This is a genomic window from Agarivorans litoreus, assembly GCF_019649015.1.
GTDB classification, from domain to species: Bacteria; Pseudomonadota; Gammaproteobacteria; order Enterobacterales; family Celerinatantimonadaceae; genus Agarivorans; species Agarivorans litoreus.
This window is the reverse complement of sequence record NZ_BLPI01000001.1, coordinates 1,984,612-2,042,282: the sequence shown is the minus strand read 5'-3', so window position 1 is coordinate 2,042,282 and position 57,671 is coordinate 1,984,612. Positions and strand designations below refer to the sequence as shown.

Annotated in this window: 57 protein-coding genes (2 of these 57 only partly in view); 38 read left to right on the top strand and 19 right to left on the bottom strand. The window is 45.0% G+C overall.

The genetic code is table 11. From position 1 onward, the window contains the following. The 10 genes from K5L93_RS09445 to yjeH all read right to left on the bottom strand — a co-directional run. A protein-coding gene (locus K5L93_RS09445; RefSeq protein WP_220719541.1) for an ABC transporter permease crosses the window boundary here: on the bottom strand, positions 1-326 show its 5' portion. Its footprint begins 844 nt before the window's first position; only the first 326 of its 1,170 coding nucleotides appear in the window; the start codon lies at positions 324-326; the stop codon falls past the left edge of the window. Then, positions 323-1,504, bottom strand: a complete 1,182-nt coding sequence (locus K5L93_RS09440; protein WP_220719539.1) for an ABC transporter permease — start codon at positions 1,502-1,504, stop codon at positions 323-325. Before K5L93_RS09440 ends, K5L93_RS09445 begins: the two co-directional genes overlap by 4 nt. A gap of 1 nt (position 1,505) precedes the next feature. Beyond that, positions 1,506-2,492, bottom strand: coding sequence for an HlyD family secretion protein (locus K5L93_RS09435; RefSeq protein ID WP_220719537.1), 987 nt, complete (start codon positions 2,490-2,492; stop codon positions 1,506-1,508). A gap of 8 nt (positions 2,493-2,500) precedes the next feature. Beyond that, positions 2,501-3,859: a TolC family protein gene (locus K5L93_RS09430; protein WP_246615026.1), complete on the bottom strand. Its 1,359-nt coding sequence runs from the start codon at positions 3,857-3,859 to the stop codon at positions 2,501-2,503. 243 nt (positions 3,860-4,102) lie between these two features. Beyond that, positions 4,103-5,032 carry an adenosylmethionine decarboxylase gene (locus tag K5L93_RS09425; protein WP_220719535.1) on the bottom strand — a complete coding sequence of 310 codons (930 nt, stop codon included), beginning with the start codon at positions 5,030-5,032 and terminating at the stop codon, positions 4,103-4,105. Between the two features lie 15 nt (positions 5,033-5,047). Continuing rightward, entirely contained in the window at positions 5,048-6,970 is a 1,923-nt protein-coding gene (speA, locus tag K5L93_RS09420; protein WP_220719534.1) for a biosynthetic arginine decarboxylase, read from the bottom strand. A gap of 10 nt (positions 6,971-6,980) precedes the next feature. After that, positions 6,981-7,856 (bottom strand): polyamine aminopropyltransferase, encoded by an 876-nt coding sequence (gene speE / locus K5L93_RS09415; RefSeq protein ID WP_220719532.1) that lies wholly within the window; start codon positions 7,854-7,856, stop codon positions 6,981-6,983. Between the two features lie 684 nt (positions 7,857-8,540). Continuing rightward, positions 8,541-9,044: a M48 family metallopeptidase gene (locus K5L93_RS09410; RefSeq protein ID WP_220721492.1), complete on the bottom strand. Its 504-nt coding sequence runs from the start codon at positions 9,042-9,044 to the stop codon at positions 8,541-8,543. An 81-nt stretch (positions 9,045-9,125) separates the two neighbouring features. Then, positions 9,126-10,064, bottom strand: a complete 939-nt coding sequence (locus K5L93_RS09405) for a DMT family transporter (protein ID WP_220719531.1) — start codon at positions 10,062-10,064, stop codon at positions 9,126-9,128. A gap of 333 nt (positions 10,065-10,397) precedes the next feature. After that, complete coding sequence (gene yjeH, locus K5L93_RS09400) at positions 10,398-11,660, bottom strand: L-methionine/branched-chain amino acid transporter (protein ID WP_220719530.1); 1,263 nt, start codon at positions 11,658-11,660, stop codon at positions 10,398-10,400. Between the two features lie 545 nt (positions 11,661-12,205). On the opposite strand from yjeH, the gene nirB reads away from it, so the two are divergent. From nirB to folE, 10 genes are all read left to right on the top strand, one after another. Then, positions 12,206-14,764 carry a nitrite reductase large subunit NirB gene (gene nirB / locus K5L93_RS09395; RefSeq protein WP_220719529.1) on the top strand — a complete coding sequence of 853 codons (2,559 nt, stop codon included), beginning with the start codon at positions 12,206-12,208 and terminating at the stop codon, positions 14,762-14,764. Next, positions 14,764-15,090 (top strand): nitrite reductase small subunit NirD, encoded by a 327-nt coding sequence (gene nirD / locus K5L93_RS09390; RefSeq protein WP_246615113.1) that lies wholly within the window; start codon positions 14,764-14,766, stop codon positions 15,088-15,090. Before nirB ends, nirD begins: the two co-directional genes overlap by 1 nt. Before the next feature lie 32 nt (positions 15,091-15,122). After that, a complete protein-coding gene (locus K5L93_RS09385) occupies positions 15,123-15,935 on the top strand; it encodes a formate/nitrite transporter family protein (protein WP_220719527.1) in 813 nt (270 codons plus the stop codon). A 360-nt stretch (positions 15,936-16,295) separates the two neighbouring features. After that, on the top strand, positions 16,296-17,069 hold the full coding sequence (gene cobA, locus K5L93_RS09380) for a uroporphyrinogen-III C-methyltransferase (protein WP_220719526.1): 774 nt from the start codon (positions 16,296-16,298) through the stop codon (positions 17,067-17,069). Positions 17,070-17,126: 57 nt separating this feature from the next. Beyond that, positions 17,127-17,552, top strand: a complete 426-nt coding sequence (locus K5L93_RS09375) for an Lrp/AsnC family transcriptional regulator (protein WP_220719524.1) — start codon at positions 17,127-17,129, stop codon at positions 17,550-17,552. A gap of 8 nt (positions 17,553-17,560) precedes the next feature. Then, positions 17,561-17,767 carry a DUF3565 domain-containing protein gene (locus K5L93_RS09370; RefSeq protein ID WP_220719522.1) on the top strand — a complete coding sequence of 69 codons (207 nt, stop codon included), beginning with the start codon at positions 17,561-17,563 and terminating at the stop codon, positions 17,765-17,767. A 78-nt stretch (positions 17,768-17,845) separates the two neighbouring features. Continuing rightward, positions 17,846-18,397 carry a DUF3833 domain-containing protein gene (locus K5L93_RS09365; RefSeq protein WP_220719520.1) on the top strand — a complete coding sequence of 184 codons (552 nt, stop codon included), beginning with the start codon at positions 17,846-17,848 and terminating at the stop codon, positions 18,395-18,397. A gap of 101 nt (positions 18,398-18,498) precedes the next feature. Further along, complete coding sequence (gene folX / locus K5L93_RS09360) at positions 18,499-18,924, top strand: dihydroneopterin triphosphate 2'-epimerase (protein WP_220719518.1); 426 nt, start codon at positions 18,499-18,501, stop codon at positions 18,922-18,924. Then, a complete protein-coding gene (folM, locus tag K5L93_RS09355) occupies positions 18,914-19,648 on the top strand; it encodes a dihydromonapterin reductase (RefSeq protein ID WP_220719517.1) in 735 nt (244 codons plus the stop codon). The genes folX and folM overlap by 11 nt, the downstream gene beginning before the upstream one ends. Positions 19,649-19,712: 64 nt before the next feature. Next, positions 19,713-20,393, top strand: coding sequence for a GTP cyclohydrolase I FolE (gene folE / locus K5L93_RS09350; RefSeq protein WP_220719516.1), 681 nt, complete (start codon positions 19,713-19,715; stop codon positions 20,391-20,393). 30 nt (positions 20,394-20,423) lie between these two features. Here the strand turns inward: folE and K5L93_RS09345 are convergent, their stop codons facing one another. Further along, a complete protein-coding gene (locus tag K5L93_RS09345; RefSeq protein ID WP_220719515.1) occupies positions 20,424-21,773 on the bottom strand; it encodes a DEAD/DEAH box helicase in 1,350 nt (449 codons plus the stop codon). Between the two features lie 345 nt (positions 21,774-22,118). On the opposite strand from K5L93_RS09345, the gene K5L93_RS09340 reads away from it, so the two are divergent. Further along, a complete protein-coding gene (locus tag K5L93_RS09340) occupies positions 22,119-22,667 on the top strand; it encodes a GNAT family N-acetyltransferase (RefSeq protein WP_220719514.1) in 549 nt (182 codons plus the stop codon). Positions 22,668-22,719: 52 nt separating this feature from the next. Next, positions 22,720-23,175 (top strand): YaiI/YqxD family protein, encoded by a 456-nt coding sequence (locus tag K5L93_RS09335; protein ID WP_220719512.1) that lies wholly within the window; start codon positions 22,720-22,722, stop codon positions 23,173-23,175. 65 nt (positions 23,176-23,240) lie between these two features. Here the strand turns inward: K5L93_RS09335 and K5L93_RS09330 are convergent, their stop codons facing one another. Further along, positions 23,241-24,719 carry a methyl-accepting chemotaxis protein gene (locus K5L93_RS09330; protein ID WP_220719509.1) on the bottom strand — a complete coding sequence of 493 codons (1,479 nt, stop codon included), beginning with the start codon at positions 24,717-24,719 and terminating at the stop codon, positions 23,241-23,243. Positions 24,720-24,722: 3 nt separating this feature from the next. After that, complete coding sequence (locus K5L93_RS09325; protein ID WP_220719507.1) at positions 24,723-25,568, bottom strand: transporter substrate-binding domain-containing protein; 846 nt, start codon at positions 25,566-25,568, stop codon at positions 24,723-24,725. A gap of 187 nt (positions 25,569-25,755) precedes the next feature. Between K5L93_RS09325 and K5L93_RS09320 the strand changes: the two genes are divergently transcribed. Further along, complete coding sequence (locus K5L93_RS09320) at positions 25,756-26,328, top strand: pyridoxamine 5'-phosphate oxidase family protein (protein WP_246615025.1); 573 nt, start codon at positions 25,756-25,758, stop codon at positions 26,326-26,328. 23 nt (positions 26,329-26,351) lie between these two features. Here the strand turns inward: K5L93_RS09320 and K5L93_RS09315 are convergent, their stop codons facing one another. After that, entirely contained in the window at positions 26,352-26,843 is a 492-nt protein-coding gene (locus tag K5L93_RS09315) for a MarR family winged helix-turn-helix transcriptional regulator (RefSeq protein ID WP_220719505.1), read from the bottom strand. 144 nt (positions 26,844-26,987) lie between these two features. Between K5L93_RS09315 and K5L93_RS09310 the strand changes: the two genes are divergently transcribed. From K5L93_RS09310 to K5L93_RS09275, 8 genes are all read left to right on the top strand, one after another. Continuing rightward, the gene (locus K5L93_RS09310; RefSeq protein ID WP_220719503.1) at positions 26,988-27,980 is read left to right on the top strand and encodes an ABC transporter substrate-binding protein; all 993 of its coding nucleotides are present in this window, start codon (positions 26,988-26,990) and stop codon (positions 27,978-27,980) included. 64 nt (positions 27,981-28,044) lie between these two features. Then, complete coding sequence (locus tag K5L93_RS09305; protein ID WP_220719501.1) at positions 28,045-28,944, top strand: ABC transporter permease; 900 nt, start codon at positions 28,045-28,047, stop codon at positions 28,942-28,944. After that, positions 28,937-30,154 carry a quaternary amine ABC transporter ATP-binding protein gene (locus K5L93_RS09300; RefSeq protein ID WP_220719499.1) on the top strand — a complete coding sequence of 406 codons (1,218 nt, stop codon included), beginning with the start codon at positions 28,937-28,939 and terminating at the stop codon, positions 30,152-30,154. Before K5L93_RS09305 ends, K5L93_RS09300 begins: the two co-directional genes overlap by 8 nt. 83 nt (positions 30,155-30,237) lie before the next feature. After that, positions 30,238-30,717, top strand: coding sequence for a GNAT family N-acetyltransferase (locus tag K5L93_RS09295; RefSeq protein ID WP_220719497.1), 480 nt, complete (start codon positions 30,238-30,240; stop codon positions 30,715-30,717). Positions 30,718-30,737: 20 nt separating this feature from the next. Further along, on the top strand, positions 30,738-31,160 hold the full coding sequence (locus K5L93_RS09290) for a GNAT family N-acetyltransferase (protein ID WP_220719495.1): 423 nt from the start codon (positions 30,738-30,740) through the stop codon (positions 31,158-31,160). A gap of 227 nt (positions 31,161-31,387) precedes the next feature. Then, positions 31,388-31,909 carry a GNAT family N-acetyltransferase gene (locus tag K5L93_RS09285; RefSeq protein ID WP_220719494.1) on the top strand — a complete coding sequence of 174 codons (522 nt, stop codon included), beginning with the start codon at positions 31,388-31,390 and terminating at the stop codon, positions 31,907-31,909. 2 nt (positions 31,910-31,911) lie between these two features. Then, positions 31,912-32,160, top strand: a complete 249-nt coding sequence (locus K5L93_RS09280; protein ID WP_220719493.1) for a DUF2164 domain-containing protein — start codon at positions 31,912-31,914, stop codon at positions 32,158-32,160. Between the two features lie 18 nt (positions 32,161-32,178). Continuing rightward, the gene (locus K5L93_RS09275; protein WP_220721490.1) at positions 32,179-32,871 is read left to right on the top strand and encodes an aspartate/glutamate racemase family protein; all 693 of its coding nucleotides are present in this window, start codon (positions 32,179-32,181) and stop codon (positions 32,869-32,871) included. A gap of 120 nt (positions 32,872-32,991) precedes the next feature. Here K5L93_RS09275 and K5L93_RS09270 read toward each other — a convergent pair whose 3' ends face one another. Further along, on the bottom strand, positions 32,992-33,192 hold the full coding sequence (locus tag K5L93_RS09270) for a cold-shock protein (protein ID WP_016399963.1): 201 nt from the start codon (positions 33,190-33,192) through the stop codon (positions 32,992-32,994). A gap of 305 nt (positions 33,193-33,497) precedes the next feature. Between K5L93_RS09270 and K5L93_RS09265 the strand changes: the two genes are divergently transcribed. The 6 genes from K5L93_RS09265 (at position 33,498) to K5L93_RS09240 (ending at position 37,642) form a co-directional block, all read left to right on the top strand. After that, positions 33,498-34,289 (top strand): PhzF family phenazine biosynthesis protein, encoded by a 792-nt coding sequence (locus tag K5L93_RS09265; protein ID WP_220719492.1) that lies wholly within the window; start codon positions 33,498-33,500, stop codon positions 34,287-34,289. A 31-nt stretch (positions 34,290-34,320) separates the two neighbouring features. Then, positions 34,321-34,677 carry a VOC family protein gene (locus K5L93_RS09260; RefSeq protein WP_220719491.1) on the top strand — a complete coding sequence of 119 codons (357 nt, stop codon included), beginning with the start codon at positions 34,321-34,323 and terminating at the stop codon, positions 34,675-34,677. Beyond that, on the top strand, positions 34,670-35,554 hold the full coding sequence (locus K5L93_RS09255; RefSeq protein WP_220719490.1) for a DMT family transporter: 885 nt from the start codon (positions 34,670-34,672) through the stop codon (positions 35,552-35,554). Before K5L93_RS09260 ends, K5L93_RS09255 begins: the two co-directional genes overlap by 8 nt. A 1-nt stretch (position 35,555) precedes the next feature. After that, entirely contained in the window at positions 35,556-36,158 is a 603-nt protein-coding gene (locus tag K5L93_RS09250; RefSeq protein WP_220719489.1) for a glutathione S-transferase N-terminal domain-containing protein, read from the top strand. A gap of 164 nt (positions 36,159-36,322) precedes the next feature. After that, complete coding sequence (locus K5L93_RS09245; RefSeq protein ID WP_220719488.1) at positions 36,323-36,574, top strand: hypothetical protein; 252 nt, start codon at positions 36,323-36,325, stop codon at positions 36,572-36,574. 27 nt (positions 36,575-36,601) lie between these two features. After that, positions 36,602-37,642, top strand: a complete 1,041-nt coding sequence (locus K5L93_RS09240) for a Solitary outer membrane autotransporter beta-barrel domain (RefSeq protein WP_220719487.1) — start codon at positions 36,602-36,604, stop codon at positions 37,640-37,642. A gap of 303 nt (positions 37,643-37,945) precedes the next feature. Here the strand turns inward: K5L93_RS09240 and dbpA are convergent, their stop codons facing one another. From dbpA to K5L93_RS09220, 4 genes are all read right to left on the bottom strand, one after another. Continuing rightward, positions 37,946-39,334 carry an ATP-dependent RNA helicase DbpA gene (gene dbpA, locus K5L93_RS09235; protein WP_220719486.1) on the bottom strand — a complete coding sequence of 463 codons (1,389 nt, stop codon included), beginning with the start codon at positions 39,332-39,334 and terminating at the stop codon, positions 37,946-37,948. Between the two features lie 200 nt (positions 39,335-39,534). Beyond that, complete coding sequence (locus tag K5L93_RS09230) at positions 39,535-40,008, bottom strand: NYN domain-containing protein (protein ID WP_220721489.1); 474 nt, start codon at positions 40,006-40,008, stop codon at positions 39,535-39,537. Positions 40,009-40,295: 287 nt separating this feature from the next. Continuing rightward, the gene (locus K5L93_RS09225; RefSeq protein WP_220719484.1) at positions 40,296-40,922 is read right to left on the bottom strand and encodes a hypothetical protein; all 627 of its coding nucleotides are present in this window, start codon (positions 40,920-40,922) and stop codon (positions 40,296-40,298) included. Positions 40,923-41,244: 322 nt separating this feature from the next. After that, entirely contained in the window at positions 41,245-43,302 is a 2,058-nt protein-coding gene (locus K5L93_RS09220; protein ID WP_220719482.1) for a serine/threonine-protein kinase, read from the bottom strand. A gap of 434 nt (positions 43,303-43,736) precedes the next feature. Here K5L93_RS09220 and tagH point away from each other — a divergent pair, with 434 nt between their 5' ends. The 11 genes in view from tagH to tssC (K5L93_RS09165) are tightly spaced (at most 47 nt apart) and all read left to right on the top strand, a layout consistent with a single transcriptional unit that may run on beyond the window. Then, positions 43,737-45,128 (top strand): type VI secretion system-associated FHA domain protein TagH, encoded by a 1,392-nt coding sequence (tagH, locus tag K5L93_RS09215; RefSeq protein ID WP_220719480.1) that lies wholly within the window; start codon positions 43,737-43,739, stop codon positions 45,126-45,128. Then, complete coding sequence (gene tssJ, locus K5L93_RS09210) at positions 45,125-45,589, top strand: type VI secretion system lipoprotein TssJ (RefSeq protein ID WP_016399949.1); 465 nt, start codon at positions 45,125-45,127, stop codon at positions 45,587-45,589. Before tagH ends, tssJ begins: the two co-directional genes overlap by 4 nt. A 20-nt stretch (positions 45,590-45,609) precedes the next feature. Continuing rightward, entirely contained in the window at positions 45,610-46,935 is a 1,326-nt protein-coding gene (tssK, locus tag K5L93_RS09205; RefSeq protein ID WP_220719478.1) for a type VI secretion system baseplate subunit TssK, read from the top strand. A 24-nt stretch (positions 46,936-46,959) separates the two neighbouring features. Further along, the gene (tssL, locus tag K5L93_RS09200; protein WP_220719476.1) at positions 46,960-48,264 is read left to right on the top strand and encodes a type VI secretion system protein TssL, long form; all 1,305 of its coding nucleotides are present in this window, start codon (positions 46,960-46,962) and stop codon (positions 48,262-48,264) included. Between the two features lie 21 nt (positions 48,265-48,285). Beyond that, positions 48,286-51,825, top strand: a complete 3,540-nt coding sequence (tssM, locus tag K5L93_RS09195; RefSeq protein ID WP_220719474.1) for a type VI secretion system membrane subunit TssM — start codon at positions 48,286-48,288, stop codon at positions 51,823-51,825. Then, positions 51,807-52,493 carry a type VI secretion system-associated protein TagF gene (gene tagF / locus K5L93_RS09190; RefSeq protein ID WP_220719472.1) on the top strand — a complete coding sequence of 229 codons (687 nt, stop codon included), beginning with the start codon at positions 51,807-51,809 and terminating at the stop codon, positions 52,491-52,493. Before tssM ends, tagF begins: the two co-directional genes overlap by 19 nt. After that, positions 52,487-53,311 (top strand): PP2C family protein-serine/threonine phosphatase, encoded by an 825-nt coding sequence (locus K5L93_RS09185; protein ID WP_246615024.1) that lies wholly within the window; start codon positions 52,487-52,489, stop codon positions 53,309-53,311. The genes tagF and K5L93_RS09185 overlap by 7 nt, the downstream gene beginning before the upstream one ends. Before the next feature lie 4 nt (positions 53,312-53,315). Beyond that, positions 53,316-54,425: a type VI secretion system protein TssA gene (gene tssA, locus K5L93_RS09180; protein WP_220719470.1), complete on the top strand. Its 1,110-nt coding sequence runs from the start codon at positions 53,316-53,318 to the stop codon at positions 54,423-54,425. A 47-nt stretch (positions 54,426-54,472) separates the two neighbouring features. Beyond that, positions 54,473-54,988 (top strand): type VI secretion system contractile sheath small subunit, encoded by a 516-nt coding sequence (gene tssB, locus K5L93_RS09175; protein WP_220719468.1) that lies wholly within the window; start codon positions 54,473-54,475, stop codon positions 54,986-54,988. Continuing rightward, positions 54,985-56,478 carry a type VI secretion system contractile sheath large subunit gene (tssC, locus tag K5L93_RS09170; RefSeq protein WP_220719466.1) on the top strand — a complete coding sequence of 498 codons (1,494 nt, stop codon included), beginning with the start codon at positions 54,985-54,987 and terminating at the stop codon, positions 56,476-56,478. Before tssB ends, tssC (K5L93_RS09170) begins: the two co-directional genes overlap by 4 nt. Before the next feature lie 34 nt (positions 56,479-56,512). Next, on the top strand, positions 56,513-57,671 hold the 5' portion of the coding sequence (gene tssC / locus K5L93_RS09165) for a type VI secretion system contractile sheath large subunit (protein ID WP_152783829.1). It continues 398 nt past the right edge of the window; 1,159 of the gene's 1,557 nt are visible here — the first part of the coding sequence; it begins with the start codon at positions 56,513-56,515; the stop codon falls past the right edge of the window.

The window sequence follows — 57,671 nt, the reverse complement described above, 5'->3', positions numbered from 1 at the left end:
AATACATCTCTATAGAAATGCTCGGGAATCACTAATAATCCACCTACTTCACGCTCTACTAACTGTTGTTGAGCTTGTTCTATGCTAGTAACTTGGCTGGTCACTTTTAGCAGCGGGCTTGCGTCCACCATACGGATTAACTGGCGACTTAGTTGGCTGCCATCAGCATTAATTACTGCAATAGGTTGTTGTAATGGGGTTTGGTTTAAGTAGGGCTGAGGATACAAAAAAGCGTATAGCAGCAAACCGCCAAATACCGTTAGAGTTAGTGCGCTGTTACGCATAATTCTGCGCAATTCTATGCGAAATAGTAATCCTGTATTCATGACCTTAGTCTCATCTTGTATGGATTACTAAAGCGAATTTTTATCAACCATGCTGCGCTGATAAAGGCAATACAGAATACTAGTAAAGCTAATAAATTCGGCACTGATTGTATGGCGCTGGCGCCGTAGTTAGCTTGGGCTATTTGCACCTCGATGTAATGGGTTACCGGAATAAGTTGTCGCCAAAATTGGGCAAACCAGGGCATATCGCTGATCGGAAAAGTGACCCCCATAAAGGCGAAGCTAGGCGCGGTTAATGCCGCCGCATAACTGAGTGCTCGCTCTATGTTTTGAAATAGCAGCATGAAAATTAGGGCAATTGCTTGAGAAGCAACCACACAAAGTAATAAGGCCAGTAGTAATACACTCCAGGAACCTCGCATTGGCCAGTCAAAGCCGTGGAACATTAAGGTGCACAGCAATATGCCTTGCAGCCATAATAAAGCGCCAAAAAAGCTAAGTTTTATGGTTAGCTTTTGCCAAGCTTGCTGGGCTAACCAGCTTTTAAAACTATTGTTTTTTAGCTCTGCGCCTAGCGCCAAAATCATTACCGTCATAATCAAAATTTGCCAAAAAGCAGGTAATGCAGCCGACACAATAAATTGGGCATAGTTGCTATTGCCGTTATATAACGCGCTGATTTGATTGCGAATAGGTACAGCACCACCCAATGCTTGTAAGGTTTGGGTAGTGCCGTGGCTGAGTGCTTTTGCTACTGCAACTTTAGCACTAAAAGTGCCGTGAGCTTGTTGCAGAGCAGAGTTAATTTGTTTACCAATTACCATGAACTGGCTGTTGTAATAAGCTGCAACGCTAGGTGTTTGTGCCAGCTTGGTGTGCTTTTCCATATCGGCTGGAATTATTATTAAAGCCGATACTTCCCCAGTGCGTAACATAGAGCGGGCTTGTGGTTCACCGTAAACGCTGTGTACTTTGAGTGCTGGGCTAGCATTATAGTGACTAATTAGGCTGCGCGATAATTGGCTATGATCGTGGTCAACCACAGCAATTGGTAGCTCGCGCGTTAAACCCGAAGAAAATACCCACCAAACAGCCAAAAAAGCGAACAATGGCAACCAAGTTAGCATGGCCATTAGCCAGCGATTGTCACGTAGCAAAAGCCATTGTTGTAGGTACAATTGTCTCAGGCTAAGCGGTGGTTCGCTGGTGGCATTCATCTTAAGGTTGCTCAAGCTCAACAATGGCGCTCATGCCTACGCGTAATTGCTCTATCTGCTGCAATGGACGGGCTTCAACTTCAAAGGTACGTAAATCAAAGCCGGTACGGCTATCGGTGGCGCGCCAAGTAGCAAAATCGCCCATCACTGCAACATGGCTAACTTCAAATTTGTAGCTTTGGTTATTAAGGGCTGGTAGTTTGGCGTTAAATTGCTGGCCTACTTGAAATTGGCTAAGTTGATCTTCACGAACGTGCAATACCAACCAAGCATCCTGCATATCAATAATTGAAACCACCGGAAAGCCAGTAGGAGCAAGTTCACCACTTTGTAATAGTAACTGGCTTACTTCGCCTGAGTGCCAGCTTGTCACTAAAGTGTCGCTGGTGAAAGCCTCTACTTCTGCGACGACACCCGCTGCGGCGCGGGCTTGCTCTAAGGCTGCGCGCTTAGTTTCGTCACGGGCGCCTTCTTTGGCCAGTTGATACATCTGTGAGGCGGCATTTTCGGTATAACGCGCAGCTTGCCATTGGGTGTAAGCCTCGTCGCGTTTTTGCTCGGCAACTACGCCATCTTTGTACAGGTTATCAACCCGCTGGTAGGTTTTTTCTGCCAAGTTAGCGGCTGCTAAAGCTTTTTGCCATTGGTCTCTAGCTGCGGCTATTTCTTGTGCTCTAGCGCCGTTTTCGGCTTGTTCAGCCATGGCTGATGCTGCTTGTTGACCGGCTTTAGCTTGCTCTAATTTGGCATCAAGTTCCGGACTGGTAATGGAAAAGATTAATTGCCCAGGCTCTACTTGGTCGCCTTTTCTCACTAATACTTGGTCGATTCGCCCAGCTACTTTGGATGAAATATTGTACTGCTGAGCTTCAATTTGGCCTTGCAACGTATAGGGCTGCGGCTGATAAGCCTGCCAAAATGAATAAGCAACCCAAGCAATAATCGCCACTAAGGGCATAATGGGTAACACCACAGAAAATTTACGCATAATAGACCCTAGTTAAATCGGTAATATTGAGAAAAATTGGCCATTTCACCACTTAAGGCGGTAAGTTTAGCCAATGCGATGACATGGCTATAAGCTGCTGATTGGCGTTGAGTTTTTACACTCGCTTGGTACATCTCGGCATCCACAACGTCGAGAGATGTCGCTAAACCTTGGCTAAAGGCTTTAAGTCGAATACGTAAGTTTTCTTTTGCTAGCGCTAAGGTGGATTCTAGCCCTTGGTATTCTTCTAATGCTAACTCGGCTTCTCGATAGGTTTTTTCTACCAGCAAGCCAAGGTCGCGCTCTGCTTGGGCACGAATATAAGAAATTTGCAGTACGGTGCTATTGGCGGCATTTACTTTGCCGGAGCGACCAGAGTTATCAATAATTGGCACCGACACACCAACACCCACCATCCAATCGGGCGCGTATTTAGCGGCTAAGCTGTCACCTTTGTAGATGTCATAGTTACCAAACATGTATACCTCTGGCATATAGCTGCCTTTGGCGATAGTCACCATTTTTTTAGCTTGTTCTGACTTGCTATCAAGTATGGCTAAACCTGGGTAGCCATTGAGAGTATGCGACATAAAGCTTTCTAGCTCGGGGAGTTCTGCATAGGTGAACAAGTTGGTTGTGGGCTGAATAGCTTGTTGGGCATGCAGCAATTCTTTTAAGGCTAACTGGGCTATTTCATAATTTCGCAGGGCTTTTTTGGTATCAACTTTGGCCTTATCGTAAGAGGCATCCGCTTGCAGTCGTTCCACAAAGGCGATTTGTCCTTGCTGCTCTAGTTTTACCGCATTACGTTGATGTTTTTTAAGCCCGTCTTCCACCTCTTTATAGGTTTCTGCCACTTGTGCAGCCAGCACCACCCCAAAATAAACTTTGGCGAGGTCTTCAAATTTAGCCTGCTGCTGCATGGCGAGTACTTTTCCAGCTTCAATATTTTGCTCACGCGCGATATCGATGGCGGCGCCACGGCGGCCACCTGTATACAGCGGCCAAATTGCTCGAATGGAGCTGGTGGTAATGTCTTGCTCAGTGAAGTTAGTTACCGTTGGTAAGTTTAAAAGCGGCGCTAAAATTTGTCCTAGAGCGGGGTCTAAACCACTTAAATCGAGTGATGCCAAAGGCTCTAAGTCTTTTAAATCAAGCGAAACGGGTTTTTCTAAACGGGTGTAGTTACCGGTTAAATCTACTTTGGGGTAGTAGAGATCTTTTGCCGCGTCGCGCAGTGCTTCGCTGCGGGCTACGCTTTCTTTGTTGGCGGCTAGGCTTTGGTTTTTTTCAAGTACCTCTTGCCATGCTTGTTCAAAGCTAATCGCTGCGGCATGGGTACTGGCAAATACAGTCGTTAATAACAAAGGCCATATTCTTTTGAACAATGTGCCAAAAAAGAATTGAATCACTAAGTCAGCGTCCCTTTTTGATTAGAGTATTTACTCTAAGTTAGTTCCAAACCGAATTCAATATATTTAATTATTACATTTCGACTCTTAGCATAGCAGCTATATTGAGCAAAATATGCAGTAACTTTAGCCACTGGTGCCAACTGACACCGGTGGCTAATAAGCTGAATACTCTAAGCTTATTATTGAATCGACTGTTTAAAGCTGCTTGGTAGGTAGCGTGGTTTTTTGGAGATGTTGGTAGTGACGAAAATCTAAAATGTAACCGCAGTCTAAAGGCTGAGTGCACTTACCGACTTCGAACTGAACGGCGCTCAACGGGGAAAAGGGTTGGCAGTTAAATCCTACAGTGTCCCAGCTGGCAGGTTGCAGAATAGCTAGCAGTTGCTTAACAATATAGGCATGAGCGCCACCCAGGTTGAGGTTGGTCTCAAAGCTCACATAAGAGCTATGTTGTTCAGGTGTGATGTGAATTGTAGCGTAGTCTTTGCCTCGGATAGCATTTACTGAGTAACCAAATGGTTCAAACAAAAAGTCATTTAATTCAAAATCTGGCAATATTATATCCAGCTTAAGTAATGCTCTTATTTGTTCGATGGTTTGATGTGTTGAACGCAAATAGTCCGCTGCAGGCCCTTGAGTATGATACATCAGCAGTTCACAGGTAATATCATTTTTAGCTGGTGTGTAAGGTTTATCTAGATGTAGCAAAAAGTGGTGATGGCTGTCTAAGTAACCTAGTTGATAAGCTTTTATTGGTAATTTGCTACGTAGTTTATCTAAATCTTGTTGCAGGCTCGTGTGCTGAAGCTGCGACTGATACTCATTTTTTCGTTGATAACTGAAGAAGGCGATATTGTCGCTACCTAAGTGTTCCTCTAGCAACAGGGCTGAATTGACTAAGGTGGTGTTACCACAGGTTAGCATTAAGCAACGATCGTCCCACACAAACAGGCTGGATTCACTGAGTAAGTATGCGTCGCAGTATTGGTTACTTAGGGTAGAGAGTATATCGGCCTCGGCCGCTTTCACGACCTTGTGCCAAAACGGATAACCCAAGCTGCGCAGTGGTGGGCATCCTGCCTCTACTACCAGTTCAATTTTCTTTTCTGAACCTTCAAAAAACATGGCTATTATTTCCTTTTAGGCCTCTACGTAATCTTCTAGGTAGGTGTAGCCTCGAAGGCCCGCTTCCAATTCAGACAAAATGGTTCGTTGTTGGTCTTTGGGTATATGCTGTCGAACTAATTCTCGATAGCTTCTTATAAACTCATCACTGTTAAGGTTTACGTAACCCAATACGTCTTCGACGGTATCACCAGGAGTGATATCTTTAATACGCATTTTTCCTTTTGCATCAACTAGCACTGAAGCGGTATCGGTATCGCCAAACAGATTATGAATATCGCCTAAAATTTCTTGATACGCCCCCACCAAAAAGAATCCCATCAAATAAGGTTCTTCTTTATTCCAAGCTGGAACGGGGAGTGTGGTTTCTATGCCTAAGCCATCAACGTATTGATCAATACTGCCGTCGGAGTCACAGGTGATATCGAGCATCACTGCGCGACGATCAGGAGCTTTATCTAGTCCTGATAGAGGAAGGATGGGGAATACTTGATCAATCCCCCAGTTGTCAGGCAGTGATTGAAACAGTGAAAAATTGACAAAAAACTTGTCGGCCAAACGCTCACGCAGCTCGTTGAGTAAGTCAAGATGGCTACGATTTTCTCTCGATAAACGTTGCTGAATTTCATAGCTGATTCTTAGGTTGAGTTGCTCTGCCCAAGCGCGTTGCTCTAAATCTAGCAAGGCCAAATTAAATTGAGTATGTACTTCGGCTAAATCACTTTGGCTATCGTGGTAACTTTCAACTATGGCGCGTTGTTCAGCACCTTGATTCAGCTCTGTCCATGTTGCCCACATATTGTGCAAGATTTGTGGTGCATTTTCATCGGGTGCGGTGATGGCTTCAGGATGATAGCCTTCTATGCCAATAACATCAGTAATTAGTACCGCGTGATGAGCACTTAAACTGCGGCCAGATTCTGAAATAATGCGGGGCATTGGATGGTTATACTGTTGGCAGATATCGCCAATACTGTAAACAATGTTATTGGCGTACTCAGCCATGCTGTAGTTCATAGAGTTTGGGTTTTGGCTGCGTGTACCGTCATAATCCACGGCCAAACCTCCGCCCACATCTATACAACTAATCTCAGCTCCTAGCTGGCGCAATTCACAGTAAAAACGTGCGGCTTCACTGACACCTTTACGAACATCTCTAATGTTGGCAATCTGTGAGCCAAGATGAAAATGCAATAATTTCAGTGAACTAAGCATTCCTTGGTGTTCAAGTTCGCTAACTACCTTTAATACTTGAGCTGCAGATAGGCCAAATTTGGATTTCTCTCCGCCACTGGCTTGCCATTTTCCATGTCCTTGAGAGGCCAAACGTGCTCGCAAACCTAGTCGAGGTGTTACCCCCAGTTTTGCAGCTTCGCTGATCACCATCTCTAGTTCCGAGAGCTTTTCAAGAACGATATAAACTTGGTGGCCAAGTTTTTCGCCAATTAAGGCTAAACGAATATATTCTCTATCTTTGTAACCATTACAAACAATCACTGAACTAGCCTGTTGAGCGACAGCTAATACAGCCATGAGCTCCGGTTTGCTGCCGGCTTCTAAGCCTAATTGTCGTTGTTTAGCCGAACGACTTTCTAATAGGGCTTTAACCACATTACGTTGTTGGTTTACCTTGATGGGGTATACCGCCAAGTAATCACCTTGGTATTGGTAGTTTGACATCGCTTGATTGAAGGCTTGGCACAGTCTAGCTACGCGGTCTCCTAAGATTTGAGGAAAACGCACTAAGGCTGGCAATGATACTCCTTGGCGAGTTAACTCTCGGCTAATCGCTGTTAATTCCAGTTCGTCATTAGGCTGTTGTTGGTTAGGGCGTACTACAACATTGCCACTGGTGTTAATATCGAAATAACCTTGGCTCCAGAAGGGGATGTTGTATAGTGAGCAACTGTTTTTGGTGGTCCAATCGGTTGTCTTCATTTGTAAAGTCCTAGCGTTGTTGAACGGGAGTAGTTGCGATTGCTTGCTCAACAAATCGCGGCAATGCAAAGCTAGCGAAGTGAATCGCAGGCGTGTAGTAACGGGTGTTTAGTTGGGCGGCTTGATAGCGCTGTTCAATCAGCTCTAATGGGGTTTTACGCAGCTCTTGATTGTCGCAAGCCCAAGCAAAGGTCATTACACCACCGATGTAGGTAGGTACCGCTGCACAATAAAAGTTGGTATCGTTGAAGTAGCTCGCTAAACGCGCCTTGGTAGTGGTAACTTCATCGATTTGCATAAATGCAACGCCATTTTGAGCAACAAAAATGCCGCCCTCATTTAGGCATGATTTACAGCCAGCATAAAAATCAGAGCTAAATAATACTTCTCCTGGGCCAACAGGATCGGTGCAATCAGAAATGATTACGTCAAAGCGTTGCTTAGTATTGTTGACAAAGGCCGCTCCGTCATCAATGACGAGATTAACTCTTGGGTCATCGTAAGAACCCGCTGAGTGATTGGGCAGATGAGTCTTGCACATTTCCACCACGGCATTATCAATTTCAACCATGGTAATGTGCTCTACGTTTTGATGTTTCACCACTTCTCGCAACATGCCACCATCACCCCCTCCAATGATCAGTACACTTTTAGCATTTCCATGGGCCAATAAAGGCGTATGAGTTAGCATTTCATGGTAAATAAACTCATCGCGCTCAGTGGTTTGAATGATGCCGTCAAGTGCCATCACTCGACCAAATTGAGGGTTGTCAAAAATAACCAATTGCCAAGATTCTGTAGTTTGCTCAAAGAGCACTTCGCTTACATCAAAGTACTGGCCGTAACCATTGTGTAAAGTTTCGAAATAACGTTGATCAACTAACATGTTGGATCCTTAAATTGAAATTTGGGTATGAGAAAGCGCTGCGTTTTTTAAACAATGGATACGGGTATCCCCTGCTAAAAACACAGTAAATAAGGGCGCGAGCTAACTCGCTGTTAGCAAATACTAGAGGCGGTTTCTTCTCGGGAAGCGTTTAAGCGGATACGGCGGATGTAGCGTACCGACGAGTGGTAGAAATTATCGCAGTCTTGCACTGCGTATAGGGTTACGATAAATAGTCGAAGTTGTCGAAACAACGCTTTCATTGTAATGGATAGAATCATAATTGTTTACGTCTATGTGTACCGTGAAAACTGCAGGGCAATTAACACGGCTTATGCCACGAGAACCATAAATACCTTGTATTTGTTGGGGAAATATAAACTTACCGCAGCCTCTTTGCTGCCATAAATTCTGAAAAACGGCGCGATTAAACACCAGCTTGTTGAGTTTGACAAGAAATTTGTTGTTTAAATTTTGGCTAATAATTTTCGCGGGCAGGGGTAGGCCATTGGGCTTGTTCTAATTACCCATACAGAAGTGAGTAACTTGTTGTTGTTTCACAATCTGTTATGTAATCTGCCAACGGCGAACAAGAAAGAGAGATCGCCTTCTAGCTGGTGACGTTGCGCGACAATCTATCTTTGTTAACACGCTGTTTTCAGTGGTTTTATCGCTAGCTGACAGCTAGTAAATTGGCCCAGCTTCTTCTAGTTGAGTAAGGTAAACTCGCGTATCAAACTCAAGCTGGTGATAGTTAGGCAACATGTGTTGGCACAGTTGGTAAAAAGCTTTGTTATGTTGTTTTTCTTTTAGATGAGCGAGTTCGTGAACCACGATCATGTTTAAAAACGGCTCAGGTACGTTTTGAAATAGGCTACTCACTCTTATTTCATTTTTACTCTTTAACTTACTTCCCTGCACTCTCGATACATAAGTATGTAAACCTAAAGCATGGTTAACCACGTGAATTTTCTTATCAAAAACAACCTTACTCAGCGGTGCCGATTTACGCATATATTGGTTTTTTAGTGACAAACAATAGTCGCGCAGGGTTTTATCGTTATATATATTGTGCGTTGTTGGGTACCTTTTTAGTAAAAACTCACCCAAGCGCTGCTGCTTAAGCAGATCTTCAATTTTACTGGTGAGTGCCTCGGGGTAAGCGGCTAAATATTTAAGCGTTGTCATTGTATTTAAGTTAATGGCCAGATGCAGCAGTTGTAAGCTGAGAATAAAACAAGACATAGCCTTAGGCTATGCCTTGTTTGCTTAGTTTTTGTTTAGTAGCGCCACGGCCACCACAACTAGGCCAATACCAGCAATTTGCAGAGCACCAATACTGTCGCCCAATACCCAAGCGGCCATTATTAAGGTAAACACCGGGCCTGCACTGCCACTAATCGCAGTGCGTTGTGCGCCGATACGATGGATAGCCTCACTAAATAAAAATGAGGGAATTACCGTAGAAAATAGCGCCATATAAGCCGCATACCAATAAACCTGACGGGGATAGTTGAGCAGTGCGGTAAAGTCCCCGTGCAAGCTAAAGTGGATGAAAATAGCAATGCTGGCGGCAATCATTGCAATAAGAGTAAAAGCTTGGCTGCCGATCTTGGCCACAATGTTTTTGCTAAAAACCAAGTAAAAAGCAAAACTAAAGGCGCTAGCGATAACCAAACTGGTTCCCCAGATAAGTTGCTGGGGATCATGCTGATGGCCGGTTTCACTCCACATCATTAACCCCACGCCTAACCAGCTAAGGGGCAGGGCAAGCACCACAATTAACTGCGGCTTTTGGCGGAAAACTAACCATGCTAGCAAAATGGTAAATCCAGGGTAGGCATACAATACTACGCGCTCAAGCGGTGCCGAGATGAATTGCAGGCCACTTAAATCTAAAAAGCTAGCTAGGTAATACCCTGCTATGCCAACCAGCGCAGCCGGCAGAATGTTACCTTTCAGTTTTTGATGTTCTAAGCGGCCTAACCTCCACCAATACAATGCTAACAATAGGTAAATCGGTAAGCTAAAAGCCATACGCAGCGTCATTAGGCTGGCGGGGTCGATACCAAATTGGTAAGCCAGCTTGATCCAAATTCCCTTGAGAGAAAACAAGGCGGTGGCAACCAAGGCCAAACAGAGCCCTTTAGCTGCTTGAGAAAAGCGCGGAATGGAAGCGAAGATGTTGCTAGTTTTACTGATAGTCATGTCCTTGCGAGCCTTGTTTTAGGAGTGGGATAAGGCTACGAAGGGCAAATAAGGTCTGGCTGCACTTCGCAGCCAGTGAAAAATACCTACATTTCACCGCTGCTAGAAATAAGCAGCAGCCACAGTGTAACCAAGCAAATACTTGCACTGGGTGCGAGTAAGCGACTTAGCTGATTTGTGGTTAAAAATGCGGTCATATCATTTCCTTGATGATGAATTTTTAGCCTACGGTAATTGAATTAAAGCCGCAAGCAATTAAGCAAAATAAACCACTGTTGTATTCAATCTATTTGCTGGGGTAAGCACTTTACTAGGGCTGTCGTTGTTCTTTAGTTATTGGGCGCCTACCTTGATTCGCGTTTGTAGCTGCTTAAAAGCAACTTGCAATAGCAAGAAAGCCGCGCAGAGAAGCAATACATAGACGCTCTGCTGACCTAAGGCAGCTAACAGCAAGCAACAAAGCAGCACGCCAACCATGGCGAGCAGCTTAAAAAAACCACGTAATAAAATGGCACCAGCTAGCATACTCAACAGATAAACCATGATGAAATTGCCGTTGGCATAACGGATTAGCTCGTCCAGCGGTAGCTCAAATAACCAGGCTGTAACACAGCTAATCGCACAAACTATAACAATGGTGCTAAGTGCATGTTGTGGAACTTTATTTTTGGATAAACGCGCTAACGGTTTTAGCCGCTGAGCCTCATCGGCCATGCTCCAGAGCAAGCGCGAAAAGCCTTGTATATAAATATTGATGCTAGCGTAACACGCTAAATAGCCCACCATGGCGGCTAGCCACTTGGCTTTTTTACCGAAGATAATGGCAACTAAATGAGGCAGTGATTGGGTATTGGTAAGTTGGTCTCCATAGCTGCCGTATTTAAGCACCACCACCGACGCCGCCCAGTACACAGCGCCAGCCAAAAACACACCCAATAATAAGGCAATGGGGAAATCTCGTTCTGGCCGACGAAACTCTTCGCCCATATGGGCAAAGGCTTCAATGCCTACAAAACACCAAAACATCACAGCTAATGCAGGGGCAATACTAGGAATATCGATCTGTTCAGGAAGCTGATAATCGCCTGCTTGCACATCGCCCTGCCACCACAATGCCGCTACCAGCAATACAATCGCAATCGCAATCAAACCTTGAATATTGCCTGAGAGTTTTGCGCCTCCCATGCCTAATAGCCACATGCTGAGTAGCGTACCAAGTTGAATGATTAAGGCGGTATTTGGCGTGATAGAAAACATCGCTTGCCAAAATCCGGTCGCCATCATTAGCGCAGCAGGCAAGCCAACCGGTAACACCGAAATGAATAAAAAGGCTGTGAGCTTTTCGGCTCGAGGCCCTAAGGCTTTGGCAACAAAGTGAGCGGCCCCGCCGGCGTGTGGATAACGCTTGCCTAATGCCGCAAAGGTAAAGGCAATTGGCAATACCAAGCTAATCAGCAATAGCCAGGCTAATAAAGAACTGTGTCCGGCAATGCTGGCGGCAATAGCAGGAACAACAAAGATGCCTGTGCCAAGTAAAGAGGTGGCGAGTAATGCGATACCTTGGCCTATGCCAAGTTGTTGATTTAAACGGCTCATAAATGCTTACAGGATGAATAACAAAGTTAAAGCATAGCGCCAATCAAGCCACTTGAAAGCTGTCAAAATAGCGGAAACTAACGCCAAATAGTCGGTGTTTGCCGTCAATTTAACGGTGTTGCCGGGCAGGCTTAGGGTTTATCAAATAGCAAATGCCGAAAACAGCCCGAATGCACACACTACTGCGCAAATAAGTTTCGGCAACATTTATTTAACCTTGTTATCGTTATTTTTTCTTTATTAACTTTAGCCTTTTTTTGTGTCGTTAAGGGCTAAATAACGGTGCTTAATTTTCAAACCAACTACCTATTTTGAGTCGCTTTGTAAAAAATATTTCCGCGATTTTACAAAATCACGATTGCCGGAGTACGTGAATTTTAGCGTCAATTTATTACCTAAATGTAATTATATTACGGGTTTTGGTGGTTAAGCATTCAGTATACCTCTTTAGGGTAGTTTAAAGTTGTTATTGATCTACATCATTCTTTTATTTTTGTTACATCTTACTATCCGCGCATTAATCTTATTTTGTCGCTGGAAAATCTATGAGCAAGCTGAAGCTAGTAGTTGTTGGTAACGGTATGGTGGGGCACCGTTATTTAGAAGATTTGGTCGAGAAGGCTGACTTAAGCCAATTCGACGTAACAGTTTTCTGTGAAGAGCCTCGAGTTGCCTACGATCGTGTTCACTTGTCTTCATACTTTTCTCATCACACCGCTGAAGAGCTGTCTCTTGTTAAACATGGCTTCTACGAAAAACACGGCATTGAGGTATTGCTTGGCGAACGTGCCATCAACATCAACCGTGAGCAAAAAGTGGTGTATTCAAGCACTGGCCGTGAGATTGCTTACGACAAACTAGTAATGGCTACGGGTTCTTATCCTTGGGTTCCACCGATTAAAGGTAGCGAAAACAAAGACTGTTTTGTTTACCGTACCATTGAAGATTTAAAAGCCATTGAAGCATCTGCTAAAAAGAGTAAGAGCGGTGCGGTTGTTGGTGGCGGGCTATTAGGTTTAGAAGCGGCAGGTGCTTTAAAAGCACTGGGCGTAGAAACCCATGTTATTGAGTTTGCTCCAGTATTAATGGCCGAGCAGCTCGACCAGCAAGGTGGTTTTTTGCTGCGCAACAAAATTGAGCGCATGGGTGTGCAAGTGCATACCAGCAAAAACACCTTGGAGATCCAAACGCAAGGTGAGCATGCTCGTAATACCATGCTCTTTGCCGATGAAACCAAGCTAGAAGTTGATTTCATTGTGTTCTCTACCGGTATTCGTCCGCAAGACAAGTTAGCGCGTCAAGCTGAGCTAAGCATTGCACCTCGAGGTGGTATTGCGATTAACGATCAATGTTTAACTTCAGACGAAAACATCTACGCCATTGGTGAGTGTGCCTCTTGGAACGAGAGTTTCTTTGGTTTAGTGGCACCTGGTTACAAAATGGCGCAGGTAGCGGTTGACCACCTGCTAGGTAACAACAGTGCTTTTGAAGGCGCAGACATGAGTGCCAAGCTTAAGTTACTGGGAGTAAAGGTAGGCAGCATTGGTGATGCTAATGGTCGCACGCCAAACTGTAAGAGCTTTGTTTACCAAAATGATGAAGAGGGTGTGTATAAACGCCTGATCGTTTCAGAAGACGGCAAAAAACTATTAGGTGCAGTGTTAGTGGGCGATACCGCTGATTACGGCAACTTACTACAGCTTAAACTTAACGACATTGATTTACCTGAACATCCAGACACGCTTATCTTGCCTGCTCATGCGGGTGCAGAAAAACCAGCAATGGGCGCAGACTCTTTACCTGATTCAGCGGTTATTTGTTCTTGCTTCGATGTTACCAAAGGTAAGATAGCTGTAGCAGTGGCCGATGGCCAAACGACGATGGCCGAAATTAAAGCCTCTACTAATGCAGGCACTGGCTGTGGTGGTTGTTTACCGCTAATTGGCCAAGTACTAAATGCCGAGTTGGCTAAAGCCGGCGTAGAAGTTAATAACCACCTTTGTGAACATTTTGAATACTCACGCCAAGAGCTGTTCCACCTAGTTCGAATTGAAGGCCATAGAAGCTTTGAACAGGTATTAAACAAACACGGTAAAGGTTACGGCTGTGAAGTATGTAAACCAGCCGTTGGCTCTATTTTAGCTTCTTGCTGGGGCGACCACGTATTGGCACCAGAGTTAGTAAGCCTGCAAGATACCAATGATAACTTCCTTGGCAACATGCAAAAAGACGGCACCTATTCGGTGATTCCACGCATGGCGGGTGGCGAAGTTACCCCTAAAGCCCTTGGTGTACTAGCTGAAGTAGCAGAAGAATATGCCCTTTATACCAAGGTGACTGGCGCTCAGCGCATTGGTTTGTTTGGTGCGCAAAAAGATGACCTTCCAAATATTTGGCGCAAGTTAATTGCTGCTGGTTACGAAACAGGCCAAGCCTACGGCAAAGCCTTACGCATGGCTAAAACCTGTGTGGGTAGCACTTGGTGTCGTTTTGGTGTGCAAGACAGTGTTGGTTTGGGCGTAATGCTAGAAAACCGCTACAAAGGCATTCGTACTCCTCACAAAATGAAGTTTGGTGTATCGGGTTGTACCCGCGAATGTGCCGAAGCCCAAGGTAAAGATTTAGGCATTATCGCCACCGATGCGGGCTGGAATATGTACGTAGGCGGCAACGGCGGTATGAAGCCACGCCACGGCGATTTACTGGCTGCAGACTTAGACCAAGAAACCCTGATTAAATACGTAGATCGTTTCATGATGTTCTACATTCGCACCGCCGACAAATTACAACGTACTTCGGTTTGGTTAGAGAACCTAGAGGGCGGTGTAGATTACCTGCGTGAAGTGGTTGTAAACGACAAGCTTGGGATTAACCAACAACTAGAAGCCGACGTGGCTAAATTGGTTGCGAGCTATAGCTGTGAGTGGAGCGACACTCTAAACGACGAAGCGCAACTTAAACGTTTTGCTCATTTCATTAATAGCGACCAACGTGATGAAAACGTAGTGTTTGTTAGCGAGCGCGAACAGCATCGCCCGGCTACTTTTGCCGAGAAACACCCACAGGCAAAAGGCGACATTCTACACGTTGAGTTGGAGGCATAATTATGAGTTTTAAAACCGTTTGTAAGCTAAACGATATTACCCCAGGTACCGGTATTTGCGCGCTAGTCAATGGCCAGCAAGTAGCCCTTTTTCGCCCACGTAACAATGAGCAAGTATTTGCCATTAATAACATGGACCCTTTTGCTAATTCGAACGTATTGTCGCGCGGATTGATTTGTGAGCATCAAGGTCAGCTTTGGGTAGCAAGCCCACTTAAAAAGCAACGTTTTAATCTTGAAACCGGCATCTGCCTAGAGAACCCAACGGTCTCGGTAGCGAGCTATAAGGTGCAGATTAAAGCCGACAGTGTTGCGGTGAGTGCATAACAGATTTTATTTTAGAAAATTAAGGAAGCATTATGTCTTACGTAAAACCCGCTGAATTCGTTCAAACGATGATCGATGCTGGCGAAAGCAAAGTATTTATGTCTACTCGCGATACCATTGTGCGCGGTATTATGGCTGGCGCAATTTTAGCGATTGCAGTAGCTGTAGCTATTACCGCAGCAGTGCAAACCGGTATACCTATTGTGGGTGCTTTAGTATTCCCAGTTGGTTTTTGTATTTTGAACCTTATGGGTTTTGACTTACTAACCGGTGTATTTGCGTTAGCGCCATTGTCGCTGTTTGAAAAACGCAAAGGTGTCACCGCCAAAGGGGTGCTTCGTAACTGGCTATTAGTGGGTTTAGGTAACCTTATTGGTGCAGTATCGGTAGCGTTTTTGGTTGCCTTAACCTTTACCATGAACTTTAGTGTTGAGCCTGGCGCAGTAGGCCAAGCCTTTGTTAAAGCTTCAACTGCCCGTACTTTAGGCTTTGCCGAGCATGGCTTAAACGGTTGGATTACGGTGTTTGTTAAAGGCATCTTGTGTAACTGGATGGTGTGTTTAGGGGTGGTTGGCGCTATGACCTCTAAAACCGTTGGCGGTAAAGTATTGGCGATGTGGTTCCCAATCTTCATCTTCTTTGGTTTGGTATTTGAACACGCCGTAGTAAACATGTACCTATTCCCACTAGGCATGATGCTAGGTGCAGAGTTCACTATCACTGATTGGTTAGTATGGAACCAAATTCCAGTTACTCTTGGTAACTTGGTTGGTGGCTTATTAGTAACTGGCCTAAGCCTTTACGTTACTCATGGTAAAACCTTGCCACAACGTAAAGCTGCCTAAGCATATTACACAGTAGTTTTACCTTGAAATGATAACCCCTTGCTGTTGCTAGGGGTTTTTTTGTATTTGAAGCTTATGAACTGATACTCTACGGTTTTGGCCGCAAGGCCCACTAAACTAATTAACCTGAACTCGGGATAGGGAAGTGACGATAACGTTGCAACCAAGTACTTAATCTAGTGTTATGTTTCTGGCGAGATAGTTTTGCTTAGTTCAAGGCGAAGCTGCGCGTCAATAGCTAGACTATTGCAAGCAGCTTCAACACCGAAGTAAGTAAAAATAGCCGCTAGAAACCATTTTATTATCCCGAGCTCAGGTTAATTATCATATTCGCTCTACCAAGTAATAAGGAAACAGACAATGTCCCACTCTTCATCTACCGCTATTCACGAGCTGGGTTTTGTTTCGCTGGTTGGTGCCGGACCTGGTGATCCAGACTTGCTTACCGTAAAGGCGGTGAAGCGCATCCGCACCGCCGACGTCATTGTATTTGACCGTTTGGTGTCGCAAGCGATCCTTGATTTAGCCTCGCCTACCGCAGAGATGGTGTATGTTGGCAAAAAGCTTGACCATCACTTTGTACCGCAAGATGAAATTAACCAAATCTTGGTAGACCAAGCCAAGTTAGGTAAACACGTGGTTCGGTTAAAGGGCGGCGACCCGTTTATTTTTGGCCGAGGCGGTGAAGAGTTGCAATCATTAGCAGCCGAAAACTTAGCTTTTGAAGTAGTGCCTGGCATTACTGCTGCAGTGGGATGTACCGCTTATGCGGGCATTCCGCTTACCCATCGAGACCACGCCCAGAGCGTGCAATTTATTACCGGCCATTTAAAGCAGCATGGTGAAGATATTGATTGGCCTTCGTTAGCGCATTCTAATCACACCTTGGTGTTTTATATGGGTCTTAAGCAGTGTCCAACCATTCAGACAAATCTGATTAAAAATGGCTTAGCCGATACCACCCCTTGTGCCATTATTGAGCGTGGTGCTACGCCGCAGCAACGCGTATTAACCGGCAGTTTAGCTGAACTACCAAAATTGGCGCAGCAAGCCGAAAGCCCGTCTTTAATTGTTGTTGGTAGCGTTACAGAGTTGCACAAAGAGCTGGCGTGGTTTGCGCCAGAGTTGGTTTAGTTTAATTCTTAAAAAACTTTGTCATGTCAAATAGGGTGATTAAAGGGAAGTTAATGCTTGGATAAGTTTGATCAAAAAATTGTCGCTATGTTAGTGGCCAATGCGCGTACTCCGGTGAGTCAAATTGCGCGACAAGTAAACCTTTCGCGTTCGGCCACCGCCGAGCGCATCGCCAATTTAGAGAGCAGTGGGCAGATCAGTGGCTATCATGCTAGTTTGGGTACCCATAGCGAGCAAGCGCCGATTGCTGCGCATTTAGAGCTTCGCTACAAAGAACACAATTGTGAAGCCTATGCTGAGATTATGCGTGGCATCCCAGAAATTAAACGCTGTCAGGCAATTTCAGGCGATGTTGATATGTTGCTGTACGTTGAAGTGGCCTCAATGGCCCGCCTAGAAGAGATTCGTTTGCAGCTAGAGCAAATGGAAAAAATGGTAATGGTGCGCACCCACATGGTGTTAAGGGAAATGTTTAGTCGCTAAGGATAGCAATGCTACAAATTATAATTGGCTTTCAGTTGGACGAAGAGCACCATTGGATCGCTAGGTTGGCCTGTGGACACTATCAACATGTTCGTCACCAGCCGCCATGGCAAAACCGACCGTGGGTGCTTAATTACCAAGGCCGTTTTAGTATGCTTGGCAAAGAACTCTCCTGTGTTAAATGCTTAGAAAGTGCCCCCCGCGATTGGAAGTAATAAATAATTCAAGCCGGTAGATCTATTCCCAATCACTAGCCGTTTTAAGAGTAATTGTTAAAACTGGCGTAGATAGATATGCAACTAGCCTCTAGCGTACATCGAAAATACCTCTTGTTACTTAGCCTACTGGCAGGTTTGTGGGGCTGTTCTAGTGCCGATGTTTCCAGTTACGCAGACAACCAACCCACCTTGGTTTTGGAAGATTTTTTTGACGGTCAACTTAGCGCACATGGCATTGTTAAAAACCGTTCGGGAGAGTTGATTCGCTATTTTAACGTCACCATCGATGCTAGCTGGGACGAGCAAGGGCTTGGCACTCTTGATGAGCATTTTGTTTTTGACGATGGCGAAAAGCTACAACGCATTTGGACGCTGCGCAAGCAGCAAGATGGTAGCTACCTTGCCAGTGCTAACGATGTTAGCCAACCCGCCAAGATGCACTTAGCAGGCAATGCCTTGTTTATGGACTATGTGCTCACTTTGCAATATAAAGGCAATCCGCTAGATGTGGTGGTCGAAGACAAAATGTATTTGGTTAACTCAACCACCATTGTGAATGAGTCAGTGATGCGAAAATTTGGATTTAAAGTGGGCTCGGTAAGTTTGGTGATTCAAAAACAGTCTTAGTTTGCCTTCACACAAACGACAGCAAAAAAACGTTTCAGCTGTTAAAGCCCGCCAAACTGGGCTAGGTATGTAGTAAGCAATTTAAATAAAGAGAGAGCTCTATGAGCAACGTATCTAAAACAAATGTATCTAACCTAACGCCATTGGCCAATAGTTTTCGGCTCGAACCAGCGCTAATTACGATTACCAATTTGCGCTTGCGAACGTATATCGGTTTTAACGAAGAAGAGCTTAGTAAGCAGCAAGATGTGGTGATAAATGCCGAAATTCGTTATCAAGCAAGCAAAGCCTGCGAAGCGGATAGTGAGGATTTGGCTCTCAATTATAAGGTGATTACCAAAGCGATGATCGCCCACGTTGAGCAAGGCCACTTTCGTCTATTGGAAAAACTGTGTGCCGACTTACTCACCCTTGCGATGGATGAACCGCGGGTGATTAATGCCAGCATCACCGTCGATAAACCGCATGCCTTACGATTTGCAGATTCGGTATCGGTAACTTTATCGGGCTCGCGTGATGCCGAGTAAGCCAGCTAACAGCAGTGCACCAGTGCTAATTACTGGCGGCACCCAGCGCTTAGGCTTAGCCATTGCCGAAGATTTGCTGCAGCAAGGTTACTCGGTGCTTGTGACCTATCGTAGTGACAAACCTGCGGTACAAGCCTTAAGAGATAAAGGCGCAGATTGCGTCATTGCCGATTTTAGCGATGAACAAGGCATTAGCCAATTTATTGCTTACGTACTCGAGAACTATTCTGCCTTACGTGCGGTTATCCATAATGCTTCGCAGTGGTTAAACAATACTGCGCTAGATAATCAGCACCATTTAATGCAAGCCATGTGGAGTGTGCATGTTAGTGCGCCTTATCAGCTCAATATCGCCTTTGAAGAGCTGCTAAAAAATCATCAAGATCAACAGGCTAGCGACATTATTCATATGACGGATTATGTCGCAGATAAAGGCAGCAGCAAGCATATTGCTTATGCGGCCAGTAAAGCGGGTTTGGCTAATTTAACCCATTCTTTTGCCGCTAAGCTTGCACCAGCGGTAAAAGTGAATAGTATTGCGCCCTCGTTGTTAATGTTTAACCAAGATGATCCTCCGGAGTATCGGACTAAAGCCTTGGCAAAATCATTAATGGCGCTTGAGCCGGGCGCCAGTGAAGCAGTAGCAGCGGTTAACTACTTGCTGGCTAGCAAATATATAACCGGTCGCACCATCGGCTTAGACGGTGGTCGCCATCTGGTCTAGGGTTAATAGTGTTGTTAACTAAACCGTAGCGGGTGAACCAAGAAACTATCTAAAGGAAGTGATTATGAAAGTAGCGTTAGCTGAAAAACAATTTAGAAAAGACGCTTGCTTGTCACCAGAGGCAATTCAAGTACGCCAAGCGTTGGTTGATAAAGGGATAGAAACTCCCTTAGTGGACAATCAATTAAGCAATGAGCAGAAGTACAATAAGATAAAAGCCTCTTTGACTGATGTAGTGGCTACCTTGGGTTTAGATTTAAGTGATGATAGCTTGGCCGAAACCCCGCACCGTATTGCAAAAATGTTTGTTGATGAAGTGTTCTCGGGTTTAGATTATTCGCGCTTCCCAAAAATCAGCATCATTGAAAATAAAATGGCCGTGGAAGAGATGGTGAAGGTGTCGGATATTGCCTTTACCAGCACTTGTGAGCACCATTTTGTCACCATCGATGGTTTGGCGAAAGTAGCTTACATTCCTAAAGACCACATTATTGGTTTGTCAAAAATTAACCGCATTGTGCGCTTCTTTGCGCAGCGTCCGCAGGTACAAGAGCGCTTAACTCAGCAAGTGCTGGTGGCCTTACAAAGTTTGTTGGGTACCGAAGACGTAGCCATTAGCATCGAGGCAACCCATTTCTGCGTGAAAGCTCGCGGGGTGATGGACGCAAGCTCAAGCACCCAAACTTCGGCCTACGGCGGCAAGTTTAAAACCAGTAAATCAGCTAGAAGAGAGTTTTTAGCCTAGAAAAAAGCCGGTGATGTCACCGGCTTTTTGTTATTTGTTGCCCGAGTTGTTTGTATTAGGCTTAGCAAAGCGGCGGCTGGTCTTATTGGTGCCACCCCCAGTGTGGCGGCGATTTTTTCCGACCGGTTTGTTACCTCGTGCATTTTCGCTAGAGCGCTGACCATCTTTATGTTCGCTACGTGGACTTTTAGGCTTTTTCGGCTTTTTAGCTTTTAAGGGGCGAGTATCGCGGGTTACTGGTAACTGGGTGCTTGGTTCAAAACCGGCTACTTCTTTACGTTCTAATAACTGGCCAGTGAGTCGCTCAATGCCAATTAAATCTGCCACTTCATCAGCACATACCAAAGACACTGCCTGACCTGTTGAACCCGCTCGGCCAGTGCGGCCAATGCGGTGTACGTAATCTTCGGCCACATTAGGTAAATCAAAGTTCACTACTTGCGGCAGTTGATCGATGTCTAAGCCACGTGCAGCAATGTCGGTGGCAACTAATACTCGTACATCACCACTTTTAAATTCCGCCAGTGCACGGGTACGTGCGCCTTGGCTTTTATTGCCGTGAATCGCAGCGGCTGAGATTTTGCGCTGTTCTAAATGTTTGGCTAAGCGGTTGGCGCCATGTTTGGTGCGGCTAAATACCAATACTTGCTGCCAATCATTATCTTTAATCAGCTGAGTAAGCAGGCCAGACTTTTTACTTTTATCAACCGGTACAATCCACTGTTTTACGGTTTTTGCGGTAGCGTTTGGTGGTGTTACCGATACTTCAACGGGGTCTTTAACCAAGCTTTTGGCCAGTGTTCTAATTTCTTCTGAGAAGGTAGCCGAGAACATTAAGGTTTGGCGCTGTTTTGGCAGCAAGGCCAAAATCTTTCTAATGTCGTGAATAAAACCCATGTCTAACATGCGGTCAGCTTCGTCAAATATAATCACTTCTAACTGCTGAAAACGAAACGCGTTTTGCTGGTAAAGATCTAATAAACGGCCAGGGGTTGCTACCAGCACATCTGCGCCACGACGCAGCTTTTGCATTTGCGGATTAATTTTCACTCCACCAAATACTACCGTAGAGCTTAGGTCCATGTTCTTGCCGTAAGTACTCACGCTTTCGCCAACCTGTGCAGCTAGCTCACGTGTTGGAGTAAGCACAAGGGCGCGAACTTGATTGGCGCGCACTTTAGGTCCTTTACTTAGCAATTCTAGCAAGGGCAAGGTAAAACCTGCTGTTTTACCGGTACCGGTTTGCGCGGCAGCCATGATGTCTTTGCCTTCTAAAATCACAGGAATGGCTTTGGCTTGAATAGGAGAGGGCGTGTCGTAACCTTGTGCGGCTACGGCGTCTAATAAAGGTTTAGATAAACCCAGGGAGTCAAAGCTCATAGTTGGTCTCTTGTGATAGTAAGTATGGCCGCTAAGTGGCGGGCGTGCAGCTTACAGTAAGTTAGGGTTAAGCGCCAATATTGAGCTAGCAAAGCGGACTGCTGAAATCGTGCTAGTCTGAAGGCAACAAAGGGTAGTAACGAATTTTCGTCAGGAGTCACCTAATGAGTATAGCCGAGCGTTTGCTAGAGCTAGCATTTAGTTTACCTAAACCAACAGCTGCTAGTTATAGTCATTGTGGATAAACAGGCAATTTACTCTATGTTTCGGTTAAGGGGCGGTTGTAGGCTTACAGGAGCCGCCAAAGTTATCCTATTTAACTCTATATTAGTAACAAGAGGTAATATGTCGCAGTTCCCAATAAAGGCTAAAGATGGTCAAGACTTTCTGCTCCGGCTGCTCAATGAGCAAGATGCAACAGCATTAGGGGCGTTTTTTGTCGCCCTAAGTGAAGCCAGTCGTAGCCGCTTTGGACCTCATCCTTTGAGCAGTGAATATGCCCTGCATTTATGTGAAGCGCTTGCCGATGACAGCGCGCAGCGTTGGGTGATTGCCGATGGTGAAGTCATTGTCGGTTATTTGATCTTTGAACAAGAAATGTTAGAGCCTGAATACCAGCGCTATTATGTGCAGGGAGTTAGCTTACAAGCTGAGCTAGATGTGATACTTGCCCCCTGCATTGCCGATGACTATCAAAACGCTGGGCTGGCCATGGCGGCGATGCAACCCTTGATGGCTGAGTATAAGCGGCAAGGCGCCCGTAGCTTAGTATTGATGGGGGGAACTCAGCAGAGTAATCATCGCGCGCGGCATTTTTATCAACGTTGTGGCTTTGTTGAATATGGCGGTTTTCAAACCGATGTGTATAACATTGATATGCGCCTTATCTTGTAATTAGCTGCCACTTGGGCATAGTAGCGGCATTATTGTTCGAAGAGAGAATGTCATGAAAATTTGGGTTGATGCTGACGCTTGTCCAGTGGTGATTAAAGAGATTTTGTTCCGTGCCGCCGAACGCACCCAAATACCCTTAACCTTGGTGGCTAATCAATACATCAAAACGCCGCCGTCTAAGGTGATTACTAGCTTGCAAGTAAGCGCCGGTTTTGATGTGGCTGATAATGAGATTGTGGCGCGAGTGGCTGCTGGGGACTTAGTCATCACCTCGGATATTCCTCTCGCCGATGAAGTGATCACCAAGCGGGCTCAAGCCCTAAGTCCGCGTGGTGAACTCTATACAAAAAGCAACATTAAGTCGCGACTAAATATGCGTGACTTCATGGACACGATGCGTTCTAGTGGAGTGCATACCGGCGGCCCTGCTGCGCTTAGTCAAGCTGATCGCAAAGCCTTCGCCAGTCATTTAGATTCAATTCTTGCTAAATGTCGGCCTGCTAAATAAACGGGTTTAACAGAGAAAAAAGCTTAAGCAAAGGCTTAAGCTTTTTGAATGGTGTAACCTAGGACTTAGTACTTAAAGCGGTTGACCTGTGTGACGAGTTGATGACCTACCTCTAATAAATCTTCGGTGGCTTGTTGCAGTTGTTTGCTGTCTTCGCTGAGAGATTGTGCACCAAGGCTGAGTGATTCCATATCTGCTGTTACTGCACTTGTCACATTAGACTGCTCTTCACTGGCGCTGGCGATCATGGTAATCATGTCATTTACTGAATTCATTTCTTGGTTGATTTGTACTAGTGATTCACCGGTACCTTCGGCAGAAGAGATGGTTTGACTGACCATTTCTTTACCTGCTTGAGTGGCTTGGTAAGAGGTTTCAGCTTGGCTTTGTAAATCACCAATAATGGATTCGATTTCGGTAGTAGATTCATGGGTTTTACTGGCCAGGGCTCGCACTTCATCGGCTACAACGGCAAAACCTCTACCTGATTCGCCAGCTCGCGCAGCTTCAATTGCGGCATTTAAAGCCAATAAGTTAGTTTGTTCCGCAATGCCTTTAATAACATCCAATACGCTGCCAATGTTGTCGCTGACTTGTTTGAGGCTGGTCACTTCATCGGCGGTGCGATCAAGGTTTTTCACTAGCTCGCCCACTTGAGCAATATTTGCATCAATGGCTTTGTGGCCATCCATCGATAGCTGATAAGCTTGTTGAGTGCGAGAAGCTGTGCTCTCTGCATTACTGGCTATTTCTTTGGTGGCGATGCCTAGCTGTTGTAGGTTGGTTAAAGAGGTAGACGTTAGCTCTGTTTGCTCAAAGGTATTAGCGGTGTTTTTGTCATTAATTACTCGTACGCTTTCAGACACCAGTTCTAGCTGAGTCGCGGCTTCGGCCATGTCTTGCACAATGCTTTGTACGGTTTCGATAAAGCTATTGAAATTGTGGCCTAATTGACCAATTTCATCTTCACTGGTTACAGGAATACGCGCGGTTAAATCACCGTCACCTTGGGCAATGCCGGCCAATACATTATTCACGTTAGCAAGTGGCGCGATGATAACTTTGCGCAGTGCCAAGATAAGCAGCACGATAATTAGTGCAGTCATTAAAACAATAGTAAGAATATCTTTGCTTAACTCATTTATTAAAGCGGTATTGATGGCTTGTTTGGTTACCCCTATTTCAATCGTGCCTAGTGGTTTGCCATCCCAATCTAAATCAATAGTAATGGTTTCATCTGGACTAAAACCTGAGTTGTGATTTTCGGCCATTAGTTTGCCACGTTGATCACTTACCTTGATGCCTGCAATCATCGGTTCATCGATAAAGGCATCAATGGTGGCTTTAATTACATCAAAGTCATATACAAACACCGGTTCTTTCAGAATGATGCTCATTTGCTTGGTGAGAGCGAGTTTGTCGTTCTGGAACTGTTCATTTAGCGATGCGCTACTAAGCCAATAAAGTGCGCCGATTACAATCAGCCCAGACACGAGAATAACGATAACAAGTAGCGAGGCGAGTTTTGCGGTAATTGTTTTCATAAATTATTGTCCAGCCAGTGGGTCAAACCAAATTTTTTGCGGAATGGCATTCACTTTATCGGTAAGGTAGGGATTTTCTAAATCAAAAATAGTGCGCTTTTCTAGTTTGCCTAGCTCCAAAGCATTCTTCACATCTGGGTCGTTAAGAAACATTTTTTGATAACTGCCATCTTCAAACATTTGATAAAGAATATCGTTGAGGTGTGTGGCTAAGCGTTGATTGTCTTTTTTAACAAAAAAGAAAAATGGCATTTTGTAGCGCAGCATGACGTAGCTATCTACAGTTAGATTGTATTTTGCTTCGCGCTTCACTTCGCTCCACGGTTCAAAAATGCCGCGTGGGAAGTAATCACAACGGTCGGCTTCTAACATCGCAAAAATATTGCCATAACCAAGGCTTTTAGCCACTTTAATGCCGTTGGCTTCAAGAATGGCAGTATCAGCCCACAATTTACCTTGGCAGGGAATGTATTGGCGCATTTGCGCAAAGCTGGTCACTTGCTTGAAGATGTCACTTTTACCTTGCTCAACAATACCTAAGCGCATACCTAAGGTTCCACGGTAAATAGGGAAATAGACTGCGCTTTGCTGTTGTTCACGGTCGGCAGAGGTAGCAGTCCAAAATAGATCCAGTACTCCATCATTTAAATCGGCAACGGTTTTAGCAAAGGAAATCTCCCCTGCACTGCCATAGGGGTAACCCACCGAGTCATAAATATTGCTGCGTTTTACTATTTCTTTAGCTAGAACAAACGGCAGCGTTTCGGCATTGGGTGAGCCAGGAATGTTTAAGGTCTTGGCAAAGCATAATGATGGTAAAAACAGCAATAAAAAGAGAATTTTTTGCATATAGCCTCCTTGCATTCATACAGTTTAGATAGGTGGGTAGATGTGGTACACGATAAGATTACAAAGCGTGATTAAGGTCATGTTTATAATTCTTTGAGGACTGTTTTTTGCGCAATGTAGTGTGAATTCGTGATTGCTTGTTAATTTGGTAAGTAATTGAAGATTTAGTGATTGTTGAGGTAGACCTATGGGTAAGCAATTTGGTGCGATGATAACCCCGCATATTGAGTTTATCGCACAGCAAAAGATGTTTTTTGTGGCAACCGCTGCAGCCGAAGGTAAAGTGAATTTATCACCCAAAGGCATGGACTCGTTTCGGGTACTTAACCAGCAGCAAATTGTTTGGCTCAATTTAACTGGTAGTGGTAATGAAACTGCCGCTCACTTAAAACAAAGCTCACGTATGACCATTATGTTTTGTGCCTTTGAGGGCAAACCGGTGATCTTGCGATTGTATGGTCGAGCTAAAGCGCTACACCGCGGTGATGCAGAGTGGCAGCAATATATTGAATTATTTCCACAGCAAGTGGGGGCGCGACAACTTTACTTGTTAGACATTGATATGGTGCAAAGCTCTTGTGGCATGTCGGTACCTTTTTATGACTTTGTTGCACAGCGTGACGATTTGGCAAATTGGGCAAGCAAACAAGGCGAGCAGGGTATTAAGCGCTATTGGGCGAAGAACAATCAACATAGTTTAGATGGTGTTGCTAGCGACATATTAAATCTCTCAGGTCTTGCATCTGATAACAAAACTTAATTCGAACTGTAACTATTTTAGGGCTATTTGTTTAGATCTTTATCCGGTGCATTAATATCTAATAGCGGTGAGGCGTCGATAGATTGAGCGTCCATCATTGATGCAATATGCTGCAAAGATGACAGTATTTGCGTTTTTTCCCAGTCTTGTAAATTTTCAAAACGTTGAATAAATTCTTCATGCAGCAAGGGGGGGACTGTTGTAAGAATATTCATACCCTTCTCGGTGAGCCTTGGGTTGACAATGCGTCGATCCGATGCGCTGCGAATTCGCTCAATTAGTTGGCGCTCTTCTAAACGGTTTAAAATAGTGGTAACAGTAGCCTGGCTTAGTGATACCTCATCAGATAGATGTTTCACCGTTACGGTACCTAAATCTTCAATCGCTCTTAACACCATTACTTGTGGAATGGTTAATCCACAGGCTTTTACAATCCGTTTAGATTGTAGATCGGTAGCGCGAATAATTTTCCGCAAAGAAATGAGAACGTCTTGCCAGTAAACAGTTTTTTGCATAAGTGGTAGTGAGCTAAATTGGTATTTTTAGAAGTATATCCCATACTTAAAGCACAGGGTATACACAGCAGTTAATTTGAACTCTAATTATTTGAGGTGTATGATTCTAAGGGCTAAAAAGGCAAACAAAGGGAAGATAGGGATATGAAATTAAGATACGCAGCACTGCTTTTGGTTAGCGGTTTTGCTCAAGCGGAGGATAGTTGTGGCAGTGTAACGATTGCCGACATGAACTGGAGTTCTGCAACAGTTATTGCCAATGTAGATAAGTTTATTTTAGAACATGGCTATGGCTGTGAGGCTGAATTGGTGCCTGGGGATACTATGCCAACTACTGTCTCTATGATGGAAAAAGGCGAACCAGATATTGCTCCTGAATTATGGACTAACTCTGCTAAAGAAACCCTAGAGCGTGGTGTTGCTGAAAAACGTTTACGTTTTGCCGGTAAATCGTTATCAGATGGTGGAGAAGAAGGCTTTTGGGTTCCTCAATACCTAGTTGACCAATACCCTGAGATTGCCACTATCGAAGGTGTTAAAAAATACGCCAAATTATTTGTTCACCCAGAAAGCAAAGAGCTTTCGGCTTTCTATGGCTGTCCAGCTGGCTGGAACTGCCAAATTTCTGCTAGTAACTTATTTGAAGCCTTAGAGCTTGAGAAATCAGGCTTTGAACTGATTGACCCAGGCTCTGGTGCTGGTTTGTCCGGTTCTATCGCTAAAGCTTACACTCGTGAGCAAGGCTGGTTTGGTTACTACTGGGCACCAACTGCAGTACTAGGTAAATACAAAATGGTTAAAGTTGATACTGGTAATGGTATCGACGAGCAAGAATTCTTGACCTGTACTACTCAAGAGGGCTGTGAAAACCCTAAAGTAACGATGTACCCGCCTTCGGCAGTGCACTCGGTTACTACTGAAGACTTTGCTAGCAAAGCACCTGCAGCTTATGAATACATCACTAAACGCTCATTTACCAATGCGCAAATGAACGAGTTATTAGCTTGGATGGAAGATAACCAAGCCGATGGTGATGCGGCAATGTATCATTACTTAACAGAAAACCCAGATAGCTGGAAAGCTTGGGTACCCGAAGATGTTGCCGCTAAAGTGACTAAAGCTCTAGCAAGTATGTAATTTGAGCCATAAAAAGGCCAACCTTAGGTTGGCCTTTCGCGTTTTTATATAGAGGTAGTTTGTTATGGCGGATTCGTCATGGTTGGAACGTTTTCCACAAATGAGTCGAGCCGATCTCACCGTTATTCGTAAGTCTTTAGATGGTGCATATCGTGATTTTTCTCGAGAGTATGGTGAGGCCATCGAGTCGTTTTTTGATCCCCTGCTGCAATTTTTAGTTTGGTTTGAAAAATTGTTAATCACCACGCCTTGGTGGTTGGTATTAATTGTTTGTGCAGGCTTAGTATATTTAGCCAGTCGATCATGGAAGTTAGTCATTGGCTCAGTGGTGTCGCTGTTGTTGGTCGGCTACTTTGGCATGTGGGAAGACATGATGCGAACCATGAGCATTATTACCGTCTGTACCATGCTGGCGATTGCCTTGGGCATCCCCATCGGTGTTATTATGGCTCGCTCCAATCGTGCCCAAGCCATTATTACGCCTATGCTCGATGTTATGCAGACGCTACCCGCTTTTGTTTATTTGATTCCCGTAGTGATGCTATTAGGTATCGGTAAAATACCAGGGGTGATTGCGGTGGTTATTTACGGTATTCCTCCGGTGATTCGCTTAACTAATCTAGGCATTCGCCTTGTTGACAAAGAGGTTCTCGAAGCCGCTACAGCCTATGGGGCTAGTGCTTGGCAACGTTTGTTTGGGGTACAAATGCCACTAGCTATGCCAACCATTATGGCCGGAATTAACCAAACCATTATGATGGCATTATCTATGGTTGTTATTGCCTCAATGATAGGCGTGAAAGGTTTGGGCCAACCGGTATTAAAATCAATTACCAATCAGTATTTCACCTTGGGGCTACTGAACGGTTTAGCTATTGTTGCTTTAGCGATTATCTTTGACCGTGTGTCGCAAGCTTACGCTAAGCGAACCCAAGCTCACCTTCAAGGACTAAAGCATGACTGAGCCACTCGTTAAAATTCAGGGCTTGTACAAGCTATTTGGTGAGAATCCTAAACAGGTAATGCCGCGGGTTAAAGCCGGAGAAAGCAAAGATAAAATCTTGGCTGAAACTGGCCACACTCTAGGCTTAAAAGACATCAACCTCGAAATTCAGCAAGGTGAGATTTACGTCATTATGGGCTTATCGGGCTCGGGTAAATCGACGCTTATTCGTCACTTCAATCGCTTAATCGACCCAACTGAAGGGGTGATTAGCATTGAGGGCACCGACGTAATGAAGTTGAGCGCTAAAGAGCTGCAAGATTTTCGTCGCCATAAAATGTCGATGGTATTTCAACGCTTTGGTTTAATGCCACATCGCACCGTGATTGAAAACGTCGCTTATGGTCTCACCGTGCAAGGTGTGGCAAAAGAGCAGCGCGTGGCCAAAGCCCAAGAATGGTTAGATACCGTTGGTTTAAATGGTTATGAGCAGCAATATCCGACGCAATTGTCTGGTGGACAGCAGCAGCGAGTGGGTTTAGCCCGTGCTTTGTGTACCGATGCAGAGATCCTGTTGATGGACGAAGCTTTTTCAGCTCTTGATCCGCTGATCCGCAGTGAAATGCAAGATCAGCTAATCGAGCTACAAGAAACTTTACACAAAACCATTATCTTTATTACTCATGACTTAGATGAAGCACTACGTTTGGGCGACAAAATTGCCATTCTTAAAGATGGTGAAGTGGTTCAGCAAGGCACGCCAGACGACATTTTGCTGCACCCTGCCACCGATTATGTTGAAGCCTTTGTTAAAGACGTGAATAGAGCTCGCGCCTTAACCGTTGAAACAGTGATGCAGCCACCAGCTCGCCGGATTACTGCCGATACCATCAGTGAAGCCTTACAGCAGATGAAGAAAATAAAGGGGGATTATGCTTACCACGTAACCGAAGACGGTTATCAAGGTATTGTTACCCAAGACGCCTTAGAAGAGGCTTCAATCAACAAAGGTAATGAGCAGTTTGAGTCTTGTGAGTATCAAGATGTGCCCACAGTTTCACCTGATGCGATTATTGAAAGTGTACTTACCGAGAGTTTAGAAACCGAGTTCTCTCTACCGGTGGTGGATGAAGATGGCAACCTCAAAGGTGAGTTAACTCGTAGTTCAGTGGCTGAGGTGTTTGCAGACCCAGACAATGAACAAGAAACTGCCAGCACCGCTGCAAAATAATATTGTCAAATAGCCTTGTTAGAGTGTTCCTCACAAGGCTTTGTTTTTTTCAACAGTATAAAGCTTAATACTAGGAGATGGTTTTGAGTTTTACGATTCATCCCATTGATGCCTCACACAACCAAGCAGTTAAACAGCTGATTCAGTGTGGCGGCCGTGAATTTGGCGCTATCGGTGAGGGCTTTGGACCTTCTGATCCAGAAGTAGAAGCAATGAGCCTGAATTACAGTGAGCCTCAACGGGGTTATTGGGTGGCATTGCAGCAAAACCAAGTTGTAGGCTGCGGAGGTATTGCAGAATTAGACGATGCTTCAAAAACCTGTGAGCTACGTAAGCTGTTTGTTAATCCACAATGCCGAGGCCAAGGTATTGGTAAGACCTTAGCCCAGCATTGTTTACAAGAAGCTAAACTGCGCGGTTACCAGCAGTGCTACTTAGATACCTTAAGCACCATGGAGTCGGCGATTGCTTTATATCAGTCTCTAGGCTTTTACCGTCTGTCAGAGCCTTTTGTTAATAGCATTCACAGTGGTTGTGATGTGTGGATGATGAAAACATTGTAAATACTTTATTGAGAGAAGTAATGCCTATCCAGTTATTCGAGCCTGAAGATGATTTAGCTAAACTTGCCGACGTCATGTTGCTGCTTCGCCCCAGCTTTAGTAAGGAGCAGTTGATTGAGCAAATCGGCGTACAGCTACAGCAGGGCTACCAATTGGCTTATTTAACCATGGATGAGCAAGTTGTTGCGGTGGCCGGCTTTGTTATCGGTTGGAAGCTGTCTTGGGGAAAACATTTGTATTTAGATGATTTAGTCACGATAGAAAACGCCCGTTCTAAAGGTATCGGTTTGCAGTTGCTACAGTGGTTGGAAAATTATGCTAAACAACAAGGCTGTGAGCAGTTTCATTTAGGCTCTGGTGTGCAGCGCTTTGGTGCGCACCGTTTTTATTTACGTAATGGTTTTGATATTAAGAGCCATCATTTTACTAAGCTATTCGCTTAGGCTGAGTAAAGGGATAAATAAAGTTAGACCTATAATTAGAGCAGCCAAGAGCTGCTCTTTTTTAATAGTGAATCGTGAGTTAGTCTTCCCTAGTCTGACACTTCTGAGAAAGCATGGCTCACTAAGCCTTGTTTCAGCGCAATTTTGATGAAAATATTAGTTGAAGTTAGGGTGAAATTATTTGCGTTGGCTTTGTGGGTTTATTCAATTGATGTAGGTAGGAATAGATGATTAGAGACGCTCAAGGCAGAGACAGTCAGCAGATTTGCCAAATCTATAATTATTACATTGAGACTAGTGGTGCTACGTTTGAAGAGCAGCGCGTGAGTCAAGGTGTTATGGCAGAGCGTATCGCCAGTATTCAGAAACAACTGCCTTGGTTGGTATTTGAAGAAGCTGGTGAGATCCTCGGATACGCCTATGTGAGTCCTTGGAAGCCGAGGAGTGCTTATCGCTTTTCCGTAGAAAGCTCAATCTACATTGCCAATGGTGCAGCAGGTAAAGGCATCGGTAAGAGATTGTATCAAGCCTTGTTAGAACGATTATCTGACTATCCTATAAGCACGGTAATTGCAGGTATAGCGTTACCAAATCCAGCAAGCATTAAACTGCATGAGTATTTGGGCTTTCAGAAAGTGGCAGAGTTTGAACGAGTGGGTTTTAAGTTTGGCAGCTGGATAGACGTGGGCTATTGGCAGCAACAGATAAAAACTGAAGAGCAGATTAATCAGAGCTTGATTAAGGACTAGTCATGTCAAAAATAGAGTTTTCTAGTGAGCAGAAAACAGCCTTGGTAAACAAAATTCAAGGCTATTGTGAGCAGCAATTGGACATTGAGATAGGCCAGTTTGATGCAGAGTTTTTGTTGGATTTTTTCTCTAAAGAAATAGGGGCTTTTTACTACAATCAAGGCTTACAAGATGCTCAAGCAGTAGTACAAAATCGCATTGACAGTATTGCCGACGAGCTCTATGAAATAGAGAAACCCACTAAGTGGTAATAGGAGAGATAGTTGGCGATGAAAACCATTGGCATTATTGGTGGTATGAGTTGGGAATCAAGCCTTAGCTATTATCAGCAGTTAAATGTTGCCATTAAACAGGCAAAGGGTGGGTTGCATTCGGCGAAGGTTAACTTAGTGAGCGTAGATTTTGCTGAAATAGAGGCTTTGCAGCATCAAGGTAACTGGGCTGCCTTAGCCAATAAAATGGTGGGCGCCGGGTTATCGGTGCAAGCTTCGGGTGCTGACTTTTTATTGATTGCCACTAATACCATGCATAAAGTCGCGGCAGAAGTGGAGCAAGCGCTGCAGATCCCTTTATTACACATCGCCGATGCAACCGCTAATAAACTGCTGGAAGATGGTATTAAGAAAGTAGGGTTATTAGGCACCCGCTTCACTATGGAGCAAGATTTTTATAAAGGTCGACTAGAGCAGCGTGAATTAGACGTCTTGGTGCCACAAGAAAAGGGAATGGAGATAGTTCATCAGATTATCTATCAAGAGCTGTGTTTAGGTAAAATCAATGCTGACTCTCGAGAGCGATATTTGGCTGAAATTGCTGAGCTCGCAGCGCGAGGTGCCGAGGCGGTGATCTTGGGATGTACTGAGATTGGCTTATTGGTACAACAAAGCCATTGTGACTTGCCTTTATACGATACCACGGCGATTCATGTTGCAGCCGCTGCAGCAGAGTCTTTAGCTAATTAAGATAAACAGCCCCTAAAGGCCGGAAAACAAAAAACGGCCCGTAGGACCGTTTTTTTAAGCTTAAAGCTAGTGTCTAATTAATCTGAAGACTAATTGGAGACTTATGCCTTAAAAGCCAGATTAAGCAACTTTTACGTTAGCAGCTTGAGGGCCTTTTGGACCTTCTTCTACTTCAAAAGTAACTTCTTGGCCTTCAGCTAAAGTTTTGTAACCTTCGCTTTGAATAGCACGGAAGTGTACGAATACATCTTTACCGTCTGGACGCTCGATGAAACCAAAACCTTTTTGCTCGTCGAACCATTTTACGCGACCTGTAGCCATGAGTAATCTCCAAAAATAATAAATAAAATTTATCCGAAAATAGATAAATCTAGGGTGCCGAAAGATGCAGAAATTACTGACGAACAAACAGGGTGAAATTGCGAAAAATCAACGTATTTGTATGGGGCATAAATATCCGCTGTAACCTTTACCAGCGAGCGAAGTGTAACGTATATTGGGGTAATGTAAAGGTGTATTCGTGATCTTTCGTCAACTGTTCAGATCAGTTGGGTGACTTCTCTTGAGCTAAGCATACCGGCGGGCTTGCTAACCATTAGACTTTAGTTTAATCAATAAGGACTGTTATGAGCGTAAAAATGCATCAGGTAGATAGCTTTACCCGTGATCTTTTTGGCGGTAATCCTGCTGCGGTTATTGTCTTAGAAGCTTGGTTAGAAGATAGCGTAATGCAGGCAATTGCTATTGAAAATAACCTTTCTGAAACAGCCTTCTTAGTAGCCGACGAACCGGGCTCCTACCTTATTCGTTGGTTTTCACCAATCTGCGAAATTGACTTCTGCGGCCATGCTACATTGGCAGCAGCCCATGTTTTGTTTAATCAACAGCCAACACTGCAACAACTCCACTTTACTACCTTGCAAGTGGGTGAACTAAAAGCGCGCCGTGGTGATAGTGGTTTAATTGTAATGGACTTCCCGAGTTGCCCGCCACACATGGAGTTTGAAACGCCGTCGGCTTTGCTTGATGGTGTATCGGTTAAACCCACTGAAGTATGGCGAAATCAACAAGCGTATTTCCTGGTCTACCAACAACAGGCCCAGGTAGAGGCCCTAGAGGTTGACTTAGAGTTACTCAAAACCTTAGCGCCTTATGATGTTGTAGTAACGGCCCCCGGTGAAGAACATGATTTTGTTTCACGCTATTTTTGGCCAGCCAATGGCGGTGCTGAAGATCCGGTCACGGGTTCAATTCATGCGGGTCTCACACCGTTTTGGACTAAGCGTTTGGGTAAAGATGAGCTACTGGCTTATCAAGCTTCTACGCGCGGTGGAGTATTACATTGTCAGCAGCTTGGCGATCGAGTGGCTATTGCAGGTCATGCTAAAACCTATTTTGAAGGCACTGTGTTTTTGTAATTTATTCAAATGAATAGCCAAGGAAAGCGTAATGAATCAGCACGAAAAATTAAACTATGTTGAGTTTCCCAGCAGTGATTTAGCGGCGACTAAACAGTTTTTTAGCCAAGCCTTTGCGTGGCAATTTGAAGACTTTGGCGAGCAATATACGGCCTTTTCTGGTCAAGGTTTAGATGGCGGTTTTTTTCACGCTCCGTTAGCTTCTAGTACGGCAAATGGTGCTGCTTTACTGGTTTTTTATAGTGAACAACTTGAGCAAACCTTGGCTAAAGTGGAAGCGGCAGGGGGAAGAATAGTAAAAGACATTTTTAGTTTCCCTGGTGGTCGACGTTTTCATTTTTGCGAGCCTAGTGGTAATGAGTTTGCGGTATGGTCAGACAGTGAATAAAACATCCCCCATTGCAACTTGGTTGGCTACCGTGGTGGCCTTAATTGCATTTGCAGGTAACTCGGTGCTATGTCGCTTAGCACTCGGCGAGCCGCAAATTGATGCTGCTAGTTTTACCGCAGTGCGTTTATTAGCGGGCGCCGTTACCCTAGCAATATTGCTTAGCCTTAAGCCATCTTCTGGCAAGGCTCAAAGTAAAGGCAGTTGGTGGTCTGGTTTAATGTTGTTTAGCTACGCGGCTTGCTTCTCTTTTGCTTACCTTTACTTAGACACCGGCATCGGTGCATTAATATTGTTTGCTGCGGTGCAGCTAAGCATGGTGGGCATATCGATAGTTAACGGTGCGCGCTTACGTTTGGGCGAGCTGGCAGGCATTGTTTTGGCGTTTAGTGGTTTGATTATTTTGCTCGCACCCAGTGAGCAAGCGTCGGTATCGGTGCTAGGTTTTATACTTATGGTGGTGGCAGGCTGTGCCTGGGGTGTTTATACCTTAAATGGCCGCGGTTCATTAAGCCCTAGTAGAGATACCTGTTTTAATTTTTGGCGTAGTTTACCTTTTTTAGTGGTATTACTGCCTTGGTTGGTGAGCCAATCAGCCTTAAGCACTTATGGCTTGCTACTGGCACTTAGCTCTGGCGCGCTAGCGTCGGGACTCGGTTATTGGATTTGGTACATCGCTTTGGGTGGATTGTCGGCGAGCCAGGCTGCGGTGTTGCAGTTATTGGTGCCACTTATTGCTGCTTTAGGTGGCTGGGCTTTTGCCAGCGAGCCGCTTGGATTTAGCTTTATGCTCTCGGCGGGTTTAGTATTAGGGGGTATTTTGCTCACTATTTACAGTCGGCAGCGAGGACTAAAAGCCGCTGTGCAAGGAGGCTAATATGGCGCAACATTATCAACTTGTTGTAGGGCGAGACTCTACTTGGTCATTGCGGGCTTACCTTTGTATGCATTTGGCAGATCTGGAGTTTAGCTGCAATGCCATCCTACTTGGTGAAGCGGGCTATCAGCAGCAACTCGCTAAGTTGTCACCCAGTAAACTCGTACCGGTGTTGCACGTCGATGATTTGGTCATTCATGACTCTTTGGCCATTAGCGAGTACTTAAACGAACAAGCTTCAGGCAAGCTTTACCCTGTTCAAGCCGATTTACGTGCTCAAGCTCGTAGCTATTTGGCGGAGTTACATGCTGGCTTTACGGCAATTCGCCAAGGCTTACCTTTTCAGTTTGAAAAACAAGCCCGGCCAGCCAGTTTATCTGTTGAGATTAATACCGAAATAGCACGTTTGAGCGAGATTTGGCAGCAGTTCGACGGCTGCTTTGCCTTTAATCAAGCCGGCGCTGTAGATGCTTTTTATGCGGTTATGGCCTTACGCTTAGCCAATTATGGTATCGAGCTTGATGGCGCTGCTGGGCGTTACCAGCAGCACCTTATTTCTTGGCCGCTATTTCAGCGAGCGATAAACTCAGCGAAGCAGTGGTAATGGATAAGCCCTTAAAGCCTGAATTACAAGCCGCCATTGCACGCTATCCTGCAGCGGTGCAGTAACAAGTATTAAGGCTAAGAACCGAGATACTGGCAGTTGCTACAGGTTCTGAAGGGGTGGGAGAGCTGTTAGAAACTTTAAAGTGGGGAGAGCTGTCCTTTGTGACCGAACAAAGCAAATCGGGCAGTACTTTACGGGTTGCGTGGAGCACCAAGCAGGCCGAGTATTTGGGTTTATATGTAAACTGTAAAACGAGCTTGGTGGACAGCTACCAAACCTTGTTTCCTGGGTTGTTTGTTTATCAAAAACAGCGGGCTTTGCTACTCCCTTTAGACTCAGCATGGCCTTTGGAAGAGTTGCGGATCTGCATTTCTATGGCTCTGCGCTATCATTTAGATAAAAGAAAACGCTAATTACTCAGCGTTAAGCAGGAGGCGTCGTTGCAGTTTTATTCATGGATGCATGCTATTAACGCTCGCAACAATTGGCTGGTTGCTAGTTTGATATTAGCTGCTCTGCCTAGCCACGCTGCATTGGTGGACGGGCACTTAGAAGATGAGATATTGCCGATATTGCAGCGTAACTTAGCAGGCACCTTTGCCGCCGATGCGGTGATTCATGACCGTGAAACGGTAACCATTGGTTTTGTTAACTTTGACCCTTCTGGCTTTATTCCCATTGATGATGACAACTTGGGTGGCGATGACGCTAACCGACTGAAAAATGAGCTGAAAACCATCACTTTACCTTTAACGCTAGCTTTGCCTTGGCATGGAAGCGTATGGGAAAGTTACGTAACTGGACGTTTGGGGTATACCCAGCGTTTTCACGATATCAGCTTGTTCGAAGAGTTAGATCCAAGCCGCGATCATGAAAAGCTTAAAATCTATTCCGCATTTTTTGCTGGTGGGGTGCATTGGGATGGCCTGAAAAATTGGCGATTTACTGCTGAATTGGGAGGCAGTATTCGACGTTTAGAGCAAGAGTACACCTACAATAATGCTATCAGCCAGATTTTTCAGCCAGTATTTGATGGAGTGTTAACTAATTTTTCGCTGAACACTTGGATGTTACAGCCTAGTCTAGCCCTGCAGTATCAAAAGAGATGGAGTAAACACAAACTTAAATACCGCTCGCGTTATGCATATATGCATGGCGAGAGTTTTGGTTCAGATATTCCCCCGCATCAAGTTGATATTAAGGCTAGTTCTTGGAGAAATACGCTGTATTACTCTCATCCCATTGGGCGCATGTTGGATATTTCTTTTGCCGGGCAGCTTTCTGCATCTCGGGTTGACCTAAGTGGTAATACTAATGAGGCCTTTCAAACACCGCATTATTACGAGTTTGGTCTTGATTTGTTAATGGGCACAGGTGCTTATGGTGAGGGTTGGTTAGATAATGTGAGTATAGGTTTGCTGTTTAATTATGGTAGTGTGCTGAAAGGCGGCAGCCTAGTATTTAATTACAATACTTATTAGGGGCTGTTGATCTTTGGTGTTGAAATTTTGTTCGAGATAAACGGGCTTTAATCGCGGCGAGCACTTAGAAGCCTAGTGGGCTAAGTAAGAAGTGCTTAACAAAGAGTAAAGTTCGCTTATCCGAACCCTTCGGGCAGCATTTCTTAGCCATTTATTCAGCGTTAGCGAGTGATTATTAAGCCCACTTAACTGCACACTCACTGCCTTGCCTAAATGGCTAATAAATTGCTGCAAAAACCATCAGCAAAGATCAACAGACCCTAAACAACTCGCCAGGAAAAACTGGCGAGTTGTTAGCAACTATTAGCAAGGCAGATGGCGAACTCTAAAAGAACGTCCTTTCATTTTTCCGTCTTCTAGCTTTTTGCGTGCGCGTTTAAGAGCGTCTCGCTCTACAGCCACATAAGCGCGGTTATCAAACAAATTAATTTTGCCTACTTGTGCGCCAGCAATGCCATTTTCACCGGTGAGTGCGCCAAGAATATCTCCAGCGCGTACTTTCTGCTTTTTACCGCCATCTATTTGCAAGGTAGCCATAAGCGGTGCGGTTGGCTTTTTGTTGAGCAAAGCCATTGATGGAAGCTCTTCATCATTAATGCTACGGCCTAGGTAGTCTTCAAGTAAGGCCACTTTATAGTGCTCTTTATCGCTAAAGAAAGAACAGGCAATGCCTTTGCTGCCGGCACGACCAGTTCGGCCAATGCGGTGCACATGCACTTCGGTATCGCGCGCTAAGTGGTAGTTGAATACTGCATCTAAAGAGTCAATATCTAAGCCACGAGCGGCTACGTCGGTAGCCACTAAAATTGCCGCACTGTTGTTGGCAAATTGCACTAAGGTTTGGTCTCGTTCGCGCTGCTCTAAATCGCCATGCAGGGCTAAAGCGCTAAAACCGAGTAAGCTAAGTTCATCGGCCACTTCTTGTGCTTCTCGCTTGGTATTGCAAAACACAACGCTGGATTTAGGGCGATGTTGTAATAGCAATAAACGCAACGCTAGCATTCGCTGTTCATTATCATCTACTTTAAAAAAGTGTTGGCTAATAGAGCTATTGTCGTGGGTGCTGGCCACTTCTACCCGCACTGGCTGGTGCATAATGTTATTGGCGATACTTTCGATTTGCTCGGGGAAAGTAGCACTAAATAACAAGGTTTGGCGCTGCTTAGGCGCTAATTCAATAATCGCATCAATGGCCGATTGAAAGCCCATTTCCAGCATGCGGTCGGCTTCATCTAAGATTAAGTTTTTCACGTTGTCTAAACGTAATGTGCCTTTGCGTAAATGCTCTTCAATGCGCCCCGGCGTGCCCACTACAATGTGCGCACCGTGCTCTAAAGAGCCGATTTGCGGGCCAAAAGGCATGCCGCCACATAGGGTAAGCACTTTAATGTTGTGAATACTGCGCGCCAATTTGCGAATTTCTTTGGCCACTTGGTCGGCCAGTTCGCGAGTTGGGCACAATACTAAAGTTTGAATGCGAAAGCGTTTTACCTTTAAGGCATTTAGCAAGCCTAGGCCAAAGGCGGCAGTTTTGCCCGAGCCGGTTTTGCCTTGGGCAATCACATCTTTACCTTCCAAAATCAGCGGTAGGCTTTGCGCTTGAATCGGCGTCATTGAGCTATAACCCAGAGTCTCTAAGTTTTTAAGTAGATCGGGGTGTAGGGCAAGAGTGGAAAAATCTGTTTGGCTCACAATGGCGTCCTCTTCGAGGGAAAAATAAAAGTGTTACCGCTGCTGCTTTAGCATTGGGGGCGCGATAATAGCCGAAAACGCGAACAATTGGGTAAAAAATAGCAAGTTTTTCACCCTAAGGGGACAAATAGTCAAAAGCATTGGTTACTCGTGGAAAGAGTAAACAGCGAAAATCGCTAAAAGCCGAGTAGATTGAACTGCTACTGTAACAGCGGTTGTTCGATGGCTTGGTATAAACTGGCGGAGTTGATCAAGGCATGGGCAGTAAGGCTAGGCACACTATAAACGAGTGTTTCTACATCATAATCTTGGTTTATTTTGTCCAGCAGAATGGCAAAGTCGCCATCGCCAGAAAGCAGTACCACCATGTCTACTTCACGTGCTGCTTCTAGTACGTCAATGGTAATGCCTACATCCCAATCACCTTTAGCTGAACCATCACTGCGTTGGATAAAGGGTTTTAGTTTTACATCAAAACCAATGTGTTTTAATGCATCCTGAAACTTAAGCTGCTGATTGTCGCCGCGATCAATGGCGTAAGCGTAGGCTGTAACAATGCTGCCCTGCTCTTGCAATTGCTGCCATAGCCTGCGGTAGTTAAATTGTTTAGCGTAGGCCTCTCGGCAGGTGTAGTAGATGTTTTGTACATCGGCGAATACGGCAATTTTTTTCACTAGGCGCTCTCTTAGCAGTTGGCTATGAAATGGCTGGCGGCTACTTGATGTTGCAAGCATTATTACATGCTCCTATTAAAAAGCCCCGCTCTTGCTGATGTGAATAAGCAAAAACGGGGGCTAGCTTAAATTATGCTCGTCTTAATAAGTGCGACATTATTGGTCATTGCTGTTTTTTAGCTTGAGTGGCGTTCTAATTCAGCTGATGGGAATCTCTAATTTGTTCTCGTAAAGCTTTACAGTGTTAACTAATCCTGTGATTAGAAGACATTATGTCAATGTTAAGCTTACTTTGGAGTTATTGCGAACTCATCGACTCGAACTTCAAGTTCTTTGTCTAAGCTAAGTTCTTGGCTAGTGTCGACGTCTAACAAGCTAAATATCTCTACTTGGGCATTGTTACCGGTGTTGAAATCTACCGCGACCTGTCTGAAACACTTTTTATTATCACCTTGAGGTGCAAGTGCTAGGTCTTTTACGTGCGCTTTAGCATCTGCTAACACGGTGCCTGCCAATGGAGCATTGGGGATCACTTCGCGAACACCAAAGTGTAATTGGGTAGGAGAGTTAGCGCCTTTTTTGTCGCAGTAATAAAGTGAGAAACTCATATCGGTATTGGCAGGTAAACCACTAACAATTTGGCTTAAGCCTGGTTTAGCGTTGAAGTCATGGTTTGATACGTCTCGCTTAAAGCGAAAACGAGAAGAGCCCTCGTCACCAAAGGCACTATCTTTAGAGCTACCAACATCGCCTAAGCCGCCACTTGAGTCTTCATGAGACAACCAGACCGAGCTTTTACCTTTATCTGCACGGTACTCGGTAAGCTGCGGATCTTGAACATGGGCCTGAGCCGAAAATGCTAAACAAGCGGTAAACATGGTGGCACTTAAAGCTAATTTTTTTTGTATGCGCATAGGTAGTCCCTTTAGTTACTTATAACGTCTCTCCAGATTATTTGTATTATTATATAATTTAACCGTGGTGTGCTGTGAGCATTCTCGCGTTTTTGAACACCTTTTATACATGTTAAAAGACCTGAGTATGGCTACATTCTGAAAGGTGCATTAGCGGGTAACTTTTTTGTAAATCATTAAAAGGTAATGGCTTTTATCCGCAGATTGCTAACGAAGCTAAGGGCTCTAGCTTTGGCTGAAATGAGAGAAGACATGGGCGCAGCGGAATGAAAAAGGCCGATTTCTCAGCCTTGTTATTTAGAACTAACGGGCAACAGCGTTGCTAGGCATTATCTGCCACTCGTGCATCTTGCACTTTCGTCATCAAGTCTTGGGCTTTCTTCATTACTGCGCCAGCTTCTTTGGTGCGGCGTTTTTTCAGCAAGTAATCAGAGAAGCGAAGGTATTTGTTGGCCATTGTTTGACGAGTTTCAACTAAGTGAGAAAAATCGTCGGGCAAGTCTTTAGCCATGTTGTCTACTTCTTTGGCCATTTTATCTAGGGTTTTCACCCGAGTAAGGCCATTGATACGCTCTTGTAATTGACTAAAGTGATTTTGGTAAAACACTTCAGCAGCTTGATAGGGAAACTCTGCTTCTTGCTCATCGGCGATAGCTTGTTTGTAACTAGCCATAGCAGCAATGGCAGTTTTTAGCTCAAGTGCTCGAGCAATACGCTCTTGCTGTTGTTCGCTGTTGGCGAAGAAGGTTTCACCTGTTTCAATCATTTGCGCTAAAGCAACCACATCAAGTTGGTCGGCCGCTTTATCAAACAACTGAGTAAATACCTGTTCAGATTTTTCGTTAGGTGCAAACTGATAGTCAGTTCTCACTTGCAGCAAATCTTGGTAAATCGTGTAAACGTCATCGCCATCTTCACTATGTTGGTAACGACCCTGCTCCAAATGTAAGTCGAGTCGCTGAACCAATGCTTCAACTGTGCTCATCCACCCTTGGTTCACATCTTCAGCAATTAAGGCCAAGCTGTATGAATCTGGGTAAATGCGGTTTACTTCCTGCAGCAAAGATTGGATAGCGTAATAATCTGGGTAGGCGTTTTGGCGATTATTAAGTAAATCGTCGATTTGTTTCTCGTAAAAATCGATCACCAAACGTTGCTTGTCTCTTAGCAAGGCTTGTTTTGGCACATGCTGTTTTGCCGGAATGGTATTTAGCATAGGCAAAAACTGCTGCGGGCTTAAGCTCACTAAGTCTTGATTGGCTGAGTTCTCCCGCTGTAGTCGGCTTAATTCTTGTTGGCTATGCTTTAGCTGACCATCCATTTGTTGGAAACCATAACTGAGCGCAGCGGCAACACCAACAATGGCAATCACACTTAAACCGGGCTTTAAAAAGCTTTGGGTAAGGCTTTTTTCGATTTGGTCTAAATCGGTTACTCGTTGTTTTAAATTGAAGTTGAGGCCGCGCTTCAGCTTACCCCAGCGTAACAAAGGTGCATGCTTTGGCTTACTAGGAGTAATGTTTTCTTTAGCCGCCTGGTTAGCGGTTTTGCGATTGAAGGGGTGTTTACTCGACAACAACTCGTAGGCAATACAGCTAAACGCAAATACGTCGTCTGCAATGCTTGGTGCGGCGCCATCTAACAACTCTGGCGAGGCATAAGTAGGTGTAAATCCGCTAACTGGTGAAGTTTCTTCAGGTTTGTCGGCAGCATATTGATCGGCATTTAGGTTGAGTGCGCGAGATACACCAAAGTCAAAAATCTTAATGGTGCCATCTCGGGATAACATGATGTTACCCGGTTTTAAATCGGCGTGTACTACGCCATTTTGGTGGGCATAACGAAGCGCTGAGGTTAACTGAGTGAGCAGCGCTAAGCTGCTTTTAAAGGTAAGGCCATTGGGGCGATGACTTTTAATGACTTCATCAAGTGTTTGCCCGTCTAACCATTCCATAACCAGGTAGTAATCTTCTTGATCTACCCCGAAGTCATGTACTCGGATGATATTTGGGTGGCTTAAGCGCTGAGTCTTGCGTGCTTCTCGGATAAGAATTCGAGCAGCATCTGGCTGGTCATGAAATTCTTTCTGCAGCAATTTGATGGCTACATAAGGTTGGCTGTCACCAGCTGCTTCTAACAACAAGTCTTTTGCTCGGTAAACATCGCACATACCACCATGACCCACTAGGTCTTCGATTTGGTAGCGCTTTTTAATCACCCGATTTATCACTTGCTCTTTGTTGGAGCGTGCATTGGTTTTTTTGCTTGTTGCTGTTTCGGTGTTGTTTACAACGGTTTTATCTGATGCCGTTGAGCTTGCAGTTTTATTTTCAGCCTTGGTGTTTGGCGAAGCAGCTTGATCTTTGTTTGCATCATCCATGAGTACTACCCTAATTCGCTAGCCATATACATTACTTTAATAATGCATGACAAATATATTAATTAAATTTTACCGTTTATTTAGAATTCTTTAGATCTTGTTATTTATATTGCTTTTAAATTACTTGTAGCCATACAAGAACAATATTCATGTTATTTAAAATGACTATTGTGTTTGTTTGTTTTTTGTTCACTGTAAAGAAATCCGACACTCAATGCAGCTAAAACAAAGGCTTGAATGCTAACAATAAAAATATCAAAACACAAAGAAAGCCAGAAAAATTTTATTGTTAAAATTATTATAATCTCTATTGATTGGATTATTTATTAAGTGTAATAATAGCGGCTCTTTTTCTAGTGATATCTAAATCACTAGTATTTTTGAGGGAATGGGTTCTTCTCAAAAATAAAAAGACTTCTAAGGGACGGAAGATTATGAATTTGAGTTTATCTGTGATTAGTTATCACAGATTTACCTCTGGTGTGGAAGAGAAGAAGACCCTCTCTACTACGTCAGGGGAGTCAGTTATTACCATTGGTAGGGCAAGCCAATGCTCTTGGTGTTTGCTCGATCCAGAAAGAGTTATCTCTAGTCGTCACGCCCGCATTGAGTCAAACAATGGGCAGTTTTGGCTATACGATACGTCTACCAATGGCGTGTTTGTTAACCGCTCGGTAGAGGCCTTAGCAAAAGACCAGCCTTATCAGCTTAACGACGGTGATACCTTAGCGATTGGCGACTACGAAATAGAGGTGGCGATATCTGCTCAAGCTATTGCTCAGCAAGCGCCAAGCTCCGCTCAGGTAGCCACAGCTGCTCCTACTGTTCAAGCTCCCGCTGCAATGCCAGCAACTAAGCTTGAAGAAGATTTTGGTGTATTGGCTGAACCAGAGCCTATTGCAAACAACAGCAGTAGTTTAGACGCTAAGCTTAATGCCAATCTTGATGATGCTTTTGCATTGCCGCAATCAATAAATGATGAGCAGTCCAGCATTCCGGAAGATTGGAATGCTTTGTTTGCCAGTCCCGCTCCACAAGAACCCGTTGCCGTTAGCGCTCCGCCGCAACCAACTGCCGTGCCAAGTGCTGCTGTTCCTGAAGTTAAGCAGCCTGCAGTAGCAAATACAATGGCCAATGATCCACTCGTTTTTGCAGCTGCTACTACCAAGCAAGCTACTCCGGCAGCGCCTGCAGCTGCCGTTAAACCACAGTATTTTGGCGCAGATGAGCAAGCTCATCTGGCCGCATTTTTGGAAGGAATGGGAATATCCCCCGAGCTAGTTTCTCAGGATAACCCAGTACGTTGGTGGCATCAGTTGGGCGTGATAACTCGCGACTCCCTTGATGGCATCATGAATACCTTACACAATCGCGCAGCCTTTAAAGAGAATAGTCGCATCAATCAAACGACTTTCAGAAGGAATGAAAACAACCCGCTTAAGTTTTCTACTAATGCCGAAGATGCCATTCATAACTTATTACAACGCAAAACGGCTGGATTTTTACCTCCAGAACGAGCCGTTAAAGAAGCGTTTATCGATTTAGAGCGCCATGAGTATGCGCTGTTATCTGGGGTTGAAGGTGCAGTAGCAGGTGTTATGCAGCTGCTCGACCCTAAATCGATAGAATCCAAAGATCAGAACGCCAAAGGAATTGCCAAGATGTATTCGGCAATTGAAAAGCATAAAAGCTGGAACCGTTACTGTTCGATCTACAGTGATTTGGAAAATGAGTTTAGCCAAAACAGCAATGCCTTCTACATGGAAGATTTTGCCAAGGCTTATGAATCAACCTTAAAAAGCATAGAGCAAAAGGGACAACGATGAGCAAAGTAGGGAAATTAGTACTTAGTGTGCTACTGAGTATGTCAATGTTGGGCTGTACTGTAGCCAACTACGTAGTCGAACCATATTCAAAGCTGCAGTTTCATGTAGCCAACAATGTTAACCCAGATATCACCGGCCGAGCTTCGCCAGTAGTGGTTAAAGTATTCGAGCTGTCTTCACGCACCTTGTTTGATAGCCAAGATTTCTTCGCCTTGTATGATGACGCTTCCCAAGTGCTTGGCCCTGATCTAATCAATCGCACCGAGTTTGAGTTTGAACCCGGTAGCCAATTTGAATACAAGCTTTCTTTATCGCCTGGCGTTCGTTATGCCGGCGTGCTTGTCGCCTACCGAGACATTGACACCGCCAGCTGGCGTGAAGTGGTCACTGTCGACCCTACTAATTACAAAACCTTTGATGTTCACGTAGGTGAGCTCGCTGTATTTGTTGGCAATCCATAAGCAGTATTTCGGGATTAAACATGAGTGACTTTTGTCGTGTCGCGTGGAGCGAGGGGATGTTTTTGCGTCCTCAACACTTTCAGCAGCAAGAACGCAGTTTGAATTTTCAGTTGCAGCAGAATTTGTTGCAGCAATCCAGTTACTACTGGGGAGTAACAGAACTAAGTGTAGACCGCTCCCTATTAAGTAACGGTAAATTCGGCTTAAGTAGTATTAGCGCGTGTTTGCAAGATGGTGCGGCAATGGTTAGCCCCACACGTGATCCTTTGCCTGAAGCGTTATCGCTGGACAGCAGTATTCGAGATCAGTTGGTGTATTTGGCGTTACCTACCGAAAAGTCCAATGGACTAAATGTATCGGCACAAGGTCGTAGTGTGACTCGCTACCGTTTTGTTGATCATGAAGTGGTAGATACCAACATTGGTAACGACGCGGTGGAAGTGTTGCAACTAGCCCAAGCTGGCTTTGAGCTTAAGTTAGAAAGTGACAACTTATCAGGCTACGACACCTTAGCTATCGCTAAGATCATTGAAGTTTCGGAAGAGGGGCAAGTTAGCCTCGACGAGAAATTTATTCCCGCAAGTTTAAATGCGCAAGCTAACTCGGTGCTTAAGCAGCAACTGGCCGAAGTACATGGCATTTTACGCCAACGTGCTGAGGCCTTAGCTGCACGTATTGGCGCTGGCCAAGGTAGTGCCAGTTCAATAGCAGATTTTTTGATGTTGCAGCTACTAAATCGTTATGACGCACTGATTGCTCATATCCTGGCAACTAGCGGCTTACACCCAGAACGGTTGTTCCAAGAGTTAGCCGGTTTGGCGGGCGAGTTAGCCACTTTTTCTAGTAAAGATAAACGCGCTCCACAACTTCCAGGTTATCAACACGATGAACTTACCCGTGTATTTGGCGATGTGATGGTGGTGCTTAACCAGTTTATGAGCATGGTACTGCAGCAAACGGCAGTACAAATTGCATTAGATGAAACCAACTACGGTATCCGAATTGCTCAAGTTCAAGATAAAGGTTTATTAGAACGCGCCGAATTCGTGTTAGCGGTAAACGCCAATATAAGCCCGGATGAATTGCGCAAGCGCTTCCCGGCTCAAGTAAAAATCGGACCGGTTGAACACATTCGAGATTTGGTGAATAACCAACTGCCGGGCATTTCTGCCATTGGCTTACCGGTAGCGCCGCGACAAATTCCTTATCACGCCGGCTTTCACTATTTCAAATTGGATAAAAGCAACGATTACTGGCCACGGCTTAGCGCCAGTGGTGGCGTAGCCATCCATTTGTCGGGTAATTATCCCGAGCTTGAAATGCAAATTTGGGCAATTAGCCAGTAATTAATGTTCCAAGGATGAAATAAGATGTCAGAAGCGACAGTAATGAAGCCTCGACCAGGGAGTCGCGGTGGCAATAAGCCAGTAAGCGATTTGGGCAAAATTGCAGCTTCAGCAGCAGAGGCTGAATGCACCGTAGTGATTACGCCTTCTAAAAACAAAGAGCGTGGTGTGCAATTGCCAAAGTTTGGCGATAACCCGCTAATTGATGAAGCGAGCGCACTATTGTCGATGGTGGGACAGATTCGTTGCACCGTAAAACACGGTGACATTGCTTCATTGCGTCAGGTTTGTATCGACAAAATTCGTGACTACGAAGCCAACTTACGTCACCAGCAGGTGAGCGCCGAAATTATCGAAGCTTCTCGCTACTGCGTATGTTGTTTTATTGATGAAACAGTATTAAACACCAACTGGGGCGGCCAGTCGGTATGGGCCAGCGACAGTCTATTATCTACGTTTCATTCGCAAACGTGGGGTGGTGAACACTTCTTTACTTTGTTAGATGAAAACCTTGCAGCCCCGCGGACTAAGTCACAATTACTCGAGCTGCAATACCTGTGTTTGTCATTAGGCTTCGTTGGCAAAATGCGCGTAGAAGAACGCGGCCAAGACAAGCTTGAAGAATATCGTCAGCAGGCTTTTGATTGTTTGCAAGCTATTCACGGTGAAGCCGACATTGAACTCTCTCCTAAAAGCCAAGCTAGTGTGAGCATCGGCAGTGAAGCCAATAGTGGATTACCGATCTGGGTGATTGTCTCAATATTTGGTGTATTGCTGTTGTCTATCTATATGGCCTGTAGCTACTTCATTAACAGCTACTCAGATCAAGTATTTAATCAAATAAATACCTTGGCCCGCTGGGAAAGCACCACCACCAATACTGCTGAAGTTGATGAACAACAAGTATTGATGTTGCAACAGCGCTTGCAAACTGAAGTAGACCGTCAGTTGCTTGAAATTGTGCCGTTGAGTGACCGTATTCGTATCACCATCAACTCAAGTGAGCTATTTAGCCCTGGCAGCGCCGAAGTGAAGTCTTCGGTGGTCCCTGTTCTGCAAAAACTATCGCGGGCGCTTGAGTCTACAACTGGTCGAGTGCTGATTACCGGCCACACCGATAACCAACCAATTTTCACTAGTCGCTACCCTTCAAATTGGCACTTGTCTTTGGCTCGGGCCACTGCCGTTGCCAACAGTATGTCGATAGGCACCTTGCTACAAGGGCGTTTATGGCCAGAAGGGCGAGGTGATTCAGATCCTCGAGCCAGTAACAACACCGAATCTGAGCGTGCGTTGAACCGTCGAGTAGAGATTGATTTGCTTTATTAAGCAAACTTAAAGGATTGAGAAATGTTTAACAGTTTGTTTTTTCAACGCTTAGTACAAATGCTTAAATCCAAATGGGCAATCACCTTGCTGGGTTTTTTGGCGCTGGCCTTTTTGATCTGGTTTGGCGGACCATTGATTGCGATTGCAGGTGCCGAGCCTTTAGGTAGCGCCAGTGCTCGATTGTTCACCATCATTACGCTGGCATTAATCTGCATTATCTATCAGTTTTGGCAGCACGTTCGTAGCACTAAGCAAAATCAAGAAGCGGTGCAATCGTTACTAGATGGTCAAGATGAGCATGGCGATGACGAAGAAAGCCGCCGTGAGGTAGAAACCTTACGCGAGCGCGTGGTTACCGCTTTAGACGTACTTAAAAATTCAAGTTTGGCTAAGGGCCAAGGGGTATATCAGCTTCCTTGGTACATTATGATCGGCCCTCCTGGCACTGGCAAAACTACCGCGCTGCAAAACTCAGGTTTAGAGTTTCCACTAAAAGACAAACTAGGCGATGACCCATTAGCTGGTGTTGGTGGTACCCGCCATTGTGATTGGTGGTTTACAAACAAAGCGGTACTTATTGATACCGCTGGCCGCTATACCACTCAAGACAGCAACAGCGCTAAAGACTCTCGAGCTTGGTTAGGTTTTTTAGGCCTGCTTAAAAAATACCGTACTAAACGTCCGATTAACGGTGCAATTGTTACCGTTAGCTTGGCTAGCCTAATTCAACAAACCCGTACCGAGCGCAACTTGCATGCGCGTGCGATTAAGCAACGTATTCAGGAGCTTAAGAACCAATTGGGCATGCAGTTCCCGGTTTATGTGGTGCTTACTAAAGCTGACTTGATTGCCGGCTTTAGTGAATTTTTCGCCGACTTAAACGCTAACGAACGTGAGCAAATTTGGGGAATTACTTTCCCGCTTACTGCTGAGAATGCTGACACTGGTGTAGTGGGTTTATTTAATCGTGAATTCCACGGCCTTTTGAAACGCATTCAAACTCGCTTAAATGTTCGTTTACAGCAAGAGCGCGATATTGATAAGCGTACTTTAATGTACGAATTCCCTAAGCAAATGCATCTGTTGCAATCAAGCATTGATGATTTCTTAAAAGAAATATTCTCGCCAAATGCCTTTGAAGAAGCGCCTATGTTGCGCGGTTTGTATATCGCGAGTGCTACCCAAGAGGGTAAACCGATTGACCGGGTTATGGCCGAAACCTCAAATGGCTTGGGTTTAGGGCAAGTTCCCTTAAAACAGCAAGGTGGAGAAACTAAGGGCTACTTCATTAAGCGTTTGCTTGAAGACGTGATTTTCCCAGAAAAGTTTGTTGGTTCGGTAAACCGTCACCACCAAAAACATTCAATGTGGACACGACGCATTGTTGCTGGTGGCTGTGTGCTTAGCTTACTTACCTGTAGTTTGCTTTGGTACAACAGTTACAGTTGGAACAAACAATTAGTTGATACCAGCGAAGCGGCTGTAGATCAGTATAAAGCCATTGTTAAACCTGGTTTGTCTACCGATACCGACGTAATCACCTTGGTTCAAGCGCTTAATGCTTTACGCGATCTACCGGCTGGCTTTAGTCAGCAGTTGGTGGATAAAGATGTTCATCGCATGGGGCTTTATCAGGGTGAAAAAATTGGCCAACCCGCGAAGATGGCCTATCAGCGGGCGTTACAAGGTTTCTTTGCTACCTACTTAACTGAATCGCTTACTCATGAGCTGGTCGAGAACGAAGAATACCTCGAGTACCTCTACGAAACACTTAAAACCTATTTGATGATTTACGATGCTGAGCACCGTGAAATTGACCAAATATATAGCTGGTTTGAGATTTTTTACGAGCGCCGTTTACCGGGTGAGATTAACCAAGGCCTTCGCCAAGACTTAATGGTTCATACCCGAAACCTGTTTGCTGAAGGGATTAACCTTATCCCGGTTAATGATAAAGCGATTGCTCAAGCCCGTAGTGTATTAACCCGTATGCCTTTGGCCGAACGTGCCTACCAACGTTTACGTATAGAGTTTTTGTCAAGCCATGTAGCTGACTTTAGGTTGAGTGATGTCTTTGGCCGCCAAGGTCGCCAAGTATTTGTTCGTAATAGTGGAGCGCCTTTGCATGAAGGTATTCCAGGGCTTTATACCTACAGCGGCTTCCATGGTTTATTCCGCATTGAAAACAACCGAATTGTTAAACGCCTGATGGAAGACAGCTGGGTGTACGGTGACAGCTTATCGATAGATGAAGCAACCCGCGATGAAGTGGTTAAAGCGGTGAGTGAGCGTTACTTCCGTGATTATGTTTTTGAGTGGGAGCAATTGCTAGCCGACGTGCAACTTCGCCCTTACGCTTCGGCGAAAGATGGCGCGGTGCTAGCTAAGAACTTAACGGGCTCTGAGCGACCTCTGCAAAGCTTTATTCTGGCGGTGCAAAAAGAACTACGCCTTACCGAAGTGACAATGAGTGACAACACTAAAATGGCAGGTGAAGTGGCTGGCAATGTTGCTGATGTTGCCTTGAAGAATCAAAAAGCACGGATTAACCGCTTCTTACCAAACGATATGTCCAAGGCCAAATTAGCCTTGCCTGGCGCTGAAGTAGAAGCAGAATTTGAAGATTTCTTGAATATTAGCGAAGCCGATCTAGAAGGCATGCATGTCTCTTTACTGCAACTGCGTGACTATCTAGAAGTATTGTCTGAGTCAAACAATAAACGGGCGTACACCAGTTTGATGGATGACAACAGCCAAGCTGCGGTTACTAGTGCGTTGCGACGCTCTCGTAAAGATTTGCCCGCGCCGTTTTCAACAATGCTAGGCGAGCTGTCTAGCCAAACCTCTTCGTTGGCTAAACGTGGCGCTCAGGTACATGTTAATGCGATTTGGAAAGACAGTGTTTACAAAGAATACCGCGCCGCGATTCGTGGAAAATACCCCTTTGATAGCAAAGCGGCTGAAGAAGTTCGCCTAAAAGACTTTGGCCGCTTCTTTGGTTATGGCGGCACAATGGATACCTTCTTTGAGCGTTACTTGAAGTCTTCGGTTGATACCAGCAAACGTAACTGGAAGTTAGAGCGTTCGGTAGGTATCGACCCAGGCTCGCTAAAAGTGTTCCAACAAGCTCGCCGTATTCGCGACGTATTTTTTGAGCCTGGTTCGCAAACGCCGCGAGTGGAATTTGGCCTTAAGCCGCTTTACTTAGATGGCCACATTAATAACTTCCGGGTTGAGCTGGGCGAACAAGAATTGGTATATCGCCATGGTCCGCAGCGTACCTCTCACTTTATTTGGCCAACCGACTCTAGCCGGAGTACGCGTTTAGCCTTTGTGCCGCCTAAATCCGGTCACTCTATTTCAGAGACTTATCCAGGGCATTGGGGCTTGTTCCGCATGCTTGATGGTTTAGCTAAGCAGCGCCCTGACTCACGTAAAGATAACGTGTTGGATATTGAGTTCAAGGGTAACAAAGTGCAGTTGGAGTTGATTCCAACAACCGCTATGCACCCATTTTGGTCTAAAGACTTAGCGAGGTTCTCATGTCCTGTAACGCTGTAAACGGTTTTGGTTATTTTGGCAAAGTGCCAGCACGCGGCGACTTTATTCAAAGCCATTTACCGAGTGATTTTGTTGCCAGCTGGAGTGAATGGTTACAAGCCGTTATTGCGGTAAGCCGTGAGCAGCAAGGTGAGCGTTGGTTAGATTGTTACCTAACCAGTCCTATTTGGCACTTTGCTCTCTCCGCTGGGGTATGTGGTGAATCTGCCATTGCAGGCACCTTAATGCCGAGTGTTGATCAAGTAGGCCGACACTTTTACTTCACTATGGCCAAACCGATTAACCAAGTACCGGTTGATGTATGGCAGCAACGTAAGTGGAGCGAGCTAAGCGAAGAAAAAGTATTAAAGCTGCTGGATGATGATACCGACGTGGTTCGCTGGGCAGAAAGCGTGGCAGAACTGGATTGGTTAGATGGCATCAAAGCCGCTAACCCCTTGCTTAACCATGCTAAGCAGAGCGAGCAATTAGTGTTGCAAAGTGAGCAGGCGATTAGCGCTGAACATATGCTGCATCAGCAATTACGTAAGCGTTTAGATCGTTACTGCATCTGGTGGACTAAGGGCTCTGAGCTAGTTCCTGAGTGCAGTTTGGTGAGCGAAAGTTTGCCATTAGTAAGCCAATTTTCAGCCATGTTAGATGGTCAATGGGAGCAATGGGGATGGTAGCTAGTCCAACTCTGATGGATGGATTTTTTGTTAGTTTTGCGCAAACCCATCCTGGCAAGGTTCGCCCTTACAACGAAGATGCAGTGCTTGATTTACGTGAAGAAGGCGTATGGGTAGTAGCCGACGGCATGGGTGGACATGCAGCGGGTGATGTTGCTAGCCAAATAGTGATTGATAGTGTTAAGCAGTGTGTTGAGCAAACCCCAGCCGCCAGCTTAAGCATCGATTGTTTACGTAAGGCCTTGTTGCAAGCTAACCAGCAAATCATCAATTTTTCTCAGCAACATCTGGATGGTAAAACCGCCGGCAGTACTGCAGTTTTACTGCATGTGCGCGATGGTTTTTATCATTGCTTATGGGTGGGAGATAGCCGTATCTACTTGATGCGCCAAAATCATCTACAGCGTAAAACCCGCGATCATAGCCAAGTAATGGACATGGTGGAGCAGGGTTTAATCCCTGAGTCTGAAGCGGAAGATCATCCTCTTTCAAATGTTATTACTCGCGCCATTGGCGTAAGTGATGAACTCACCGTTGACCAAAATTCTGGTCAGCTATTGCCTGGCGACCAGTTTTTACTGTGCTCAGACGGTTTAACTAAAGAGCTTAACGACACCGATTTAGCCATGTGCATGCAAGCAAATAGCGTCTCTGATATTGGCTTGGCTTTAATGCATTCAGCATTGGTAAAAGGCGCTAGCGATAACGTGAGCTGTGTACTGGTTAAGGTGAGCCAAAGCGATGCTGATAGCGAAGAAGAGCATTGTGATGACACCGTGCCGGTGTTTTTTAATCGTCGTAATTCGGTGAGAGGCTAAGCGAATGTTTCAAGAATTGTCTGATATTGATTTTGAAAAACTTGCACAGCCTGTGTCAGAAGACTTACCAACTGGTGAAGACCCACGTTTAGATGCATCGCCTTTATCTACGTATTTTACCCTCAAAGATGTGCGTAATACGGCTCGTGCCGCGGAACGTAATGCGTTGGTGGATAACGAACCCTTACTCAGCTTTGCTAATGAATGGGATCCAATTATCAATCAAGTACCTGAAGTACTGGTTGAAAGCTGCAAAGACTTAGAGTTAGCCGCTTGGTTAATCGAAGGTTTAGTGCGCCGCAAAGGTTTTAAAGGCTTACGCCAAGGCTTTGATATTGCCCGTACTTTAATTGAAAACCATTGGGAACATTTATATCCAAGCCCAGACGAAGATGGCTTAGTAACACGTGTTGCTCCTTTAGTTGGTCTAAACGGCTACGACGGCGAAGGCACTCTGTTAATGCCAATTGCCTGCGTGCCACTCACTGACCTTATCGAAGAGCAGCCATATTCGCTGTGGGAGTTTGAGCAAGCCAGTGAAGTTGAGCGTTTAGAAGAAACTAAGCGCAACCAGCGCCATGCTTCTGGCGCAGTAAAGCTTGAAGACATCACCCTTACAGTAAAAGCCACCAGTACCGCGTTTTTCACAGAGTTACTGCAAGACATTGAAGCGGCTTCTCAAGCCTATTTGCAGTTATCTGCAGCAATGGACGAAGCGGTGGGTGAGCCTCAACCTAGTTCGCACATAGTTAAGCGTTTAACCGATTGCATGGAGGCAGTGCGTTACTTGGCTGCTGACAAACTTAGCGCGGTTGAGCTTGAAACGGTAACTGAAGAAACACTAACAGAATCTGATGAACAGTCCGGTGAGGCAGAGCCAGAAGGACCCAGTAATCAACTAAGAAATCGCGCAGACGCGATCCAACAACTCGGCAAGATTGCTGAGTTTTTTAAGCAAACCGAGCCTCACTCGCCAATGGCTTATGCCATTGAACAAGTGGTTCGTTGGAGTGGAATGAGCTTGCCAGATCTATTGCAAGAACTGATTTCTGACAACGATGCTCGGACCGGTTATTTCCGATTGACTGGTATTTCATCGGAATCACAGGACTAACGTGGTGCTTAGCGCTCTGCGTGTTAATCAAGAACAAGGAGATTGATATGGACAGTATCCACGGCAAGTTGTCTCGGGTACGCAAGCCACGAGTTCACATCACTTATGATGTAGAAACTGAAGGGGCTGCAGTTAAAAAGGAACTGCCTTTTGTAGTAGGCGTAATGGGCGATTTTGCGGGCGACAACACCGCATCTTTAAAGCCGCTAAAAGATCGTCGTTTTATCCAAATTGACCGTGATAACTTTGACGACGTACTTAAGCGCATGAATCCTAAACTGGAATTTAAAGTTGATAACAAGTTGGCTGATGACGATTCACAAATGTCAGTGGCGCTTGAGTTCAGCTCAATGAAAGATTTCGATCCAGCTGCGGTAGTTAACCAAGTTGAGCCATTACGTAAGTTAATGGATACACGTAATAAATTACGTGACTTGATGACTAAGGTTGACCGCTCAGAAGACTTAGAAAACATCCTAGAAGAAGTGCTTAACAACACTGACTCTCTGCAAAAGCTAAAAGGCGAACTTGAAAAAGAGCCTAGTGCGGAGGGTTCAGAATGAGCGTAGAAAGCCAAACTACTCTAGATCCAAGTGTTGAAGAAGCGCAAGGTTCTATTTTAGAACAAGCGATTGGTGCCACTAAGCAAACCGATAGCTCTCGCTCAGAAGAGTTATTGCGCACGCTTACCGAAGAAGCGCTGAAAGGCACTGTTAGTTGGAACAAAAACTTAACAGTAACCTTTAGAGAAGCCATTGCTGGTATTGATGAGCTTATTTCTAAGCAGTTAGCTGAGGTTATGCACCACGAAAGCTTTCAAAAGCTAGAAGGCTCTTGGCGTGGTCTTAATTACTTGGTGATGAACTCTGAAACCAGCCAAACACTTAAGATCCGTGTGCTTAGCATGAGCAAAAAAGAGCTGCACAAAGATTTAAGTAAAGCGGTTGAGTTTGATCAAAGCCAGATCTTCAAGAAAGTGTACGAATCTGAATTTGGCACGCCAGGCGGCGAACCTTATGGTGCGTTAGTGGGCGATTACGAATTTACTAATCACCCAGAAGATATTGAGTCGTTAAGCTTAATGTCGAACGTTGCTGCCGCTGGTTTTGCGCCGTTCTTATCAGCTTCTTCGCCAGCCTTGTTTGGTTTTGATAACTGGACAGAACTTAGCAAGCCTCGTGATTTAGAAAAAGTATTTGAGTCTCTTGAATACACTAAATGGCGTTCATTCCGTGAAAGCGATGATTCACGCTTTGTAACCTTAGCGATGCCTCGGGTATTAGCACGTTTACCTTACGGTGAAGCAACTACACCAATTGAAGAGTTCAACTACGAAGAATTCGAAGTTGATCCGCAAACCGGTATGGCACAAACCACCGAGCACGACGAGTACTGTTGGATGAATGCTTCTTACGTATTGGGTGTACGTATGACAGAAGCCTTTGCTAAATATGGCTTTTGTACGGCAATTCGTGGTGCGGAAGGTGGTGGTAAAGTTGAAAACTTACCTTCTCACCTATTTGTATCTGACGACGGTGACCCAGATCTTAAGTGTCCTACCGAAATTGGTATTACCGACCGTCGCGAAGCAGAGCTTAGCAAGTTAGGTTTCTTACCGCTTTGTCACTACAAAAACACTGATTACGCGGTGTTCTTTGGTTCGCAGACTTGTCAAAAACCGAAGAAATACGATAACCCAGATGCAACAGCAAATGCGGCTATCTCATCTCGCCTGCCTTACATGATGGCCACCTCTCGTTTTGCGCATTACCTAAAAGTAATGGCGCGCGACAAGATTGGTAGCTTTATGGAAGCCGAAGACGTTGAAAACTGGCTTAACCGCTGGATTCTTAATTACGTGAATGCTTCTGAGGGCGGCGGTCAAGAAATCCGAGCTAAATACCCATTGGCTGATGCCAAAGTTCAAGTAAAAGAGATTCCGGGTGCGCCTGGTTCGTACAACGCAGTAGCGTGGTTACGTCCATGGTTGCAAATGGAAGAACTGACTACTTCACTGCGCTTAGTCGCAAAAATCCCTGAAATCGGCGGATAACTAGATTGCGGGCCGCAAGGCCCGCCTTATTACTATGACCATGAGCCAAACTTTACCACCACTGAGTTTTGTGGATAGCCAAAGCCTGCATCAAGTTGAGTTAGATACTCAACATGTTGATGTGGATTGGTGTGCCCAGAGCCAAGTGGTGGATAAGTTTTTAGCGGCAGAAGATGCCTATTTAGCACTGCGAATTTGGTTAGAACGAGACAATCAACAGTATGACTCGGCATGGACAGCGGAAACCCTAAGGCCGATTTTGCTGCGTGCCATTCGCGACATTGATGAGCGTTTAAATGACCAAGTGAACGCGATTATTCACCATCAACGGTTTCAGGACTTAGAAGCCAGTTGGCGCGGGGTGAAATACCTTACAGAGCATTCAGGTACTCAAGATCACAGCCTGGTTGCCAAGGTTAAGTTAATTAGCCTTAACTGGCGCGAGCTTTGCCGCGATGTATCACGTGCCATCGAGTTTGATCAAAGTGAACTGTTCAAGCTTATTTATACCAATGAGTTCAACATGCCGGGCGGTGAACCCTTTGGCATGATTGTGGGTGACTACCAAATCTCGCACAAAGCCAAACGTGGCATGCCTACTAACGACATTGATGCGCTGCGGGCAATTAGCCATGCAGCCGCCGCTGCGTTTGCGCCTTTTGTTACTGGCGCTGCGCCATCAATGTTTGGTGTCGACTTCTTCAGTGAGCTGGCATCAGTTCGAGATATTAGTGCGCAGTTTTCACAAGCTGAATACATCAATTGGCGTAAGCTGCGTAGCCAAGAAGACTCCCGCTTTTTAGGCATTACCGCGCCCAATATTTTAATGCGTGAGCCCTATCAACAAGATGGCCGTCGCCAAGAAGGCTTTATGTTTGTTGAGCAAGTTAACGATGCCGAAGGTGACTACTTATGGGGCAACGCCGCATACGGTGTCGCTGCCGTGGCCCTGCGCGCTTTTAAAGAATCTGGCTGGTTTAGCCAAATTCGTGGCTTGCAGCCAGGCCAATACAAGCACGGTTTGGTATTCGATTTACCCAGTTCTCGCTTTAAGTTTTCGCGCCATATGCGCTCGGCTAAGCCCTCGGTGAATTTGCAAGTTGGCGACCGTTTAGAGAAGCAATTGTCTGACAGCGGTTTTATTCCGGTGTCTACAGTTCCGCATACAGAACACTTAGTTTTGTATAGCAATG

What these genes read in the sequence shown, in the direction of transcription:
- folE (WP_220719516.1), top strand. Translation starts at nt 19,713, where the DNA reads ATGAAAGTAGCGTTAGCTGAAAAACAATTTAGAAAAGACGCTTGCTTG.
- speE (WP_220719532.1), bottom strand. Translation starts at nt 7,856, where the DNA reads ATGTTAGTTGATCAACGTTATTTCGAAACTTTACACAATGGTTACGGC.
- tssJ (WP_016399949.1), top strand. Translation starts at nt 45,125, where the DNA reads ATGAGCAAAGTAGGGAAATTAGTACTTAGTGTGCTACTGAGTATGTCA.
- K5L93_RS09265 (WP_220719492.1), top strand. Translation starts at nt 33,498, where the DNA reads ATGAGCGTAAAAATGCATCAGGTAGATAGCTTTACCCGTGATCTTTTT.
- tssB (WP_220719468.1), top strand. Translation starts at nt 54,473, where the DNA reads ATGGACAGTATCCACGGCAAGTTGTCTCGGGTACGCAAGCCACGAGTT.
- K5L93_RS09250 (WP_220719489.1), top strand. Translation starts at nt 35,556, where the DNA reads ATGGCGCAACATTATCAACTTGTTGTAGGGCGAGACTCTACTTGGTCA.
- K5L93_RS09325 (WP_220719507.1), bottom strand. Translation starts at nt 25,568, where the DNA reads ATGCAAAAAATTCTCTTTTTATTGCTGTTTTTACCATCATTATGCTTT.
- K5L93_RS09280 (WP_220719493.1), top strand. Translation starts at nt 31,912, where the DNA reads ATGTCAAAAATAGAGTTTTCTAGTGAGCAGAAAACAGCCTTGGTAAAC.
- tssK (WP_220719478.1), top strand. Translation starts at nt 45,610, where the DNA reads ATGAGTGACTTTTGTCGTGTCGCGTGGAGCGAGGGGATGTTTTTGCGT.
- K5L93_RS09225 (WP_220719484.1), bottom strand. Translation starts at nt 40,922, where the DNA reads ATGCGCATACAAAAAAAATTAGCTTTAAGTGCCACCATGTTTACCGCT.
- K5L93_RS09290 (WP_220719495.1), top strand. Translation starts at nt 30,738, where the DNA reads ATGCCTATCCAGTTATTCGAGCCTGAAGATGATTTAGCTAAACTTGCC.
- cobA (WP_220719526.1), top strand. Translation starts at nt 16,296, where the DNA reads ATGTCCCACTCTTCATCTACCGCTATTCACGAGCTGGGTTTTGTTTCG.
- K5L93_RS09275 (WP_220721490.1), top strand. Translation starts at nt 32,179, where the DNA reads ATGAAAACCATTGGCATTATTGGTGGTATGAGTTGGGAATCAAGCCTT.
- K5L93_RS09335 (WP_220719512.1), top strand. Translation starts at nt 22,720, where the DNA reads ATGAAAATTTGGGTTGATGCTGACGCTTGTCCAGTGGTGATTAAAGAG.
- K5L93_RS09340 (WP_220719514.1), top strand. Translation starts at nt 22,119, where the DNA reads ATGTCGCAGTTCCCAATAAAGGCTAAAGATGGTCAAGACTTTCTGCTC.
- K5L93_RS09405 (WP_220719531.1), bottom strand. Translation starts at nt 10,064, where the DNA reads ATGACTATCAGTAAAACTAGCAACATCTTCGCTTCCATTCCGCGCTTT.
- K5L93_RS09270 (WP_016399963.1), bottom strand. Translation starts at nt 33,192, where the DNA reads ATGGCTACAGGTCGCGTAAAATGGTTCGACGAGCAAAAAGGTTTTGGT.
- K5L93_RS09410 (WP_220721492.1), bottom strand. Translation starts at nt 9,044, where the DNA reads ATGACAACGCTTAAATATTTAGCCGCTTACCCCGAGGCACTCACCAGT.
- yjeH (WP_220719530.1), bottom strand. Translation starts at nt 11,660, where the DNA reads ATGAGCCGTTTAAATCAACAACTTGGCATAGGCCAAGGTATCGCATTA.
- tssM (WP_220719474.1), top strand. Translation starts at nt 48,286, where the DNA reads ATGTTTAACAGTTTGTTTTTTCAACGCTTAGTACAAATGCTTAAATCC.
- tssA (WP_220719470.1), top strand. Translation starts at nt 53,316, where the DNA reads ATGTTTCAAGAATTGTCTGATATTGATTTTGAAAAACTTGCACAGCCT.
- K5L93_RS09320 (WP_246615025.1), top strand. Translation starts at nt 25,756, where the DNA reads ATGGGTAAGCAATTTGGTGCGATGATAACCCCGCATATTGAGTTTATC.
- K5L93_RS09305 (WP_220719501.1), top strand. Translation starts at nt 28,045, where the DNA reads ATGGCGGATTCGTCATGGTTGGAACGTTTTCCACAAATGAGTCGAGCC.
- K5L93_RS09310 (WP_220719503.1), top strand. Translation starts at nt 26,988, where the DNA reads ATGAAATTAAGATACGCAGCACTGCTTTTGGTTAGCGGTTTTGCTCAA.
- tssC (WP_220719466.1), top strand. Translation starts at nt 54,985, where the DNA reads ATGAGCGTAGAAAGCCAAACTACTCTAGATCCAAGTGTTGAAGAAGCG.
- K5L93_RS09425 (WP_220719535.1), bottom strand. Translation starts at nt 5,032, where the DNA reads ATGTTTTTTGAAGGTTCAGAAAAGAAAATTGAACTGGTAGTAGAGGCA.
- K5L93_RS09385 (WP_220719527.1), top strand. Translation starts at nt 15,123, where the DNA reads ATGTCTTACGTAAAACCCGCTGAATTCGTTCAAACGATGATCGATGCT.
- tagF (WP_220719472.1), top strand. Translation starts at nt 51,807, where the DNA reads ATGTCCTGTAACGCTGTAAACGGTTTTGGTTATTTTGGCAAAGTGCCA.
- K5L93_RS09440 (WP_220719539.1), bottom strand. Translation starts at nt 1,504, where the DNA reads ATGAATGCCACCAGCGAACCACCGCTTAGCCTGAGACAATTGTACCTA.
- tssL (WP_220719476.1), top strand. Translation starts at nt 46,960, where the DNA reads ATGTCAGAAGCGACAGTAATGAAGCCTCGACCAGGGAGTCGCGGTGGC.
- K5L93_RS09315 (WP_220719505.1), bottom strand. Translation starts at nt 26,843, where the DNA reads ATGCAAAAAACTGTTTACTGGCAAGACGTTCTCATTTCTTTGCGGAAA.
- K5L93_RS09285 (WP_220719494.1), top strand. Translation starts at nt 31,388, where the DNA reads ATGATTAGAGACGCTCAAGGCAGAGACAGTCAGCAGATTTGCCAAATC.
- speA (WP_220719534.1), bottom strand. Translation starts at nt 6,970, where the DNA reads ATGAAGACAACCGATTGGACCACCAAAAACAGTTGCTCACTATACAAC.
- folM (WP_220719517.1), top strand. Translation starts at nt 18,914, where the DNA reads ATGCCGAGTAAGCCAGCTAACAGCAGTGCACCAGTGCTAATTACTGGC.
- K5L93_RS09220 (WP_220719482.1), bottom strand. Translation starts at nt 43,302, where the DNA reads ATGGATGATGCAAACAAAGATCAAGCTGCTTCGCCAAACACCAAGGCT.
- K5L93_RS09370 (WP_220719522.1), top strand. Translation starts at nt 17,561, where the DNA reads ATGCTACAAATTATAATTGGCTTTCAGTTGGACGAAGAGCACCATTGG.
- folX (WP_220719518.1), top strand. Translation starts at nt 18,499, where the DNA reads ATGAGCAACGTATCTAAAACAAATGTATCTAACCTAACGCCATTGGCC.
- K5L93_RS09435 (WP_220719537.1), bottom strand. Translation starts at nt 2,492, where the DNA reads ATGCGTAAATTTTCTGTGGTGTTACCCATTATGCCCTTAGTGGCGATT.
- K5L93_RS09365 (WP_220719520.1), top strand. Translation starts at nt 17,846, where the DNA reads ATGCAACTAGCCTCTAGCGTACATCGAAAATACCTCTTGTTACTTAGC.
- K5L93_RS09300 (WP_220719499.1), top strand. Translation starts at nt 28,937, where the DNA reads ATGACTGAGCCACTCGTTAAAATTCAGGGCTTGTACAAGCTATTTGGT.
- tagH (WP_220719480.1), top strand. Translation starts at nt 43,737, where the DNA reads ATGAATTTGAGTTTATCTGTGATTAGTTATCACAGATTTACCTCTGGT.
- K5L93_RS09330 (WP_220719509.1), bottom strand. Translation starts at nt 24,719, where the DNA reads ATGAAAACAATTACCGCAAAACTCGCCTCGCTACTTGTTATCGTTATT.
- K5L93_RS09185 (WP_246615024.1), top strand. Translation starts at nt 52,487, where the DNA reads ATGGTAGCTAGTCCAACTCTGATGGATGGATTTTTTGTTAGTTTTGCG.
- K5L93_RS09345 (WP_220719515.1), bottom strand. Translation starts at nt 21,773, where the DNA reads ATGAGCTTTGACTCCCTGGGTTTATCTAAACCTTTATTAGACGCCGTA.
- K5L93_RS09260 (WP_220719491.1), top strand. Translation starts at nt 34,321, where the DNA reads ATGAATCAGCACGAAAAATTAAACTATGTTGAGTTTCCCAGCAGTGAT.
- nirB (WP_220719529.1), top strand. Translation starts at nt 12,206, where the DNA reads ATGAGCAAGCTGAAGCTAGTAGTTGTTGGTAACGGTATGGTGGGGCAC.